Annotated in this window: 50 protein-coding genes and 1 tRNA gene; 29 read left to right on the forward strand and 22 right to left on the reverse strand. The window is 69.3% G+C overall.

The genetic code is table 11. From position 1 onward, the window contains the following. Nucleotides 1–695: sodium:solute symporter family transporter (locus ON39_RS25130; protein WP_444543775.1), on the reverse strand; the 695-nt coding region annotated here is incomplete at its 3' end. A gap of 148 nt (nt 696–843) precedes the next feature. Next, nucleotides 844–1,977 carry a galactokinase gene (galK, locus tag ON39_RS25135; RefSeq protein WP_083894685.1) on the reverse strand — a complete coding sequence of 378 codons (1,134 nt, stop codon included), beginning with the start codon at nt 1,975–1,977 and terminating at the stop codon, nt 844–846. Between the two features lie 493 nt (nt 1,978–2,470). Here galK and ON39_RS25140 point away from each other — a divergent pair, with 493 nt between their 5' ends. Further along, entirely contained in the window at nt 2,471–3,961 is a 1,491-nt protein-coding gene (locus tag ON39_RS25140) for a GGDEF domain-containing protein (RefSeq protein WP_085998258.1), read from the forward strand. Nucleotides 3,962–3,982: 21 nt separating this feature from the next. On the opposite strand, the gene ON39_RS25145 is transcribed toward ON39_RS25140, so the two are convergent. Together ON39_RS25145 and ON39_RS25150 are read right to left on the reverse strand one after the other, a co-directional pair. Beyond that, on the reverse strand, nt 3,983–4,753 hold the full coding sequence (locus tag ON39_RS25145; RefSeq protein ID WP_040738066.1) for a DUF6319 family protein: 771 nt from the start codon (nt 4,751–4,753) through the stop codon (nt 3,983–3,985). Nucleotides 4,754–4,880: 127 nt separating this feature from the next. Continuing rightward, a complete protein-coding gene (locus ON39_RS25150; protein WP_040738067.1) occupies nt 4,881–5,534 on the reverse strand; it encodes a TetR/AcrR family transcriptional regulator in 654 nt (217 codons plus the stop codon). A gap of 236 nt (nt 5,535–5,770) precedes the next feature. On the opposite strand from ON39_RS25150, the gene ON39_RS25155 reads away from it, so the two are divergent. The 5 genes from ON39_RS25155 to ON39_RS25175 all read left to right on the forward strand — a co-directional run bounded on the left by ON39_RS25155 (nt 5,771) and on the right by ON39_RS25175 (nt 11,958). Then, nucleotides 5,771–7,138 carry a flavin-containing monooxygenase gene (locus ON39_RS25155; protein ID WP_040738068.1) on the forward strand — a complete coding sequence of 456 codons (1,368 nt, stop codon included), beginning with the start codon at nt 5,771–5,773 and terminating at the stop codon, nt 7,136–7,138. 5 nt (nt 7,139–7,143) lie between these two features. After that, on the forward strand, nt 7,144–8,295 hold the full coding sequence (locus ON39_RS25160) for an EstA family serine hydrolase (protein ID WP_040738069.1): 1,152 nt from the start codon (nt 7,144–7,146) through the stop codon (nt 8,293–8,295). Further along, on the forward strand, nt 8,295–9,335 hold the full coding sequence (locus ON39_RS25165; RefSeq protein WP_040738070.1) for an NAD(P)-dependent alcohol dehydrogenase: 1,041 nt from the start codon (nt 8,295–8,297) through the stop codon (nt 9,333–9,335). Before ON39_RS25160 ends, ON39_RS25165 begins: the two co-directional genes overlap by 1 nt. Nucleotides 9,336–9,352: 17 nt before the next feature. Next, nucleotides 9,353–11,002, forward strand: a complete 1,650-nt coding sequence (gene casG, locus ON39_RS25170; protein ID WP_040738071.1) for a steroid-24-oyl-CoA synthetase — start codon at nt 9,353–9,355, stop codon at nt 11,000–11,002. 62 nt (nt 11,003–11,064) lie between these two features. Further along, nucleotides 11,065–11,958, forward strand: a complete 894-nt coding sequence (locus ON39_RS25175; RefSeq protein WP_083894676.1) for an alpha/beta fold hydrolase — start codon at nt 11,065–11,067, stop codon at nt 11,956–11,958. 62 nt (nt 11,959–12,020) lie between these two features. Here the strand turns inward: ON39_RS25175 and ON39_RS25180 are convergent, their stop codons facing one another. Then, nucleotides 12,021–12,305: a hypothetical protein gene (locus ON39_RS25180; protein WP_040738072.1), complete on the reverse strand. Its 285-nt coding sequence runs from the start codon at nt 12,303–12,305 to the stop codon at nt 12,021–12,023. A 213-nt stretch (nt 12,306–12,518) separates the two neighbouring features. Here ON39_RS25180 and ON39_RS25185 point away from each other — a divergent pair, with 213 nt between their 5' ends. Further along, complete coding sequence (locus tag ON39_RS25185) at nt 12,519–13,550, forward strand: DoxX family protein (RefSeq protein ID WP_040738073.1); 1,032 nt, start codon at nt 12,519–12,521, stop codon at nt 13,548–13,550. A gap of 53 nt (nt 13,551–13,603) precedes the next feature. Here the strand turns inward: ON39_RS25185 and ON39_RS25190 are convergent, their stop codons facing one another. Then, on the reverse strand, nt 13,604–14,035 hold the full coding sequence (locus ON39_RS25190) for an STAS domain-containing protein (protein WP_083894677.1): 432 nt from the start codon (nt 14,033–14,035) through the stop codon (nt 13,604–13,606). 288 nt (nt 14,036–14,323) lie between these two features. Between ON39_RS25190 and ON39_RS25195 the strand changes: the two genes are divergently transcribed. Genes ON39_RS25195 through ON39_RS25205 form a run of 3 tightly spaced genes read left to right on the forward strand, consistent with a single transcriptional unit; the run spans nt 14,324 to nt 17,192 of the window. After that, on the forward strand, nt 14,324–15,364 hold the full coding sequence (locus ON39_RS25195) for an ABC transporter substrate-binding protein (RefSeq protein WP_040738074.1): 1,041 nt from the start codon (nt 14,324–14,326) through the stop codon (nt 15,362–15,364). Next, a complete protein-coding gene (locus ON39_RS25200; RefSeq protein ID WP_083894678.1) occupies nt 15,361–16,407 on the forward strand; it encodes a FecCD family ABC transporter permease in 1,047 nt (348 codons plus the stop codon). The genes ON39_RS25195 and ON39_RS25200 overlap by 4 nt, the downstream gene beginning before the upstream one ends. Further along, entirely contained in the window at nt 16,407–17,192 is a 786-nt protein-coding gene (locus ON39_RS25205; protein ID WP_040738075.1) for an ABC transporter ATP-binding protein, read from the forward strand. The genes ON39_RS25200 and ON39_RS25205 overlap by 1 nt, the downstream gene beginning before the upstream one ends. Before the next feature lie 2 nt (nt 17,193–17,194). On the opposite strand, the gene sigC is transcribed toward ON39_RS25205, so the two are convergent. Next, on the reverse strand, nt 17,195–17,761 hold the full coding sequence (gene sigC / locus ON39_RS25210; protein WP_040738076.1) for an RNA polymerase sigma factor SigC: 567 nt from the start codon (nt 17,759–17,761) through the stop codon (nt 17,195–17,197). Nucleotides 17,762–17,885: 124 nt separating this feature from the next. Between sigC and ON39_RS25215 the strand changes: the two genes are divergently transcribed. Both ON39_RS25215 and ON39_RS25220 read left to right on the forward strand, forming a co-directional pair. Continuing rightward, nucleotides 17,886–18,635 carry a zf-HC2 domain-containing protein gene (locus tag ON39_RS25215; protein ID WP_051187032.1) on the forward strand — a complete coding sequence of 250 codons (750 nt, stop codon included), beginning with the start codon at nt 17,886–17,888 and terminating at the stop codon, nt 18,633–18,635. Nucleotides 18,636–18,648: 13 nt separating this feature from the next. After that, complete coding sequence (locus tag ON39_RS25220) at nt 18,649–20,910, forward strand: heavy metal translocating P-type ATPase (protein WP_040738077.1); 2,262 nt, start codon at nt 18,649–18,651, stop codon at nt 20,908–20,910. A gap of 4 nt (nt 20,911–20,914) precedes the next feature. On the opposite strand, the gene ON39_RS25225 is transcribed toward ON39_RS25220, so the two are convergent. Then, entirely contained in the window at nt 20,915–22,891 is a 1,977-nt protein-coding gene (locus ON39_RS25225; RefSeq protein ID WP_246002795.1) for a cytochrome c oxidase assembly protein, read from the reverse strand. Nucleotides 22,892–23,167: 276 nt separating this feature from the next. Here ON39_RS25225 and ON39_RS25230 point away from each other — a divergent pair, with 276 nt between their 5' ends. The 3 genes from ON39_RS25230 to ON39_RS25240 all read left to right on the forward strand — a co-directional run bounded on the left by ON39_RS25230 (nt 23,168) and on the right by ON39_RS25240 (nt 26,286). Then, the gene (locus ON39_RS25230; protein WP_146251049.1) at nt 23,168–23,401 is read left to right on the forward strand and encodes a hypothetical protein; all 234 of its coding nucleotides are present in this window, start codon (nt 23,168–23,170) and stop codon (nt 23,399–23,401) included. Between the two features lie 446 nt (nt 23,402–23,847). Then, entirely contained in the window at nt 23,848–25,578 is a 1,731-nt protein-coding gene (ctaD, locus tag ON39_RS25235; RefSeq protein ID WP_246002825.1) for an aa3-type cytochrome oxidase subunit I, read from the forward strand. Between the two features lie 60 nt (nt 25,579–25,638). After that, nucleotides 25,639–26,286 carry a class I SAM-dependent methyltransferase gene (locus tag ON39_RS25240; protein WP_040738112.1) on the forward strand — a complete coding sequence of 216 codons (648 nt, stop codon included), beginning with the start codon at nt 25,639–25,641 and terminating at the stop codon, nt 26,284–26,286. Between the two features lie 3 nt (nt 26,287–26,289). Here the strand turns inward: ON39_RS25240 and ON39_RS25245 are convergent, their stop codons facing one another. After that, nucleotides 26,290–26,835, reverse strand: coding sequence for a PadR family transcriptional regulator (locus ON39_RS25245; RefSeq protein WP_040738079.1), 546 nt, complete (start codon nt 26,833–26,835; stop codon nt 26,290–26,292). Between the two features lie 46 nt (nt 26,836–26,881). Between ON39_RS25245 and ON39_RS25250 the strand changes: the two genes are divergently transcribed. Next, nucleotides 26,882–27,427: a peptide deformylase gene (locus ON39_RS25250; protein ID WP_040738080.1), complete on the forward strand. Its 546-nt coding sequence runs from the start codon at nt 26,882–26,884 to the stop codon at nt 27,425–27,427. Nucleotides 27,428–27,840: 413 nt separating this feature from the next. After that, entirely contained in the window at nt 27,841–29,337 is a 1,497-nt protein-coding gene (locus ON39_RS25255; RefSeq protein WP_281278346.1) for a sensor histidine kinase, read from the forward strand. Nucleotides 29,338–29,369: 32 nt separating this feature from the next. On the opposite strand, the gene ON39_RS25260 is transcribed toward ON39_RS25255, so the two are convergent. The 3 genes from ON39_RS25260 to ON39_RS25270 all read right to left on the reverse strand — a co-directional run bounded on the left by ON39_RS25260 (nt 29,370) and on the right by ON39_RS25270 (nt 32,229). Beyond that, nucleotides 29,370–30,161, reverse strand: a complete 792-nt coding sequence (locus tag ON39_RS25260) for a PIG-L family deacetylase (protein WP_040738081.1) — start codon at nt 30,159–30,161, stop codon at nt 29,370–29,372. A 38-nt stretch (nt 30,162–30,199) separates the two neighbouring features. Then, nucleotides 30,200–31,525, reverse strand: coding sequence for a cryptochrome/photolyase family protein (locus ON39_RS25265; protein WP_040738082.1), 1,326 nt, complete (start codon nt 31,523–31,525; stop codon nt 30,200–30,202). Between the two features lie 170 nt (nt 31,526–31,695). After that, nucleotides 31,696–32,229, reverse strand: a complete 534-nt coding sequence (locus ON39_RS25270; protein ID WP_083894687.1) for a lipocalin family protein — start codon at nt 32,227–32,229, stop codon at nt 31,696–31,698. A gap of 212 nt (nt 32,230–32,441) precedes the next feature. Between ON39_RS25270 and ON39_RS25275 the strand changes: the two genes are divergently transcribed. Further along, the gene (locus ON39_RS25275; RefSeq protein WP_040738083.1) at nt 32,442–33,287 is read left to right on the forward strand and encodes a MerR family transcriptional regulator; all 846 of its coding nucleotides are present in this window, start codon (nt 32,442–32,444) and stop codon (nt 33,285–33,287) included. A 400-nt stretch (nt 33,288–33,687) separates the two neighbouring features. Here ON39_RS25275 and ON39_RS48995 read toward each other — a convergent pair whose 3' ends face one another. Beyond that, the gene (locus tag ON39_RS48995; RefSeq protein WP_146251048.1) at nt 33,688–33,891 is read right to left on the reverse strand and encodes a hypothetical protein; all 204 of its coding nucleotides are present in this window, start codon (nt 33,889–33,891) and stop codon (nt 33,688–33,690) included. Nucleotides 33,892–33,944: 53 nt separating this feature from the next. Here ON39_RS48995 and ON39_RS51695 point away from each other — a divergent pair, with 53 nt between their 5' ends. Both ON39_RS51695 and ON39_RS25290 read left to right on the forward strand, forming a co-directional pair. After that, on the forward strand, nt 33,945–36,359 hold the full coding sequence (locus tag ON39_RS51695) for a response regulator (RefSeq protein ID WP_211336280.1): 2,415 nt from the start codon (nt 33,945–33,947) through the stop codon (nt 36,357–36,359). Nucleotides 36,360–36,643: 284 nt separating this feature from the next. Next, on the forward strand, nt 36,644–37,006 hold the full coding sequence (locus ON39_RS25290) for a GAF domain-containing protein (protein WP_051187042.1): 363 nt from the start codon (nt 36,644–36,646) through the stop codon (nt 37,004–37,006). 128 nt (nt 37,007–37,134) lie between these two features. On the opposite strand, the gene ON39_RS25295 is transcribed toward ON39_RS25290, so the two are convergent. Continuing rightward, the gene (locus ON39_RS25295) at nt 37,135–38,484 is read right to left on the reverse strand and encodes a TIGR01777 family oxidoreductase (protein ID WP_040738084.1); all 1,350 of its coding nucleotides are present in this window, start codon (nt 38,482–38,484) and stop codon (nt 37,135–37,137) included. Nucleotides 38,485–38,614: 130 nt separating this feature from the next. Between ON39_RS25295 and ON39_RS25300 the strand changes: the two genes are divergently transcribed. Next, nucleotides 38,615–39,418, forward strand: a complete 804-nt coding sequence (locus tag ON39_RS25300; RefSeq protein WP_040738085.1) for a nuclear transport factor 2 family protein — start codon at nt 38,615–38,617, stop codon at nt 39,416–39,418. On the opposite strand, the gene ON39_RS25305 is transcribed toward ON39_RS25300, so the two are convergent. Further along, entirely contained in the window at nt 39,408–40,304 is an 897-nt protein-coding gene (locus ON39_RS25305; RefSeq protein WP_040738117.1) for a sterol desaturase family protein, read from the reverse strand. The genes ON39_RS25300 and ON39_RS25305 overlap by 11 nt on opposite strands. Before the next feature lie 264 nt (nt 40,305–40,568). Between ON39_RS25305 and ON39_RS25310 the strand changes: the two genes are divergently transcribed. Genes ON39_RS25310 through ON39_RS49000 form a run of 3 tightly spaced genes read left to right on the forward strand, consistent with a single transcriptional unit; the run spans nt 40,569 to nt 43,368 of the window. Beyond that, complete coding sequence (locus ON39_RS25310; protein WP_246002794.1) at nt 40,569–41,738, forward strand: sensor histidine kinase; 1,170 nt, start codon at nt 40,569–40,571, stop codon at nt 41,736–41,738. Next, nucleotides 41,735–42,466 (forward strand): response regulator, encoded by a 732-nt coding sequence (locus ON39_RS25315; RefSeq protein WP_083894683.1) that lies wholly within the window; start codon nt 41,735–41,737, stop codon nt 42,464–42,466. Before ON39_RS25310 ends, ON39_RS25315 begins: the two co-directional genes overlap by 4 nt. A gap of 59 nt (nt 42,467–42,525) precedes the next feature. Then, a complete protein-coding gene (locus ON39_RS49000; protein WP_157195513.1) occupies nt 42,526–43,368 on the forward strand; it encodes a hypothetical protein in 843 nt (280 codons plus the stop codon). Here the strand turns inward: ON39_RS49000 and ON39_RS25325 are convergent. Then, a complete protein-coding gene (locus ON39_RS25325) occupies nt 43,343–44,149 on the reverse strand; it encodes a VOC family protein (protein ID WP_040738120.1) in 807 nt (268 codons plus the stop codon). The two genes, ON39_RS49000 and ON39_RS25325, sit on opposite strands and share 26 nt — an antisense overlap. A 205-nt stretch (nt 44,150–44,354) precedes the next feature. Between ON39_RS25325 and ON39_RS25330 the strand changes: the two genes are divergently transcribed. Beyond that, nucleotides 44,355–45,617: an MFS transporter gene (locus ON39_RS25330; RefSeq protein ID WP_040738087.1), complete on the forward strand. Its 1,263-nt coding sequence runs from the start codon at nt 44,355–44,357 to the stop codon at nt 45,615–45,617. On the opposite strand, the gene ON39_RS25335 is transcribed toward ON39_RS25330, so the two are convergent. Further along, on the reverse strand, nt 45,618–46,244 hold the full coding sequence (locus ON39_RS25335; protein ID WP_040738088.1) for an NAD(P)-dependent oxidoreductase: 627 nt from the start codon (nt 46,242–46,244) through the stop codon (nt 45,618–45,620). It abuts the gene before it with no gap. Nucleotides 46,245–46,358: 114 nt separating this feature from the next. On the opposite strand from ON39_RS25335, the gene ON39_RS25340 reads away from it, so the two are divergent. After that, on the forward strand, nt 46,359–47,033 hold the full coding sequence (locus tag ON39_RS25340; protein ID WP_040738089.1) for a TetR/AcrR family transcriptional regulator: 675 nt from the start codon (nt 46,359–46,361) through the stop codon (nt 47,031–47,033). Here the strand turns inward: ON39_RS25340 and ON39_RS25345 are convergent. Continuing rightward, nucleotides 47,020–47,709 carry a chymotrypsin family serine protease gene (locus ON39_RS25345; protein WP_040738090.1) on the reverse strand — a complete coding sequence of 230 codons (690 nt, stop codon included), beginning with the start codon at nt 47,707–47,709 and terminating at the stop codon, nt 47,020–47,022. The genes ON39_RS25340 and ON39_RS25345 overlap by 14 nt on opposite strands. Nucleotides 47,710–47,881: 172 nt before the next feature. Here ON39_RS25345 and ON39_RS25350 point away from each other — a divergent pair, with 172 nt between their 5' ends. Further along, complete coding sequence (locus ON39_RS25350; RefSeq protein ID WP_040738092.1) at nt 47,882–48,328, forward strand: GNAT family N-acetyltransferase; 447 nt, start codon at nt 47,882–47,884, stop codon at nt 48,326–48,328. A gap of 97 nt (nt 48,329–48,425) precedes the next feature. Here the strand turns inward: ON39_RS25350 and ON39_RS25355 are convergent, their stop codons facing one another. Both ON39_RS25355 and ON39_RS25360 read right to left on the reverse strand, forming a co-directional pair. Then, a complete protein-coding gene (locus tag ON39_RS25355; RefSeq protein WP_146251047.1) occupies nt 48,426–50,438 on the reverse strand; it encodes a hypothetical protein in 2,013 nt (670 codons plus the stop codon). Nucleotides 50,439–50,461: 23 nt separating this feature from the next. Then, entirely contained in the window at nt 50,462–51,334 is an 873-nt protein-coding gene (locus ON39_RS25360) for a 5'-methylthioadenosine/S-adenosylhomocysteine nucleosidase family protein (protein ID WP_040738095.1), read from the reverse strand. 120 nt (nt 51,335–51,454) lie between these two features. On the opposite strand from ON39_RS25360, the gene ON39_RS25365 reads away from it, so the two are divergent. Further along, entirely contained in the window at nt 51,455–52,222 is a 768-nt protein-coding gene (locus tag ON39_RS25365; protein ID WP_051187044.1) for an NUDIX hydrolase, read from the forward strand. An 878-nt stretch (nt 52,223–53,100) separates the two neighbouring features. On the opposite strand, the gene ON39_RS25370 is transcribed toward ON39_RS25365, so the two are convergent. Further along, nucleotides 53,101–53,174 (reverse strand) — tRNA-Met (locus tag ON39_RS25370). 577 nt (nt 53,175–53,751) lie between these two features. Between ON39_RS25370 and ON39_RS25375 the strand changes: the two genes are divergently transcribed. Further along, nucleotides 53,752–54,303, forward strand: a complete 552-nt coding sequence (locus ON39_RS25375; protein WP_040738096.1) for a transglycosylase family protein — start codon at nt 53,752–53,754, stop codon at nt 54,301–54,303. Nucleotides 54,304–54,507: 204 nt separating this feature from the next. Here ON39_RS25375 and ON39_RS25380 read toward each other — a convergent pair whose 3' ends face one another. Then, nucleotides 54,508–57,510, reverse strand: coding sequence for a UPF0182 family protein (locus ON39_RS25380; protein ID WP_040738124.1), 3,003 nt, complete (start codon nt 57,508–57,510; stop codon nt 54,508–54,510). Between the last annotated feature and the right edge of the window lie 161 nt (nt 57,511–57,671).

Below are 57,671 nucleotides of genomic sequence, written 5' to 3' on the forward strand. Positions count from 1 at the left end.
TTGTCCCGCAACCCATCCCAGCCGCCCACCTTGTGCAGGCCCACCAGGGTGAGCGGCAGCAGCGCCGCGACGATGACGAAGAACTGGAGCACCTCGTTGTAGATCGCGGCCGACAGCCCGCCGAGGGTGATGTAGGAGAGCACGATCACCGCGGCGATGATCACCGACAGCCACAGCGGCCAGCCGAGCAGCACGTTCAGGATGGTGCCGAGCAGATACAGGTTGACGCCGGCGATCAGCACCTGCGCGATGGCGAAGCTGAGCGCGTTCACCAGGTGCGCGCCGGTGCCGAAGCGCCTGCGCATGAACTCCGGCACGCTGCGCACCTTGGAGCCGTAGTAGAACGGCATCATCACCACGCCGAGGAACAGCATGGCCGGGACCGCGCCGATCCAGAAGTAATGGAAGGTCGGGAAGCCGAATTGGGCGCCGTTGGCCGACATGCCCATGATCTCGACGGCGCCGAGGTTCGCGGAGATGAACGCCAGGCCGGTCACCCAGGCGGGCAGCGAGCGCCCGGACAGGAAGAAGTCGATGCTCGAGGACACGCGCTGCCTGGCCAGCAGGCCGATGCCGAGCACGAACACGAAATAGAGTGCGACCAGGGCGAAGTCGACCGGGGCCGCGTCGAGTCGCAGCGTCGAGGAGGCGTCTAGGTAGACCGCGGCCGACGACCGCGGTTCCGCGGCGAGCAGCGCGGACGTCAGAACAGGTGAATCGGCAAGCGGCACAGCGTCCCTCCTGGCGGTGAAACCGGGCGTCGAACGAGACCCTTCGTGGTTACTCTGCGTGATTGTGCCTCACCCGCGGGCCACAATCGCGCACAAAGAGCTGGACGGTCGCTCAGCCGGCCCGGTGGGCGCCGGGCGCCGGGCCGACGACGAAGGTGCGCGGCTCGGCAAAGTCGCGGGCCGCAAAGTGTTTTCGGACGGCGGCCACCACGGCGTCGGTGTCGGCGCGGTCGACGAGCGCGAGGGCGCTGCCCCCGAATCCCCCGCCGACCATCCGCGCGCCGTGCGCCCCCGCGGCGAGGGCGGCGTCGACGGCGGCGTCGAGCGCGGGCGTGGACACCTCGAAGTCGTCGCGCAGCGAGACGTGGCCCTCGGTGAGGATCGACCCGATCGCGCGCGGATCCGCGCCGGTCCGCAATTTTTCGGCTACTCGCAGCACCCTGGCGTTCTCGGTCACCACGTGCCGCGCCCGGCGGCGCAGCACCTCGTCGCCGATTCGGTCCAGTGCGGCCACCGAGTCGACGTCGCGCAGCGCGGGCACGCCGAGTTCGGCGGCGGCAGCCTCACATTGGGCGCGGCGCTCGGCGTAGCCGCCGTCGACGTGCTCGTGCGGCTGGCCGGTGTCGATCACCAACAGCTCCAGGTCGAATCGCGCCAGATCGAACGGAATCTGTTCGTGCGCAACGGCATTCGCGTCCGTGTCAACGTGCTGCGCGGCGAAGCGCCGCACGTCGAGGAACAGCGCGTGGCCCGCCGTGCACAGGATCGAGGCCGACTGGTCCAGCAAACCGGTCGGCGCGCCGACGTAGTCGTTCTCCGCGGCGCGGGCGAGGTCGATCAGCTCGCGGTCGCCGACGGTGGGCGCGAACAGATCTCGCAGCGCGATCGCCACCGCGCAGGACAGCGCCGCCGAGGACGAGAGCCCCGCGCCGATCGGCACCGCGCCGTCGAGCGCCAGCTCGACCCCGCCGATCGGGTGGCCGCGCCGCACGAACTCGGCGACCACCCCTAGCGGATACCGCGACCACCCCGGCACCCCGTCGCGGGCCGCGGCCAGCTCGGCGATCTCGACCAGAACCGTCTCGTCCGGCCGCTGCCGGGAGACCACCCGCACCTTCGCGTCGGTGCGCACGCGCGCCGCGCACTCGACTACCAGCGGCAATGCGATGGGTAGCACGAAACCGTCGTTGTAGTCGGTGTGCTCGCCGATGATATTGACCCGGCCGGGCGCAACCCATGTCCGCACGTGCCCTCCCTCGTCTGTCGTGTCCACGGCCCTGCCACACGTTACGAGACACGCCGTCCGAACACCGCTTTCGGCGGTCGAAGGCGCGCGTTTCGCCCGGCTCGGCCCACCGCGAAACCACCCCGGTGGGCACCCCTATTTATTGCGTCGGATTCCCTCCGGTTGCGCCAAGTACGCGACATGAGCGGGCTTTTCATGCCATGATCGAATCAGTTGTCCAGGTTCTCGTTGCCGACCGCGCTGCGCTCGGTTGGGACATTTACTCGTACAACAACACTCGGTTCTTGTTCGCCGAGAGCATTGCGCATGGTGCTCACGAAACGGGCGAACGACGAGGTCGTGGTGGAGGACGAACACATCTGCTACGCGGCTTGGTTCACAGGGATGTAGCGACCAAGGGGGGCTGATGACAGTCAGCGAAGACCGGCCTGCGGCACCGCCGTTCCGGTTCCGAACATGGTGGTACGTACTGCTTCCGGGGGGAAGCGCGGCCATGATCGCGGTACACGTGACGGCGAATTCACCGCTGTTGTCGCTGTGCACGATGGGCGCCGTCCTCGCGGGCGCGCTCGCGATGATCGGCTTCGGGCTGCGGACATACCGGCCGACGCGCCCGCTGCCCTGGTATCTGCTGTCCGCCTCGGCGGTGTTCTCCGCGGCCGGCGCCGCGCTGCGCGACACCTCCGACCACGCCCTGCACCCGATAGACGACGTGTGCACGCTGCTCGCCTATCTGGCGGTGGGCCTCGCGGCGCTCATCTGGCTGCGCCCGCGTCAGGTCCGGTCGAACTACGACCTGCTGCTCGACTCCGCCCTGATCGGGCTCGGCGCGCTGCTGGCCTCCTGGACGTTTCTGATCTCGCCGATCCTGCACCTGCACGGCTCCACCGCGAACACGGCGGTGGCGGCCGTCTACCCGGTGCTCGACGCGTTGCTGCTGACGCTGGTCGCGCACTCGGTCGCCACGTCGAGCCGCTCGGAGTCCTCGCTGCGGCTGCTGCACGTCGGGCTGATCACGGTGCTGCTCGGCGACCTCGGACACAGCCTCGCCAAGGCGGGCACCCTGGCGATCGGGCGCGAGATGCTGATGGCGCCGCTGCTCGCGACGTACACGATCGTCGGCGTCGCGGCGCTGCACCCGACGATGACGGGGCTCGGCGCGCCGCGACGAATCCACCCGCACCACTCGCGCCAGCGCGCCAGCTTCATCGCGGTCGCGTTGATAGTGGCCTCGCTGGTGCCGGTGGTCGGCTCGTCGCTGGGCACGCTCGACCGGGTGGTGGTCTCGTCGTTGTTCGCGCTGCTGCTGATCGGGGTGCTCGTGCGCAGCGAGCGGGCCATCGTGCGCAGCTCACGCAGCGAGCGGCGGGCGCAGTACCAGGCCGACCACGACATGCTCACCGGGCTGCTGAATCGCTCGGCCCTGCTGCGCGCGGTGAACCTCAACAGCGAGCGCTGGGCCGAGCAGCCGCTGTGCCTGCTGTTCATCGACCTGGACGGCTTCAAGATGGTCAACGACAGCTACGGCCACGCGGTCGGCGACGAGCTCATCGCCAACGCCGCCTCCAGGATTCGGCGCGTGGTGCTGCGCGACGACATGGTCGCGCGCTACGGCGGCGACGAATTCGTGGTGCTCTCCCCGCTGGACCGGCAGGAGGCCGCGACGCTGGCCGAGCGCCTGCTCGGCGCCTTCGTCCGGCCGTTCGAGCTGAGCGCGGGCGAGATCCCGATCACCGCCAGCATCGGGATCGCCTGCGGCAGCCCGCGCAGCACCGAGTCGACCGTCTACGACCTCATCCGCGACGCGGACTCGGCCATGTACCACGCCAAGGAGTACGCGCTCGGCTACGCGTTCCACGACGACGCGCGGCACGCGCCGGACCCCGTGCGGTACCTGGCGAGCGACCCGGCGCGGCACAGCGCGAACGAGCCGGGGCGGCGGATCTGGCGCACCAGCCCCAGATCCACCAGCACCGCGGTCTGATCGACGGCGCGGCGGACGCGCCTAGTCGACCAGCTCGTCGAGCAGTCGCCGCGCCGCCTCGAGCTCGGCCTGCAGCTGCTGCACCTTGGCCTCCTGCGCCTCCCGCGCCGCCTCCAGGATGCCCGCCACCACCTCGGCCACCTCGGGATGCAGGATCTTGGCCGCCTGCGCCACCGCGGAGCTCGGCACGGCGAGCCCGCGCACGGCGCGCTTCTTGCCGCTGACCACGTCGACCGACCACTCGCCGTCGGCGGTTCCGGTCAGCGTGACGGTGACCTCGGGCGTCTTCGCCTTCGGCCGGGCGGGCGCCTTGGCCGCCTTGGCCGCGGTCGCGGGCTTGGCCGCGGGCTTGCTCGCGCCGCCGTCCTGCTCGTCCGAGTCCGGCGTGCTCGCAACGGGTTTCGGGACGACCGGCGGCGGCGTGGCGGAACTGGGGGTGCTCGGTGTCGCAGCGCTCGTCAAGGTCGACGGCTGGGTCACGGGTGTTTCCTTCCTGGTGGTCGACTTCGGCTGGGCAGTGGAAACGGTGGCCGCCCCTCGCGGCGGCTTGGTCAACGTCACTTCTGTCGGAGAAAAGGACAGTACATCCTTCGATCCGGTGGGCCGGACCTGCAGGAAGTCTCCGTCGGCCGGGTCGCCGAGGGAGATCACCTTTCCCGACCGGCCCTCCGGCACGCCCACCGCGGCGGCGGTGAACCACACCATGGGCGGGCGGCCGCCGGCGATGTCCGCGGCGATCCGCTGAATCTCGCTGTCCGACAATGGCTTGGGCTTGGTTTTAGGCGACGGCATGGTGACTCCGAGCGATATTCGTGGATGGCTGCGTGCACAGATGATGCCGCACCGCACCGACAGATTCGCAGGCCGCTACGAAATCGAGTCCCAGAACACGATTTCCGCGCGGCCAGCGAATATCGAGCTACGCCCGAGGATCGCCGTGGCGGCGGTCTCGCTCGCCCGGCGCCCGCAGGGCGGGGAACCAGATATCGGTGAGCACCTCGGCGGCCCGCTCGGCGGAGACGTGGATGGTGCCCTGGACCGCCCAGCGGGTGAAGAAGCGCTCGAGTTGGGCGACAAGCAGTTCCACCCGCAGCCGTGCCTCGTCGGCGCGCTCGGCGGGCCAGCGGGCGAGGTAGGAGGTCATCGCGTTGGGCAGGGCGTGGATGCCGGCGCGGGCGATATCCCGGAACTCCGGCTCGAGCGCGGTCGCCTCGTCCCAGGCGGGCAGCAGGTCACGGTACTCGTGGAACCACTCGATGGCCCGGGTCATCCACGCGACGAACTCGGCGCGAGAGCCGGTGTCCAGTACCCGGTCCAGGTCTTCGTAGAAATGCAGGGCGCTCGGCGCGGTGCTCTGCTCGGCGATGGCGCGCAGTATCTCGAGCTTGCTGGTGAAGTGCAGATAGAAGGTGGCGCGGCTGCAACCGACGGCGGCGGCGATGTCGTCGACCCGCACCGCCGCGTAGCCGCGGGTGCTGAACAGCTCCTTCGCGCCGGCCATCAACCGGGCCCTGGTCTGCTGCTTCTGCTCCTCCCGCAGGCTGGCGCCCGCCGGATTCGGGTTCGTACGCAACGGCTTCCTCGGGTCGGTCGAAAAGATCTGCTGACGTGCGAGTTTCGGTGAGCGAGTCTACCGGGGTCCGCGCCGTCGGCGCCTTCGTTAGACAATACGTTACTCACTAGACACGCTGTCTAGCGAGTGTTACCTTGTTGCCTACGTCACTCCGGAAGCCCAGCGCTACGGACGGTTTCGGCGCCGGGCGCGCCGCCGCGCGAGGTGACCGCCCGCCCAGCACGAGGACAAGTGAATTGACCCAACCCACTCTGCCGAGGGTCTGCATCATCGGCGCAGGCCCCTCCGGGATCACCACCGCGAAACGCATGCGGGACTTCGATATTCCGTTCGAGGTGTTCGAGGCCTCCGACGAGGTCGGCGGCAACTGGTACTTCAAGAATCCGAACGGAATGTCGGCGTGCTACCAGTCGCTGCACATCGATACCAGCAAGTTCCGGCTCGCGTTCGAGGATTATCCGGCGCCCGCGGACTGGCCGGATTTCCCGCACCATTCGCAGCTGTTCCAGTACTTCAAGGACTACGTCGACCATTTCGGGTTTCGCGACAGGATCCTTTTCGGCACGAAAGTGACCGCGGCCGAACGACAGTCCGACGGCCGCTGGCTCGTCACCGCGAGCGACGGACGCACCCGCGACTACGACGTATTGATCGTCTGCAACGGCCACCACTGGGATCCGCGCATTCCCGACTACCCCGGTGAATTCGACGGCGTGCTGATGCACAGCCACGCCTACAACGACCCGTTCGACCCGATCGACATGCGCGGCAAGAAGATCGTCGTCGTAGGCATGGGCAACTCGGGGCTGGATATCGCCTCGGAGTTGTCGCAGCGCTTCGTCGCGGAGAAGCTCACCGTCTCCGCCCGGCGCGGGGTCTGGGTGCTGCCGAAATACGTCAACGGCACGGTCGGCGACAAGCGGAGCGTGCCGTCGTGGATTCCGCGCAGGGTGAGTCTGAAACTCAAGCAGCGCTTCGTCCGGAAGTTCCGCGGCGACATGGAGTTCTACGGCCTGCCCAAGCCCGACCACCTGCCGTTCGAGGCGCACCCGTCGGCCAGCGAGGAGTTCCTGCACCGGGCGGGCTGCGGTGATATCGCGTTCAAGCCGGCCATCACGGCGCTGGAGGGGCCGCGCGTGCGCTTCGCCGACGGCAGCACCGAGGAGGTCGACGTGATCGTGTGTGCCACCGGCTACCGCATCAGCTTCCCGTTCTTCACCGACCCCGACCTGGCGCCCGACGAGCGCAATCGTTTCCCGCTGTTCCAGCAGATGATCAAGCCCGGCGTGGACAACCTGTTCTTCATGGGCCTCGCGCAGCCGCTGCCGACGCTGGTGAACTTCGCCGAGCAGCAGAGCAAGCTGGTCGCCGCCTACCTGACCGGACGATATCTGCCGCCGCCGCGAGCGGAGATGGAGCAGGCGATCCGCGCGGCGGAGCAGCGCCGGACCGGGCGCTACTACGACTCGCCTCGGCACACCATCCAGATCGAGTTCGAGCCGTACGTGCGCGACCTGACCAAGGAGATGGCGCGGGGGGCCAAGCGCGCCGCCGCGAACGGTCACGCCCTGCCGGTGCCGGCCCGGGCCTTGGAGAGCGCGTGACATCGATGACGACTTCGGGTTTCTGCGTCGACGAATTCGGCGGTGTCCGAACGGAATTGGCGAACCAGCTCGCCTCGGGCGAGGAGCTCGGCGCGGCCGTGTGCGTGACGGTCGACGGTGAGACGGTCGTCGATCTCTGGGGCGGCCACCGCGATCCCGAGCGGACCGTGCCGTGGACCGAGGACACCCTCGTCAATGTCTTCTCGATCAGCAAGACGATGACGGCGCTGTGCGCGCTGCTGCTTGTGGACCGCGGCGAGCTGGACGTGCGGCAGCGGGTCGCGCACTACTGGCCGGAGTTCGCGGCGAACGGCAAGGGCGACATAGAGATTCGCCACATTCTCGGGCACACCTCCGGAGTGTCCGGGTGGGAGCGGCCGATCGAGCTGGCCGATATCTACGACACGGAGGCGGCGAGCGCCCGCCTGGCGACCCAGTCGCCGTGGTGGACGCCGGGCACCGCGTCGGGCTACCACGCGCTGAACTACGGACACCTGGTGGGCGAGGTGATCCGCCGGATCACCGGCCGCGGCCTCGGGCAGTTCTTCGCCGAGGAACTCGCGGGCCCGCTGGATGCCGACTTCCACATCGGCACCGGGCCCGAGCACCACCACCGCATCGCGCCGCTGGTCCCGCCGCCGCGCCTGCATTTCGACATGGCCTCGCTGGACCAGACCAGCATTCTGGTCAAGACCCTCACCAGCCCGCTGCTCGATCTCCCCGAGGCCAACAGCGCCGCGTGGCGACGGGCCGAGATCGGCGCGGTGAACGGCCACGGCAATGCCCGATCGGTGGCGCGGATCCAGTCGCTGGTGTCCTGCGGCGGCGCGCTGGGCGGCCGAAGGTTGTTGTCGGAGAAGACGATCGACCTGATCTTCGAACAGCAGTCGGACGGGCCGGATCTGGCGCTGCTCGTGCCGCTGCGCTTCGGCCTCGGCTACGGACTCCCTCAGCCGCAGACCGCGCCGGCGGTTCCCGGCGGCCGGGTCTGCTGGTGGGCCGGGCTCGGCGGCGCCATCGTCGTCAACGACCTCGATCATCGAATCACCTTCGCCTACACCATGAACAAGATGGCGCCGGGACTCATCGGCTCGCCCCGCGCCGACGCCTACCTGCGCGCGGTCTACACCGCGGTCCGCGCCGGGGCCCGCGCGTGATGCGGGCATTGCAGCTCACCGAGCCGGGCGTGCTGGAGCTGCGCGAGGTGCCGATCCCCGCGATCGGGCCGGGCGAGCTGCTGCTGCGGGTCGGCGCGGCCGGGATCTGCCACTCCGACCTGCACGTGCTGCACATTCCGTTCCGCATGCGCGAGGACCCGCTGACGCTCGGGCACGAGATCGCGGGCACCGTCGAGGCGGTCGGCGCCGACGTTGTCGGCCGCACTGAGGGCGAACGCGGCCTCGTCTACCTGTGCTGGTCGTGCGGCGTGTGCCGGGAGTGCGTGCGCGGCAATGAGAATGTCTGCTCGGCCGCGGGCCGCACCGCCATGCCGCCGTGCCCGGGCTTGGGCCCCGACGGGGGCATGGCCGAGTACATCCGCGTGCCCGCAAGCTCTTTCGTACCCATCGGCGACCTCGACTTCACGCAGGCGGCGCCGCTGGCGGACGCGGCGCTGTCCAGCTATCACGCCATTCGCGGTGCGCGCGAACAGCTTCGGCCCGGCTCGGTCGCGGTGGTGATCGGCGTCGGCGGACTCGGGCACGTCGCGGTGCAGATTCTCGCCGCGACCACCGCGGCCCGGGTGATCGCCGTCGACCTCGGCGCGGACAAGCTCGCGCTGGCCGCCCGGTGCGGCGCGGACGAGGGGCTGATCATCGGCGCCGAGACCGCGCGAGAGATCCTGGACCGCACCGAGGGTCGCGGGGCCGACGCCGTCTTCGACTTCGTCGGCGTCGACCAGACCGCCACGCTGGCCGTGGAGTCGGTGGCGCCCAACGGCGCCTACCGGATGATCGGCCTCGGCGGCGGTGCACCGGAGCTCACCGCGGCCCCGGCGGGCGGGCCGGGCTGGCCGTGGGGCGCCTCCGTGCGAAAGTCGTACGGTGGCACCAAATCCGACCTGATCGAGTCCGTCGCGCTGGCCCGGTCGGGCAAGCTCAGGGTCGAGGTCGAGCGCTATGACCTCGCGGCGGGCCGCGAGGCGCTCGACCGGCTGGAACGCGGCCTGGTCACCGGCCGTGCGGTATTGATTCCGTAGACGAGGAAGAGCGTTAGATGACAAAGCCTTTCGATCAGCAGGCGTTCGCCGCTGCGGCGGTGGCCCGGCTGACCGGCCCGGGTGGGCGCTTCGAGATGGTGGTCGAGGACGTGCTCGGCGCGCCGGTGCCGGTGCTGCGGCACCGGGGCAGATCGCTCGGCGACGTACTGGCCGCGTCGGCCGACTGGGGCGCGCGCGACTACCTCGTCACCGAGGACCGCCGGATGTCGTTCGCCGAGCACGCCGCGGCGGCCGGCGCGCTCGCCGCGGCCCTGCGGGACCGCTACGGCGTCGAAAAGGGCGACCGGGTGGGCATTCTGGCCGCGAACACGCCGGAGTGGGTGCTGGCGTTCTGGGCGGCCCAGAGCCTCGGCGCGATCGCGGTGGGCTACAACGCGTGGTGGACGCCGAGGGAGATCGCCTACGGCGTCGGGCACACCGAGCCCACCGTGCTCGTCGTCGACGCGAAACGGGCGGCGCTCGCGGCGGAGCTCGACCTCCGCGTGCCCGTGCTCACCATGGAGCACGACCTGCCCGCGCTGATCGCCGAGTTCGGCGACGCCGCACCGCCGCGCACCGAGGTGGCCGAGGACGACCCGGCGGTCATCCTGTACACCAGCGGCACGAGCGGGCGCCCCAAAGGTGCGGTGCACTCGCAGCGAAACATGTTGGCGGTCATCGGCTATCACCAGTTCAACGACGCGCTGGCCGCCGAGTTCGCCGGCGCGAGCGAACCGCCCAGCGGCCGAAGGTTTCTGCTCACCTCCCCGCTGTTCCACATCGCCAGCCTGCACAATCTGGTGGTGCCACGCCTGGTCACCGGCGACACCGCGGTGCTGTACCAAGGCGCGTTCGACGCGGACCGGGTGCTGCGGCTGATCGAGCGCGAACGCGTCACCAACTGGGGCGCCATGCCGACGATGGCCACCCGGCTGCTCGAGCAAGACCTGTCCCGGTACGACCTGTCCTCGCTCGCCTCGTTCTCGCTCAACTCGGCGCCGTCCTCGGCAGCGCTGCAACAGCAACTGCGCGAACAGCTTCCGGTGGCCAAGACCGCGCTGGTGACCAGCTACGGACTCACCGAGTGCAGCACCGCGGCCACCCTGGCGAGTCCCGCGGAGCTCGCGGCGTTCCCGGATACGGTGGGGCGCCCCGTCATCGGGGCCGCGGTGCAGGTTCGCGACGGGGACGGCAACCCGGTTCCGGACGGCACCGAGGGCGAGATTTGTGTACGCAGTTCGTATGTGATGCTCGGGTACTGGAACGACCCGGCGGCCACCTCGGCCGCGATCACCGAGGACCGCTGGCTGCGCACCGGCGATATCGGCGTCATGACCGAGGGCAGGCTCCGATTGTCCGGTCGGCGTTCGGATCTCATCCTGCGCGGCGGCGAGAACGTCTACCCCACCGAGATCGAGCAGTGCCTGGAGGAGCATCCCGGGGTCCGCGAATGCGCCGTGATCGGCGTGCCGGACGCCGACCTCGGGCAGCAGGTCGCCGCCCTCGTCGTGGTCGAGAACGACTCGGCGACAACCGAAGCGGAGCTGCGGGCCTTTGCCGCGGAGCGCATCGCCTACTACAAGGTGCCCGCCCGGTGGCGCCTCACCACCGCCGCGCTGCCGCGCAACGCGACCGGCAAGGTCGTGCGCGCCGGTCTCGAGGTGTAAGGCGGCCGGCCTCGCGTTCGCCCGCGTCAGCGACGACGGCACCGTAAAATTGCCGTGACCGGGTGACACGTTCACCCGCCCGCTCGCAGGGAGTCGACGTGGACATTTTCGAGCATCGCGGCCGGGCCGTGGCCTTCGACCAGGTCGGTAGCGGCCCGCCCGTGGTGTTCCTGCACAACGCGGGCACCCAGCGCCGCATCTGGGACGACCAGGTGGCGGCGCTGGCGCGCGAGCACCGGGTATACGCCCTCGACCTGCCCGGTTACGGCGAGTCCGAGCAGCCCGCGGACGGCTACCGCCTCGCCGACTACGTGGCCATGCTCGACGCCTTCCTCGACGCGCACCGCCTCACCGAGGTGGTGCTGGTCGGCAACTGCCTCGGCAGCGCCACCTCGCTGAGCTACGCGATCGGCCGTCCGGACCGGGTGCGGGCGCTGGTGCTGATCAACCCGCTCACCTGGGACACCGTCAGCTCCGGGCAGTCCGCCGCCCTGGCCTGGGCCGATGCCCGGCTGCCGCTGGGCCCGCTGGCCCGCAGGCTCGCGCTGCCCGGCCGCGCCGTGTCGTTGATCGTCGCCAACCAGCTCGGCGCGCGGGGCAGGCGCGACCGGTTACAGCACTCCCCCCGCCTGCGCGCGCACTGGTCCGATCGGGGCCGTCTGCTCGCGCTGCACGGCCTGGTCCAGGACTTTCCCGCCTACGCGGCCCTCGATCGGTTCGACCCGCCCGCCGGCTTCCCGCCGATCTGCACGATCTGGGGCAGGCAGAACCGCGTTCTCTCGGCCCGCGCGGGCGCCCGCCTCAGCCGTCGGCTCCGGGCGCATACGGCGGTGGAGCTGCCCGACTGCGGCCACCTGCCGATGGTGGAGGACCCGGAGCGGGTCACCTCCGTCATTACCGACTTCTTGGCGGAGGCCGGGCTGGCGAGGATTCGCAAGGCTGTCGGCGGGCCGTAGGCCGTGTGTCGAAGTCCTGCCCGATGCATCCCGGACGCGACTTGGGGCAGAGGCGAACGCGCTTACAGCGGTGCCGCCGTGGGGTAGAGCGCGGTGAAGCTGTCCGACCGCACACCGCAACCGGCGCACTCGAATTCGACGCCGAGGGTGAGCAGCCAGTGCATCCGCGTGTGACACGTATCGCACATGAAGTCGACGCCGTCGGGGTGGCAGCAGGCCCGCTTGCGGATGAACCATGCCGCGCGATGTCGGCAGGGGACGGTATCGAAACGAAGGGTGCAGCCGGGGGCGGTCGGTAGCGAGGCGACGATGCCCTCGAAAGTCGTTGGGGCCGTTGCGGAGTTCATCGGCGATACCTTCTGGCGAGTCTCAGCGGGCGAGGCTGGGTGGATTCCCTCGATCCACACCATGCTGATCGTTCGCTCATTATTTGCCGTTACGCGGGGACGCGGCGGTGTAGATTCGACGCTCGATACGCCCGTTACTCCCCGCCCACCGGGTTTGATGCGACACCTTCCGGGAACCCGGTCGAATAGAGCCGTCGAGGAAAGGGATCCGTCATGTTGTTACGCCGACTTGCCCGCCCGCTTTTGGCCACTGTCTTCGTCGTGGAGGGTGTCGATACGTTGCGGCACCCGGAATCACGCGTGAAGGCGGCGACCGAGCTGGTGCAGCGAGGCCAGCGTCAGCTTCCCGAGGAGTACGCCGCCAAGTTGCCGAGCGATCCGGGAACCGTGGTGCGGATCAATGCGGGCGCTCAGGTAGCTGGCGGTGTGCTGCTGGCCCTGGGCAAGGCGCCGCGCCTGGCCGCGCTGGTGCTGGCCGCGACCGTCGTCCCGGCCACGGTCACCGAGCAGGACTTCTGGAACGAGGCCGACCCGGCGCAGAAGGCGACCAAGCGCAAGGCGTTCCTCAAGGACCTCGGGCTGCTCGGCGGTCTGATGATCGCCTCCGCCGACACCGAGGGCAAGCCCTCGCTGGGCTGGCGCGGCAAGCGGGCCGCCCGCGACGCCGCCGCGACTGTGACCGCCGCACTGCCGTTCACCGGATCGTCGGACAGCGCGACCGGTGATGTGCTGAAGCGTCGCGCCCACGAAGTCGCCTCCGCCGCAGGCAGTTTGGGCAGCGTCGCGGCCGCCAAGGGTTCGGAGCTGGCCGAGACCGTCCAGCAGCACGGACCCGAATGGGCCGCCGCCGCAAAGGAACACACCGCCCCGCTGGCCGAGACGGCCAAGGAGCGCGGCGCGGAGCTGGCCGAGATCGCCAAGCACCGCGGCGCCGAGTTCGCCGAGCTCGCCAAGGAGCGCGGACCGAAGTGGGTCGAGTTCGCGCGGGAGCGCGGCGCCGAACTGGCGGAGCTCGCCAGGGAGCGCGGCGCGGAGCTGGCCGACGTCGCCAAGCACCGCGGCGCCGAATGGGCCGAGCTCGCCAAGGAGCGCGGGGCCGAGTTCGCCGAGGTGGCCAAGGAGCGCAGCGCCGAACTGGCCGACACCGCCCGCGACCGCGGGCCGGAGCTCGCCGATACGGCCCGCAAGCGCGGCGGCCGATTCGCCGACAGCGCCCGGCACCGGGTCGAGAAGAAGTTGCGCTGATCCCAAAGCGCTGGGCCGTGTTTCGAAGTTCCATCCGGACTTCGAAGCACGGCCTAAGCCGTCTCTTCGTATCCGACAGCGCGGTCGGACAGCGCGGCGTCCAGCGTCCGTACCCTGCGGAAGCTGGGCGCCAAACCGGTCACCTCGAGGGCGCGCACGACACAGCGCGCCTCGGCGACCAATATCATTCTGCGCCTTGTTTTTTCGGCCTGCGCCTGGGCGTCGACCAGCACCCGTAACCCGACGGCGGCCAGGAAGGTGACCGGCGACAGATCGAGCACCACCATGGTGGGGCCCGCGCCGAACACGCGGCAGAGTTGAGCACGGAAACACGGCGCGGTGTACAGGTCGATGTCGCCCGACACCAGCATCACCGTGGTGTTGCGTCGCGGGAAGCACATCGAAAAACGAAGAAGGTCAGTGACTTCCAGTACCGGCCGGTCCGGCGGTGGAGCAGTGAACCGGTCGTCGTCATTGCGGGACATGTGCCGACTCCTCGGCCTGCCGCCACCCGGGGCAGACCTGTCTTCCAAGTGAAGCACGGCGAGTCAGGTCTGTACAGCGAAGCTCCGGCCGCACTTTCGCATCGAAAACGCGTCGATCCTCGCTCTAGCACGCCCTTTTCGAGTGTCGACCAGCTCACACGCACGCCCGCGACGAGCCGGGAACTACCGGGCGTAGTGGACCGACTAAGTGGTCATGCAGCGAACAGTCATGCGGAACCCGAGCGCCATCGACCGCCCGGTCGTGGCACAACGATCGACGAGGTACCCATGCTGAGGCAACATGCGCTGCTGCCGGCGCTGGCGGCGGCCACCCTCGCCGTCACCGGCTGCACCACCTCGGTGACCGACGCGACGGACAACCGGCCCTCGTCGGCGACCGAGGGTGTCGTCGAATACCCGGTGTCCCTGGAGAATTGCGGCAAGACCTACACCTACACCGAAGCACCGAGGCGGGTCGTCGTGATGAACGGCGGCTCCGTCGGCGAGGTGACCTCGCTCCTCGCGCTCGGCGTCGCCGACCGCGTGGTGGCCAACGCCCAGTCCTACGGCGCCTCCGACGTGCCGGGCCGGGCCGCCGCCATCGACGCGCTGCCCACCGGCGGGTTCACCAAGAACGACCTCCAGGACATCCCGCGTGAGGCGATGCTGAACCAGCGCCCCGACCTGGTGATCTCCACCGGTGGCGGCGGTTTCGCCGCCGATCTGGGCTTCGCGACCCGCGCGGACCTCGCCGCCGCGGGCGCCAATACCTATGTGCCCCGGACGAACTGCGGCGCGACCACCACCCTCACCGGGACGCCGACGATCGAGGACAGCTACGCGATGCTGCGCGATTTCGGCACCATCTTCGACGTCCGCGGCCGGGCCGACCGTCTCATCGCCGACTCACGACGCGCCGTCGCGGAGACGGCGGCGCGCGTGGCCGGGCAGCCGAAGAAGAACGTGCTGCTCGCCTTCGCCGGAATGGGGGCAGGCGACTTCTCCGCCATCGCGGCGGACGGCGTCTGGAACGACGTCATGGACAAGGCAGGCGCGGTGAACCCCTTCCGCCGCGGCGACGGCGCCATGTTCGCCTCGATCGACAAGGAGCAACTGGCGGCGACGCCGATCGACGGGCTAGTCGTGGTCAACCATCGCACCGCCGACATCGACACGGTCGCCCAGCGCATGCTCGCGCAGTTCCCGCAGTGGCCCGCGACGAAGACGAATAGTTATGCGGTGCTGTCGGACTCGGTCTACTTCGGCCCGAGCAACGATATCGGGGTGCGGCGCATCGCGAGCCTGGTGCACCCGGAGCTGTTCCGTTGAGCCGCACCGCAACCCGCGCGCCGCTGGCCGCGACGCCGCTGCCGATCGCGCTCGCCGCGGCGGCCGCGGTGCTGCTCGCCGTCGTGCTGCTCTCGGTCGCGGCGGGCTCGGTCACCGTGTCCGCGGCCGACACCGGACGGGTGGTCCTGGCCCATTTGTCCGGCAAGACACCGGATGTCGGCTTCACCGTCGACCAGATCGTCTGGCACTACCGGCTGCCGCGGGTGATCCTGGCGGCGCTGTGCGGCTGCGGTCTCGCGGTGGCCGGGGTGATTCTGCAAGCGCTGGTGAACAATCCGCTGGCCGACCCGTATGTGCTCGGGTTGTCCTCCGGCGCCTCGCTCGGCGCGGTGACCGTGGTCGTCACGGCGGGCGGCGTGCTCGGCGGCGTCGGGGTGAGCGCTGCGGCGTTCTGCGGGGCGATCGCGACCATCGCGGTGGTGTTCCTGCTCGGTCAGCAGCGCGGCACCCTGGTGCCGACCCGCCTGGTGCTCGCGGGCGTCGCCGTGGGCTATCTGCTGCTCGCCGCCACGAACTACCTGCAGCTGCGCGCCACGCCGAATGAGCTACGCGCCGTGCTGTTCTGGACGATGGGCAGTGTGGCGGGGGCGAGCTGGGGGCGGCTCGGCGCCGTCACCGTGGTCGTGCTGGTGACCGTCGCCGTCGCGCTCGCGTTCGGTCGCCGGCTCAATGTGCTCGGCACCGGCGACGAGCAGGCCACCGCGCTCGGCGTCGACGTGCGCGCGCTGCGCATCATCCTGCTGGTACTGGCCTCGCTGCTGACCGGGGTGCTGATCGCGGTCGCGGGCGGAATCGGCTTCGTGGGCTTGATGATTCCGCATGTGGTGCGGCTCGCCTTCGGCATGGACCATCGCCGGGTGCTGCCGCTGACCGCGCTCATCGGCGCCGCGTATCTCGTTGTGGTCGACCTGCTTTCGCGCACCCTCGACGCGCCGAACGAGTTGCCGCTCGGCATCTTCACGGCCGCGTTCGGCGCGCCGTTCTTCCTGTGGCTGCTGCGCCGCAACGGAGGTCTCACCTGATGTCCTCGGCCGAATTGTCCGTCGCCGGAGTGAGTGTCGCGTTCGGCGAGGCCACCGTGCTGGACCGGGTGACGCTGCACGCGCCGCCGGGCACGGTGGTCGGCGTCGTCGGCCCCAACGGCAGCGGCAAGACCACCCTGCTGCGCACCATCTATCGGTCGCTGGCGCCCGCCACCGGCATCGTCACGATCGACGGCGCCGACATCGCCGGGATGTCGATCCGCGCCGCCGCCCGCACCACGGCCGCCGTGCTCCAAAACGGTTCCGGCTCGGCCGAACTCACGGTTGCCGAGGTGGTCGCGCTCGGCCGCAATCCCCATCACGGCCTGTTCAGCCGGGACACCCCGGCCGACCACGAGGCCGTCGGCGAAGCGCTGGCGCGCACCGGCAGCACCGCCTACGCCGACCGCACCGTCGGCTCGCTGTCCGGCGGGGAACGCCAGCGCGTGCTGCTCGCCAGGGCGCTGGCGCAGCGGCCACGCCTGCTGGTGCTCGACGAACTGACCAATCACCTCGACGTCCGCGCCCGCTTCGAGCTGCTCGAACTGGTCCGCTCGACCGGCATCACCACCCTCGCGGTGCTGCACGAACTCGACCTCGCCGTGCGCTGCTGCGACCGGCTGGTCGTGCTCGATCACGGCTGTGTCGTCGCGGCGGGCGCGGTGCTCGACGTGATGACGCCCGAGTTGCTCAGTGAGGTGTTCGGCGTGCACGCCACCGCGACCCGGCACGACGACGGGGTGATTCGATTGCATTACGCCGCAAACCCTTTGGCGGGGCGATGACCTCAGCCGTGCGCGGTGCGCCGACCGCCGAACCGGGTCGCGGCGACCAGATCCTCGCGCGCCCGCGCCACCCTGGAGCGCACCGTGCCCACCGGGCATCCGCACACCGCCGCTGCCTCGGCGTAGGACAGGCCGAGCACCTGGGTGAGCACCAGCGCCTCGCGTCGCTCCGGCGCGAGATCGTCGAGCAGCAGGTTGAGCTCGACGATCTCGGTGTGCCCCTCGTGCCGCGGCGCCTGCCGGTCGGCCGCCGCGACCCAGTCGACGCCGTGCGCGATCTTCGGCCTGGCCACGGCCGTGCGCACCTGATCGACCACGACCCGGCGCGCGATGGACAACAGCCAGGTGCGCGCGCTGGCGCGGCCCTCGAAGCGTTTGATGCTGCCGAGCGCCCGCAGGTAGGTCTCCTGGGTCAGGTCGTCGGCCCGGCCGACCTCGGTGAGGTGGGCGAGCAGTCGCCACACGTCCTTCTGGGTGGCGCGGATGAAGCTCTCCAGCGCCCGCCGGTCGCCGCGCGCCGCCGCCAAGGCCAGGCGGGTCGTCTCGTCATCCTCGGCGGGCGTCGGCATGGTGTCGACAATAACCGGCCCGTACGCGGGGGCTCGACGGGCCCGGCGGCCGTATTCGGCGGCAGCGCACCGGTTTCGGTGAGCGCCGCCACCATCGACGGCCGCGGGGAACTTCGATGTCCGGATGGACGACAATCTGGGCGTGAAGTGCGAAGTGTGCCGGACGGCGCTGTCGGCCCGGATCGACGGCGAACGCGAGACCGCTCCCGCCGCCCGGGTGGACGAGCACCTGGAGCAGTGCGCCGACTGCTGCTCCTGGTACGTCGCCGCGGTGGAGACCTCGAAGCGGTTGCGCGGCGCCTCGTCGTACGCGCCGGACCTGACCGACGCGATCTTCGCCGCCGCCGACCTGGATCGGCCGCGGCCGACACCGCTGACCAGGCTGCGCGCCGCGCGGACCACGGTGATCCGGGTGCTGCTCGGCCTGATCGGAATCCTCCAGTGCGCCTTGGCCATAGCTCAGTTGGCCGGGCTCGACTTCGGCATGAGCCACCACCACGGTGCGGAGATGACCCGGCATCTGCTCAACGAGAGCACCGCGTGGAGCCTGGCGATCGGCGTCGGATTCGTCTATTGCGCGCTGCGGCCGCACGCCGCCGCCGGTGTGCTGCCGGTGCTCGGCGTGCTGGTGGCCGCGTTGAGCGCGTTCGTCGTCGCCGACCTCTACTCCGGCGTGGTGCCGGTCTCCCGCGTGCTCTCGCACGGCGTGCTGGTGGTCGCCCTGGTCCTGGTGGCTGTCGTGCACCGGACCCGCCGCCCGCGGACCTCGCCGCCGACCAGCGACCGCGTCCCGGCCGATCTGGTGCTGCCGCCGGGCGCCCGGCTCGGCAGGCGCACCGGGCACCTGCGCTCTACCCAAGATCCCGCCGCGTGATGAACGGACCGTCATGACCCTCGAGCTCGACCCGATCACTCGCACCGCGCCGAACCGCATCTCCCTCGCCGTCACCGGCATGAGCTGCGCCGCGTGCTCCACCCGGGTGGAACGCAAGCTCAACACGATCGACGGCGTCACCGCGTCGGTGAACTACGCCACCGGCATCGCGACCATCGACGCGGTCGGCGACGTCAGCGCCGAGCGGCTGTGCGACACGGTCATAGCCACCGGTTTCGGCGCGTCGCCGATCACCGACCACGTCGAGGCGATCGACTCCGCGCCCGAGGACGCCGCCGTCAGCGACCTGCTGCGCAGGCTGGTCGTCGCGCTCATCGCGTTCTTCCCGCTGGCCGATCTCTCGGTCATGTTCGCCACCATCCCCGCCACCCGCTTCCCCGGCTGGCAACTGATCCTCACCGTGCTCGCGCTGCCCGTCGTGGTCTGGTCGGCCGCGCCGTTCCACCGCAAGGCCTTCGCCAACGCCAAGGCGGGCGCGGCGAGCATGGACACGCTGGTCTCGGTCGGCGTGATCACCGCGACGCTGTGGTCGCTGGACACGATGTTCCTGCACCCCAACCGATCCGGGCCCGCGCCCGACGGGGTATGGGCGGCGATCTGGGCCGGCGACGCGATCTACCTCGAGGTGGCCGCGGGCGTCACCTCGTTCGTGTTGGCGGGCCGGTACTTCGAGGCGAAGGCCAAGCGGTCGGCGGGCAGCGCGCTGCGGGCGCTCGCCGCGCTGGGCGCCCGCGAGGTGACCGTGCTGACCCGCGAGGACCGCGAAATACGGGTTCCCATCGGCGAACTCGTGGAGGGTCAGCGTTTCGTGGTGCGCCCCGGCGAGACCATCGCCGCCGACGGCCTTGTGGTGTCCGGAGAGTCGAGTGTGGACGCCGGCGCGATGACCGGCGAGTCCGTCCCCGTCGACGTGTCGACCGGCATGGCGGTGATCGGCGGCACCACCGCGCTCACCGGGCGGCTCATCGTGGAGGCCGCGGCGGTGGGGGCGGATACCAAGCTGTCCGGGATGATTCGGCTGGTCGAGCAGGCCCAGACCGGCAAGGCGCGCATGCAGCGCGTCGCGGATCGGGTGTCGGCGGTGTTCGTTCCGTTCGTATTCCTCGTGACCGCACTGACATTCGTGATCTGGTTGATCACCGGCGCGGGAGCGGACACGGCGGCGGCGGCCGCGCTGGCGGTGCTGGTGGTGGCGTGCCCGTGCGCGCTCGGCCTCGCCATCCCCACCGCGCTCATGGTGGCGTCGGGGCGCGGGGCGCAGCTCGGCATCTTCATCAAGGGGCACCAGGCGTTGGAGGCCACGCGGGACGTGGACACCGTGGTGCTGGACAAGACCGGCACCGTCACCAACGGGGCGATGAGCGTGGTCGCGGTGGTCGAGCACGGGCCGTTCACCGTCGGGGAGGTGCTGCGCCTGGCGGGTGCGGTGGAGGCCGCGTCGGAGCACGCGGTGGCCGAGGCGATCACCGGGCACGCGCGCGAGCAGCACGCGGATCTGCCCGCGGTCGAATCCTTCGCAGCCCTACCGGGATTGGGCGCTCGCGGGGTGGTGGACGGCCGACGGGTGCTGATCGGCCGGTCCCGGCTCTTCGACGATCAAGGCCTCGATGTCCCGCCGGAGCTGAATCGCGCTGTGCGGCAGCAGGAACGCGCCGGACGCACCGCCGTGCTCGTCGCCGTCGACGGCGAGGCGGTGGCCGTGATCGCGGTGGCCGACACCGTCAAGGCGACGGCGGCCGCGGCCATCGCCCGGCTGCACCGGCTTGGGCTGCGGGTGATGATGTTCACCGGCGACAACGCCTACGCGGCCCAGTCGGTGGCCGACGAGATCGGCATCGATGAGGTCGTCGCCGAACTGCTTCCGGAGGGCAAGGTCGAGCTGATCGCCCGCATGCAGGAGCAGGGCCACCGCGTCGTGATGGTCGGCGACGGCATCAACGACGGCGCCGCGCTGGCCACCGCCGACCTCGGCATGGCCATCGGCGCGGGCACCGATGTCGCGATCGCGGCCGCCGACGTGATCCTGGTGCGCGAGGATCTCGGCGCGGTCGCCGACGCCATCGAGCTCGCGCACGCCACGCTGCGCACCATCAAGGGAAACCTGGTGTGGGCGTTCGGCTACAACGTGATCGCCATCCCGGTGGCCGCGCTCGGCTTCCTGAACCCGCTCATCGCCGGCGCGGCCATGGCGTTCTCGTCGTTCTTCGTCGTCTCGAACAGCCTGCGGCTGCGGCGAGTTCGCTTCGGCCGCTGAAGTTTCAGCGTCGTGACCGGGCCAACTGCTCGAGCATGGCGTTGTAGGCGACGAGATCAGAGTCGCCGTACTCCTCGTCCTTGCGGTCGATGCGCACGGCGGTGCGCCGGTCCTGCGCCACCCACTGGGTGAGCAGCGCGCCGACCACGAGCAGGATCGGGATCTCGCCGGAGACCCAGGCGATTCCGCCGCCGACGCGTTGATCGGCGAGCAGGTCGATGCGCCACGGCAGCTGCAGGTTGGTGTAGAAGCGCGAGCCGATCACGGAGTTCATCGACATCACCGCGACGCCGAAGAAGGCGTGAAAAGGCATGACCGCGAACAACATCCCCAGCCTGCCGAGGTGGGGCAGCCTGCGCGGGCCGGGATCGATGCCGATGATGCCCCAGTAGTACAGGTAGCCCACGATCAGGAAATGCACGTTCATCAGCACGTGCCCCCAGTGATAGCGGATCAGGCTTTCGAACAGCGGCGTGAAATACAGCCCGTAGAGCGAGATCACGAAGAGCGTGAGCGCCGTCGCGGGGTGCGCCAGCACGGCGGTGGGGCGCGAATGCAACACGGAGAGAACCCATTCGCGCACCCCTGGCACCTGCCCGCGCTCGGCGGGCGCGACCGCGCGCAGCAGCAGGGTCACCGGCGCGCCGAGCACGAGCAGCACCGGCACGAACATGTTCAACGCCATGTGCGTGAGCATGTGCATGCTGAACATCGCCGAGCCGTAGGCGCCGACGCCGGACGAGGTGGCGATCAGCAGCGCGACGCAGCCGCCGACCCACGACGCGGCGCGCCACGGCGACCACGCGTCCCCGCGCCGCCGCAGCCGCAGCACGCCCAGCGCGTACAGCACGATCGCGGCCAGCGCGGCGGTGCCGAGCACAATGTCGAAGCGCCACAGCGTCATCAACCGCAGCGGGTTCGGGCGGTCGAGCAGATCGAATCCGAGGAAGACCTCCTGCGCGGTGAACGACCGGTCGGCGAAGGCCGGGGCGGGCCGCACCGCCATGGCCACCGTCGCACCCAGAGCTACCGCGGAAAGCGCTGCGCCACAGGTGAACAAGAGCGCCGTCCGTGGACCGCGGCGTCGCATCGTCAGCGCCACACCGCCGCCGAGAACGACCACCACCAGCGCCAGCAGTCCGTACCCGGTGGTGAGCACGTCGGTCCATGGCAACAGGATCAGCCAGAGCACGAGCCCGCTCGCGGCGGCCGCGGCCAGGCACAGCAGGGCGATCGTCGCGCCGCGGCGATCCGCGGTGTGCGCGTGGGAACCGTTGCGGCGCAGCTGGTCCGCGACGCACCACAGCAGTCCGGGCAGCACCGAGACCGCGAGCTGGAAGACGATCATCGCGCCGGTGCCGTAGTCGTGATTCGGCCCCTCCCCCGCGTTCCCGACCAGCGCGGGCGGCAGCACGGCGACGGCCGCAACCACCGCGAGCACGGCTGTTCCGTTCCAGGACAACACCGTTCGAGCGCCCAGGGTCACCACGCCGGCCAGCACGGCGACCACGATCCACGCCTTGGGCTTCTCGCTCGCATCGATCAGCGCCCCGAGCGCCCCGATCCGGAAGAGGCCCGAGACCGTCAGCCCACCGATGTTCGCCGCGGTCACCGGGATCAGGGCCAGCGCCGACAGCAGCCACACCACACCGGCTCGCTCGGCGAGCCGCAGGCCGGAGTATCCGTCGACGTCGAGGCGCCCGCGGGCGGTGACAGCGGTGCAGCACACCGCGTAGACCAGCGCGCCGAGCGCGGTCGCGCCGGCCAGCGCGGCGACGACGCGCAGCAGCACGTAGCCGAGCACGTCCGCGAGGCCCGGATACGCGGTACCGGCGGCGCGGTAGGGCGCGTCGCCCGCCTCGACCACCGAGCCGATGACCAGAGCGAGCAGCACGACGACCGCGATGGGCGGGACGAGGTGGATCGTCGAGCGTTTCCCCTGCACGTTGCCGTCCACCATCCTCCAGACGAATGTTCGCACCTGAGCCAGGTCTCGTTGAGCGGTCGGCTACCGCGGCGGGAAAGTTCCGGCGGCGTGCGGACTGCGATCCAGTTCACAGCCGAGGCGCGCCGACCGTGGCGGAGGGCGCGATGTGTGATCGCCGTTCGGGTTCCGTAATGTCCTGAACCGAGCGCGAAACGTTCCGGGTCGGCGCAGCGACGAAGTGGGTGCGGTGTGCGTCGCGGCATCAGGCAGACCCGTGCACATCGCGCAGGCGCGCGGCCCAGCGCGCCCACAATGGTCCAAGGGGGCCAGATGACCGATTGTGAGTACCTCGCCGTGGATCTCGACCAGCTCGTCCGACCGTTCGACAGCACCTCGACCGACTACGACGCCGTCGTGGCGCGATCGATCGACAGCCCGCGCCTACGCAGGCTCCTGTACACCGCGGTCGGCCTCTCGCACGACTCCATCGACCTGCTGTCCACCATGAGCGAGCGGCTGCGCGCGGTCGAGGGCATGCCCCTGCGCGACCCCCTCGACGACTGAGCGCACTTTCCCGGTGATTTCCCTTGGTACGCCGAGGGTTTCGCGAATGATCGCCACCGGCAGGTGATCTCGGTCAAGCCGGCTTGCCCGCGCAGCACCGGCTCGGGCAGGTTCTGCCCACCCGATCTCAGCACTCCGAGTAGGACGGTGCGACCACGAGGCGGAGGGCACTTCGGCCGACGACCAGACCGACACTGATACGCGGCACATATCAATTCGACCTTGCCAGAACGCCGGAAAAACCGCCTTTGACGACGCATTTTCCGGCCGATAGGGCAAACCTTCGGCAAAGTCGATCAAGGGGTGGCGTGAGACTGCGGTCACATGGTTTGGTTGAGAGAGGCCGGTCGTGCCGGCCCTCGAGGTGGACGGTTCGGAAGGTGGCGGCGGCCGTGAGTGTGACGCAGACCGAACGACTTCAGGCGGTTCGACCGTACCCGCGGCGGATGGGCCCGAAGGGCTCCTACATCTGGAAGATGATCACGACCACCGATCCCAAGGTGCTCGGAGTCATGTACCTCGTCACGGCGATGTCGTACTTCTTCATCGGCGGGCTGATGGCGCTGCTGATGCGCGGGGAACTGGCCAGGCCCGGTATGCAGTTCCTGTCGACGGAACAGTACAATCAGCTGTTCACCATGCACGGCACGCTGATGCTGCTCTTCTACGCGACGCCGATCGTGTTCGGTTTCGCGAACGCGGTGCTGCCCTTGCAGATCGGGGCCCCGGACGTCGCGTTCCCACGCCTCAACGCGTTCAGCTACTGGCTGTACCTGTTCGGCGCCACCATCGCGACCGCGGGCTTCATCACCCCCGGCGGCGCCGCCGACTTCGGCTGGACCGGCTACACGCCGCTGAGCACCTTCGAGCACTCCCCCGGCGCGGGCGCGGACCTGTGGATCATGGGGCTCATCCTGTCCGGCCTCGGCACCATCCTCGGCGGCGTCAACATGATCACCACGATCATCTGCCTGCGCGCCCCCGGCATGATCATGTTCCGGATGCCCATCTTCACCTGGAACATCCTGATCACCAGCATCCTTGTCCTGCTTGCCTTTCCGATCCTGACGGCGGCGCTGTTCGCGTTGGCGATCGACCGGCACCTCGGCGCGCACATCTACGACACGGCCAACGGCGGAGTGTTGCTCTGGCAGCACCTGTTCTGGTTCTTCGGACATCCCGAGGTGTACATCGTCGCGCTGCCGTTCTTCGGCATCGTCACCGAGATCTTCCCGGTGTTCAGCCGCAAGCCGCTGTTCGGCTACAGCGCGCTGGTGTACGCGACGATCTCCATCGGCGCGCTGTCGGTGGCGGTGTGGGCGCACCACATGTACGCGACGGGAGCCGTTCTGCTGCCGTTCTTCTCGCTGATGACGTTCCTGATCGCGGTGCCGACCGGGGTGAAGTTCTTCAACTGGATCTTCACGATGTGGCGGGGGCAGTTGACCTTCGAGACGCCGATGCTGTGGTCGCTCGGGTTCCTGACGACCTTCCTGTTCGGCGGCCTGTCCGGCGTCATCCTCGCGAGCCCGCCGCTGGACTTCCACGTCACGGACTCGTATTTCGTTGTGGCGCACTTCCATTACGTACTGTTCGGCACCATCGTGTTCGCGACGTTCGCGGGCATCTACTTCTGGTTCCCGAAGATGACCGGGCGAATGATGGACGAGCGGCTCGGTAAATGGCACTTCTGGACGACGTTCATCGGATTCCACACGACGTTCCTGGTCCAGCACTGGGTCGGCGCCGAGGGGATGCCGCGTCGCTACGCCGACTACCTGCCCATCGACGGATTCACCACGCTGAACACGATTTCCACGATCGGGGCGTTCATTCTCGGCGGCTCGATGCTGCCCTTCATCTGGAACGTCTTCAAGAGCTACCGCTACGGCGAGGTTGTCACGGTGGACGATCCGTGGGGCTACGGCAATTCCCTGGAGTGGGCCACGACCTGCCCGCCGCCGCGGCACAACTTCTACGAGCTGCCGCGCATCCGCTCCGAGCGGCCGGCCTTCGAGCTGCATTACCCGCACATGGTCGAGCGGATGCGGACCGAGGCGCACGCCGGCTGGGGCGCCGACCATCGGGCGACCATGCTCATCGAGGATCGCGCGGTCGCCCACGAGGGCCGGCCGACCCTGGAGAAACGCGCCGACGCCGAGCCCACCGACGAGTAGTTGTTGCCGAACCGGCAAAGAAGTTTGCCGCCACAGCCGCAGGTGTGGATCGTGGTGTCCATGAGCGAGACACACAACCACGGCGGCACGGGCACCACGGTGGAGTTCTGGGAGAACTTCTATCAGGAGCGGGAACAGGTCTGGTCCGGCTCGCCGAACTTCCTGCTGGTCCGCGAGGTGGAGTCCGCGCCCGCGGGCACCGCGCTGGATCTGGGCTGCGCCGAGGGCGCCGACGCCATCTGGCTCGCCGAACGCGGCTGGCGGGTCACCGCGGTGGACGTCTCCGAGACCGCGCTCGGGCGCGCCAAGGCCCGCGCCGCCGAGCTGGGAATCACCGGCATCGAGTGGCAGCGCCACGACCTGGCCGACTCCTTCCCCGCCGGCCGATTCGATCTGGTGACCGCCCAGTACCTGCACTCACCCGTCGCCCAGGCCGACGAACGCGAGAAGATCCTGCGCCGCGCGGCCGAGGCGGTGGCCCCCGGCGGTCAGCTGCTCATCGTCGGCCACGCCGAGTGGCCGAGCTGGGTCGAGACGCCGCCCCACGACGTCCACTTCCCCAGCACCGCCGAGGTGCGCGCGGGTCTGGACCTCGACCCCGCCGAGTGGACGGTCGAGGCCGAGGGCCTCGCCGAGCGCGAACACGCCGGCCCGGAAGGACAACCCGGCACCCGCAAGGACAACGTGCTGCGCCTGCGCCGCCGCTGACCGTCAGCGGGGCGCGTCCAGTTTGTCGATGTCGGCGAGAACCTTTTCGTGCCAGTCGATCTCGGACTGGATGCGCATTCTGGCGTGGTCCACGATCAGGTCGTCCACGTGGCTCTGGTCGGGCCAGCGGCGATCCAGTTGGTGTTCGATGCGGGAGGCGCGGGCCCGCAGGGCGGCGATGCGATCGTCGAGGTAGCCGCGCAGCAGCTCACGGTCGAGGTCCGCGCTGACCGCCAGGGCGAGATCGACCACGTCCGGGCGGATCTCGACATCGGCGAAGGCCTCCTCCCGCAGCGCCCGCAGCTCGCGCAGGCCCTCGTCGGTGATCTCGTAGACGGTGCGGGCGGGCAGTCCGCCCTGCTGCTCGGTGCGCAGCGGGCGGATCAGGTTCTCGTCCTCCATGCGGTGCAGGGCGCCGTACAGCGAGCCGGGTTTCACCCGCGACCACAGTTCGGCGCGGTCCAGCCGCGCGTCGCGGCGCAGCTGATGGCCGTGCATCGGCCCCCTCTTGGCCAGCGCGGCCAGTACGAACAACCGAGTCTCGTTCACCCGCCTAGTCTGCCACGACTACTCGTATTTGAGTACTCTGCTGGGCATGGCTGTTCGACCAATCCTGATCGCGGGCGATCCGCGCCTGTCCACCCCGGCCACGCCGGTCACCACCTTCGACGACGAACTCGCGGCGTTCGTCGAGGATCTCTTCGAGACCAATACCGCCGCCAACGGCGCGGGCCTGGCCGCGAACCAGGTCGGCGACGCCAGGGCGGTGTTCGTCTACGACCTGGTGGACGACTCCGTGCGCCACCGCGGCTGCGTCGTCAACCCGGTCCTCGAGACCTCCGCGCTTCCCGAGACCATGCCCGACCCCGACGACGACCTCGAGGGCTGTCTGTCGGTGCCCGGCGAGTGGTTCCCGACCGGCCGCGCGCACTGGTCCCGCGTCACCGGCGTGGACGTGACGGGCCGGCCGGTCACGGTCGAGGCCACCGGCTACCTGGCGCGCTGCCTCCAGCACGAGACCGACCACCTCGCGGGACGCCTCTACCTGGAGCGGCTGATCGGGCGCAACCAGCGGGCCGCCCGCCGAATGATCAAGGACCACCAGTGGACTCGCCCCGGCCGATCCTGGCTGCCGGAGTAAGCCGACCGCCGATCAGCCCTCGCCGAACCTGAAGACGCGGTGGGCGTTGCCATCGACGTTCTCCCCCGGCATCTGATCGACCAACGCCGCCAACGGTATCCAAGCTCCCGAGCGCATCCGGGGGGTCGAGCCCGCGACTCGCCTCGGCCGAGAATCGCGAAAATTCGTGGGGTGATGGGCCTATCGAATGGGTACTTGGTGTTTACGCCGCATCGTCGGCGATCGGCACGAGCCAACCGACCCGGGTGTCCGCAGCGCAACGGCGCGGTGCGGGCACCCCCGTCGGCCACTCACAGCGGATCCCCAGCTCACTCGCAGCTCAGGCAGCGGTAGCGGCTTGACCATGGGGTCATGATCGGCGTACATCTCGCGGGAATGTGGATCGGAGTCGGGCAGCCGCGATCGAGCCGCGCGTGAACACGCGGGCGAAACTGGCGCGGCGGGTGGCCTCGGTTCCGCTGCGCATCGGGCTGGTGATCGCGTTGCTGCTGCTCACGGCCTCGGCGCTGCTCGCGTCCGGGGTCGCGGTGACCTCGGCGCTGAGTCAGTCGTTGACTCAACGGACCGACGAGCAGCTCTACGACGCCTCGCGCGGCTGGGCCCAGCCGCGACAGATGAAAGAGGTGCGCACGGACGACGGTGCGGTGCAGTGGGTTCCGGCCGACGCACCCGTCCCGATACCGCAGCCTCGCTCACCGGGCGACCAGCCGCGGCGATTCTTCGAACTGCACCGGAACGCGGGCGGACAGGTGTTCTTCGAGGCGCCCGGCGGCGGAAACGCCTCGGGCATACCGGATCTGAGCGGACAGACCGGCGCCGCCCCGACGACGGTCGGCTCCGCCGACGACTCGCCGGTGCACTGGCGGGTGCTGACCACCTCGAACCAGTTCGGCTCGACCACCATCGGACTGCCGCTGACCGACAATCAGGAGACGGTCTCGCGCCTGATCTTCTTCGAGATCGCCACGGGCGCTATCACTTTGGTTGCCCTAGGCGTGGTCGGCTACCTCGTGATCCAGCGCAGCCTGCGGCCGCTGCGCGAGGTGGAGGACACCGCGGCGGCCATCGCGGGCGGCGACCTGCACCGGCGGGTGCCGGTGCGCGGGGTGGACACCGAGGTCGACCGCCTGGCCAGGTCGTTGAACGAGATGCTCGCCCGCATCCAGTACGGCGTCGCGGCGACCGAGGCCTCCGAGGAGGCGGCCCGCCGCTCCGAGGCCACCATGCGCCGGTTCGTCGCCGACGCCAGCCACGAACTGCGCACCCCGCTGACCACCATTCGCGGCTTCGCCGAGCTGTATCGGCAGGGCGCGAGCACCGACGCCACCATGGTGGTCGGCCGCATCGAGTCCGAGGCCGAGCGCATGGGCCTACTCGTCGAGGACTTGCTGCTGCTCGCGCGACTCGACGAGAAGCGGCCGCTGGCGCGCGAACCCGTGGACCTGCTGGCACTGGCGGGCGACGCCGTGCACAACGCGCAGGCCGTGGCCGCCCGGCAGCGGCCCGCGGCCGAACGGCGCATCGGCGTGGTGGTGGAGCCTGGCGAGGGCACGCTGGACGTGATCGGCGACGAGCCGCGGCTGCGCCAGGTGCTCGCCAACCTGCTGGGCAACGCGCTCGCGCACACCCCGCCCGAGGCGGCGGTCGTGGTGCGGCTCACGCCTTTTCGCGAGGATGTCCGCGTCGATGTGATCGACTCCGGGCCGGGACTGTCGCCCGAGGCCGCCGCGCGCGTGTTCGAGCGCTTCTATCGCACGGACGGCTCCCGGACCCGGGCGAGCGGCGGCAGCGGGTTAGGCCTGTCTATCGTGCACGCGCTGGTGGCGGCGCATGGCGGGCGCGTCACAGTACACAGCGAGCCGGGCGAGGGAGCCGTATTCCGGGTCGTATTGCCGCGCGGGCAAGCCTGAGTGATTTACGTTGTGTGCCAGTTATTCTCGGGTCAGTCACGGGCGGACCGGAAGAGGTCGTCGAGCGGTCGGGCCACCGGCCCGGCCCCTTCTTCGACATACCATTCCCAGCGCATGAGCCGGCCGAGGATCGGTGCGGGCAGCCGCAGAATGACTTTCGCGATCGCGGCGTAACTGCCCGCCTGCTCGATCGTCGAACGGTGCGCCGCGACAGCGGCTTTGCGCTGGGCCGCGAAGGCGCGGACGTCGATGCGGTGGGTGATCTCGGCGTCCGCGCTGTACAGCGATCGGAGGTCGACGTCGTCGCGGCGGAAACCCATGCGCGCGAGTAGGCGCATGATCCGAGCGGCCCTGTCGCGCGGCATCGTCGCGTCGAGCACCCTGGGCACGCCGGCCAATTCCGCTGCGCGCGTGCCGACCTCGTGCACCCGCACGTGGTCGCGGTGCCCGTAGCCGCCGTTGCGGTCGTAGCTCAGCAGAACGTCGGCGCGCTCCTCGCGCAGGATCGCGGCGAGCCGCTCGGCGGCCTCGGCCACCTCGGCCCGCAGGAAACGGACGCGGTCCGGCGGATCCGCGTACAGCACGGCGCCGTGACCGCTGTCCGCGTACCCGAGATGCGCCACCCGGTCTACGCCGAGTGCGGCCGCGCTCGCCGCCAACTCGGTGAGCCGCACGGCTTTTCGGCCGTCGAGTGCGGCCATGTGCCCGTCGGTGGCCACCACGAGCACCGTCCGGTGCCCGGCCGCGGCCACGGCGGCCAATGTTCCGCCGGTCAGCAGGGTTTCATCATCCGGGTGCGCGTGAAAAGCCACGACGGTCGCCATCGGACCAGTCTGGCACGCGACTAGCCGACGGCCACGCGCTACATTCCGACGCACTCGATGATCGGCGCGGGATACTCGGCGGCATCGAGGGTTTCGCGCCATGGCGTGTGCACGGCGGCGCCGGGGAGATGAGCCAGCTCGGGCAGCCAGCGGCGCACGTACTCGCCGTCCGGGTCGTAACGCTTGGCCTGGCGCAGCGGGTTCAGCACGCGATTCGGCCTGGTGTCGGTGCCCGTGCCCGCCACCCACTGCCAGTTGAGCTGGTTGTTGGCCAGATCCGCGTCGACCAGCCAGCGCAGGAAGTGTTCGGCGCCGATCCGCCAGTCCACGCGCAGCGATTTGGTCAGGAAGCTGGCGGTAATAAGCCGGGCTCGGCCCGGCATCCAGCCCTCGGCGCGCAGTTGCCGCATGGCCGCGTCGACGACCGGGTATCCGGTGCGACCGTCCTGCCAGGCCGCGACGGCCTGGGGATCGTCGCGCCAGGCGATCGACCTCGGACGATAGTCCGACCACGCGGCCGAGGGCCGGGCGGCGAGCAGTTGGTGATGGAAGTCGCGCCACGCCAGCTGCCTGGCGAAGGCGTGGCCGCCGGGCGTGGACATGTCGACCCGGTGCACGACCTCCACCGGCGACACGCAGCCGAAGTGCAGATAGGGCGACAGTCGGGAGGTGGCATCGGCGGCGAGGTTGTCGTTGTCGTCTTCATAGCCGACGATCGGACCGGACAGCCAGTCCCGCAACAACTTTCGCCCGGTCGTCTCACCGCCGACGGCGAGCTGCGGCGAGGTCGGACCCGCGCAGATGTCCTCGGCCTCGGGCAGCGGATCGCTGGCCACCGGCGGCACGGTGAGCTCGCGCGGCTTGCCGAACGGCTTGCGCTGATGCGCCTCCGCCCACCGCCGGAAATACGGGGTGAACACGGCGAAGTGGTCGCGGCCGGTGGACGGGACCAGCACCTCGGGATCGGCGGCGGTGATCGAGGCGGCATGGGTGTGTAGCAGGCAGTCGCGCCGGGCCAGCCGCTCGCGCAGCGCCCGCTCGCGCCCGCGGCTGTACCCGCTCACGTCGGCGGCGATGTGCACGCTGCCGGCGTGCACCTCCGCCGCCACCCGGTCCACCTCCGCGACCACATTTCCGCGTCGCACGATCAGCTTGCCGCCCATCGCCCGCAACTCACCGTCGAGTTCGGCGAGCGCGGCGGCGAGGAAGCGCGCGCGATTCGGCGCGGCGAACCGACCGGCCGCGATGGCCTCGTCGACGACGAAAAGCGGTACCACCGCCGTCCCTTCGCGATGGGCCGCGGTGAGCACCGGGTTGTCGTGCACCCGCAGATCACGGGTGAACAGGGCGATGGTGACGGTCATCTACTCCCCTTCGCGGTGTGCGGTGACAACTCTCGGGATCTGCGGCGGCCGTGAGGGTGGCGCCACGGTGACATGGGCGGCTCAACGCTGGACACCGTCGACGCGACCCTCGCGGGCGCCGCAGAACTGGGGTCGAACGTGCGTACTCGGGTCAGAGCGTGCGAATTCGGTCAGAGCGTGCAGAGCGGGACGATGCCGTCCATCCCGCCGGTGACGGGCGAGGTCAGGTACAGGCACGGATCCTGGCCTGCCGCAACGATTCCCGCGCGCACCCGCGACCACGCGGCCTCGTCGAGCCGCGGCGCGCGGGACAGCACGAAGCCGGAGGTTCGCCCGGGGTCGGTGACGACCGCCCACGAGTAGTCCGGGTCGAGCGCCGTCACGATGTAGTTGGTCGGCCCGTCGATCCGGTCCTGGGTGGGCACGCCTGGAAAGCTGACGTGCAGTTGCGCGCCCGTCATCCGGTCGTTGACCGTCGCGGTGCCGTTGATCTCGTTGTGCGCGTTCGTCCAGGTGGTGCAGGTGTTGCGCACCGAGACGTTGCCCTGTGCGTCGAGCGCGTACTCCGCCTTGGTGTCGCGAGCGCAGACGAGATTGAAGTACTGCGGCACGGCGGCGAGCTGATTCCAGGTCCCGAGGTACCGGTTCAGATCGAGCGACGGGACCGGCGCCGGGGTCGCGTGTGCTCCGCCCAGCGCCACCATCGGAAGAACCGAGCCGGCCACCGCGGCCAGGAGACGAATCGGATACCGCTGTCTTCGTGATGTCACGCGAACTCCTTCGGAATCGACGACATCGGCCATGGTAGCCCATAACGATGCACAAGTGATGCAACGGCCGCATTTCGCCGCCCTGGTCGACGCCCGGCGGCCCGGGTGCGGCGAATCGGGCGCGGCGGAACGGGCACAATAGGGCGATGTCCGCCGGTTCCGCTCCCGCTTCCGACGCGGCCGGCTACACGGTCCGCGCGGTCGCCGAGCGCCTCGGCATCCCGACTGCGACGCTGCGCAGCTGGAATCGCCGCTACAACATCGGCCCGCCGCAGCATCGACCCGGCAAGCACCGGCTCTACACCGAGGCCGACATCGCGCTGCTCGGCCGGATGCTCACGCTCATCCAGGACGGCGCGAGCCCGGCCGGCGCGGCGGCCGCGGTGCGCGGACCCGCGCCCCGGCTCGGCGATCACTTCCCGCTGCTCGCCGCGGCGTTCACGCTCGAGACCCGCGCGGTGTCGGACTACCTCGAGGCGCACTTCCGCGCCTACGGCGTGGTGGACACGTGGGATCGCCTGTGCCGCCCCGCCTTCGCCGACATCGTCGCACGCCAGGACGCGGGCGAGGGCTGCATCGACGTGGAGCACCTGCTGTCCTGGTGCATCACCTCGGTGCTGCACCGCACCGATCCCCCGCCCGACGCGTCCACCGCGCGGCCGGTCGTGCTGGCCTGCACCAGCGGCGAAACGCACGCCCTCCCGCTCGAGGTGCTGCGCGCGGCGCTGGCCGAGCGCGGCGTCGACGCGCACATGCTCGGCCCGGACGTCCCGACCAGCGCACTGACCGACAGCCTCGCGCGGCACGATCAGCCGCCCGCGGTGGTGCTGTGGTCGCAGCAGGAATCGACCGCACTGAGCTCGGCGGTGCGCGCCTGTCTCGACGCGGGGGCGCGGGTGTTCGTCGGCGGGCCGGGCTGGGACTCGGTGATCCTGCCGGAGGCGACGGCACGCGTGGTGAGTCTGGTGGATGCCGTCGACCGCCTGAGTTGACCGGACGACACGAGCCAGAATCCACGATTCGACGTGTGCGAGCGATACGCGAAGGATGTTCGACCTCGGGCGACCACGTAACGATGCAAAATCGAGTCAACTAGGTTCAGGCATCCTGCTTGGCACAGGCTTCGCCCCACCACGCGAGCCGGCACGTCGATGGCACGATCGAGCGTGTCGGGAGGCGTGCTGTCGACTCGGGCGAGCCGCCGAGAACCGCAGCCGTCAACTCAACGCTTTTTCTACCCGGCGACGCAACCCTGTGCAGGCCACTGCGGTCGTCGATGTACACGCCCACGACGGCAACGGATCTGATCGAAATCGGTGTCGTCGTCGTTCACACCGGCCCGTGGGCGGTGCGGTGAGGTCGGCACGTGCCGTCGTCGGGCGCGTGCCGTCCTCATATCGGTGGTGTGTTGTCCTCGCTCGGTAGCAGCCGGGCTGTTGTCTGCTCGATGCGTTGTGCTGATTGGTCGATCAGCTGGTCGGAGCGTCCGATGAGCTCGCCGGAGACGTCGCATCGCCAACGGACCCGATCGACGGCGTCGACGCCGTGCCGCGCACTGGTGGGCAAGGTGCTGTCGCCATAGCGTGGGCTGACCAAGACGGCTCCTCTGCTGGCCCTAAGTATTACCTGCTCAGTGGTACTATCTGCGGATGGACGCGGCACCGCCGCCACATGGCCAGCCGATCGACGAAGTTCAGCCTTACGAGCCACTCAACACCGACCTCACGAGGCCGGTGATCGTGTTCGTCGAAGATGAGGCGGACCTCGTGACAATGGCCACTACCTACCTTCGCAGAGACGGTTTCCAGGTCGTGCCGGCTATGGACGCGCGGACGGCCGTCGCGACGCTGCGCGAGCACCCCGCCGACCTGATGGTCCTCGATCTCGGGTTGCCCGACGGCAACGGGCTGAACCTGCTGCGGGAGGTTCGCGCAGGCCGGCACCTGCCGGTGATCATCCTGACCGGGTGGAGCAGCGAGCGGGACCGGGTCGTCGGTCTGGAGCTGGGGGCCGACGACTACGTGGTCAAACCGTTCTCCCTACCGGAGTTGGCGGCGCGGATCAGGGCGGTGCTGCGCCGCAGCCGGGCGCCGAAGGCCGACGCGGTGATCCGGCACGGCGCCCTGGCGGTCGACACCGACTCGCACGAGGTCACCGCCAACGGCCAGCTGATCGAGCTCCCCCCCGCTGGAGTACAGGCTGCTGGTCCACCTCGCCACCGCGCCACGCCGGGTGTTCACCCCCGCCCAACTCCTGGGCGCGGCGTGGGGTTGGGGGAGCGAGCGCCAGGACCCGTCGGCGGTCGTCGAACACATCTACCGGCTGCGCCGCAAGCTCACCGGTGCCGGGGTGGACCGGCCGCGCATCGTCACCGTGCGCGGCGCCGGCTACCGGCTGGACCCATGACCGGCGTGTACGCGGGACTCGACTACCGCCGCCTGTTTCAGCACCTGCCGTCCCCGTACCTGCTGATGACAGCGGACTTCACGATCGTCACCGTCAACAATGCCTACGCGCGGGCCACGATGATCGACCCGGACGCCGTCGCTGGCCGACCGATGTTCGAGGTGTTCCCGGACAACCCCGACGACCCGAACGCCGACGGCGTCGGCAACCTGCGGCGGTCGCTGCAGACCGTGGTGGACACCGGCCGGCCGGACACGATGGCCCTGCAACGCTACGACATCCGCGCACCCGACGGCGGGTTCGTCGTGCGGTACTGGAGTCCTGTCAACAGCCCGATCCTCGACGACGCCGGACGAGTGATGCTCATCGTGCACCGGGTGCAGGACGTGACCGAGCTGATCAACCTGCGTGAGCAGGACCGGGAACGCACGGCGGCGCAGCTGCAGCAGATGGAGGCGGACCTCTACACCCGCGCCCGCGAGGTGCAGGAGGCCAACCAGCAGCTGCGCGAGGCCAACGCCGCGCTCGCGGCCGCCACCGAGGAACTGCGTGCCCAGCAGCGAGCCAAGGACCATTTCATCGCCACGTTGTCCCACGAACTGCGCAACCCGCTCGCGTCCGCGAGCGCCGCACTGGACGTGCTCGGCCTGGACATCGCCGGCCACCAGGCCCACCAGGTGCTGCAACGCCAGCTCACCGCGCTCAGCCGCCTCACCGACGACCTGCTCGACGCCGCCCGCGTCACCACCGGCAACCTCCACGCCACCCGCTATCCACTGGACCTGCGCGCGCTCGTGCACGCGGCCATGGACGACCTGCCAACACACCTCGCCCGGCCTGCGGTCACGCTCCCCGACGAGCCGGTGATGATCGACGGCGATCCCGTCCGCCTCGGACAGATGCTCACCAACTTGCTCGACAACGCGCGCAAGCACAGCGAGGACAACGCCGTGGTCACCGTGGAACTCGCCGTGCACAACGGCCGGGCCGTATTGCGGGTCCGCGACACGGGCCCCGGGTTCGACCCGGTGCTGGCCGACACCCTGTTCGACCCGTTCACGCGCGTCGACACCGGCACCCGCACGCCGAGCGGGCTCGGCCTCGGCCTCGCGATCGTCCGAGGCATCGTGGAGCTCCACCAGGGCGAGGTCCGCGCGCACAGCGCTGGACCGGGCACGGGGGCCACTTTCACCGTCCGCATCCCGCTGACCACCAAGGCCGTCCCGCCCACCGCGGACCGCCCGGTGCACCAGGCGCTACGGATGCTGCTCGTGGATGACAACACCGACTTGGCCGAGATGTACGCGATCATGCTGCGACGCCGGGGCGACACCGTCACCGTGGCCACCACCGCACACGACGCGCTCGCCATCGCCGAATCCACCCCGTTCGACGTCATCCTGTGCGACCTCGCGCTCGGCGAGGACATCGATGGTTACGAGATCGCCAGACGGCTGCGCCAGGACACACTGCACCGGCACACCCTGCTGGTGGCGGTCTCCGGCTTCAACCAGGACACCGACCTGCGACGCAGCCACGCCGCCGGGTTCGACGCCCATTTCGCCAAACCGCTCGATCTCGCCGACTTCGACGCCCTGCTGGCCCGGGATGGCGGCGGTACACGAGCCCTGCCGACAGAACCTCAGCCAAGGCGGTGACCCCATGACGAACCACGCCGCGGCAGGGCCGAGGGCCCTCGAGGTACAGGACGCCGTCCGCCGGGCTCACCAGCGCGTCATCGACGCGGAGACACGAGCCAGCCGCGCGGCGATCATCGACGCCTTCCGCCAGCGGCTGTGCACCGATCCCCGGCGCTCTGACCGACAGGGACTTCCTGGCACTCGCCGACCGCACCGTTCTGCACCGAGCCATCGTCCTGGCCACCTGCCGGCAGGCGAGGGCGGACGCGTGCGATCTCCAGGTCCACGATCCCAGGACCGGGGTGCTGCACTTGGCCCGGCACCTCGGCTTCACACCGGCCTTCCTCGACTACTTCGCGGCCGTCGACGCCGACGTGCCATCCGCGTGCGCCCTGGCACTCACCACCGGCCGCCAGGTCTTGGTGGACGAGGTCGCGTCCAGCCCTGTCTTCGACGGCCAGACCCGCGCGGTCATGCTCGCGTCCGGCTCCCGGGCGGTACAGACCTACCCGCTGTTCGACGACCACGGCGGCCTCCTCGGCATGCTGTCGATGCACTACCACCGTCCCGGCCTACGCGAGGACCACGAACCGCTGGCCAAAGCTGCCGCTACAGCCCTGGCCAGCCTCGACACGGTGGTCAAGCACGCTTCGCCGATTCCGTAGGCGAATCGTTCCAGTACCTACTCGCAACCGGTCGGCAGCGAGCCCCGCGACGCGGCTGTTGAACGCCGCCGACGGTGGGCATGCCGAGGTCGGTCTGGCGGGTGATCCGAGTGAGTCGCAGCGCCGAGTCAGCTCTGCGCACGACCGAGCAGATGGCGCAGCGCCGAGGCGAGATCCGTTGTGCGGAAACGATGTCCGGCCCGGTCCAGCGCGGCGGGCACGACACGCTGACTGGCGGCGGCGAGTTCGCGGGCGCCCTGCTCGCCGAGCAGCAGCGCCGGGCCGAACTCGGGCACCGGGAGCAGCGCGGGCCTGCGCAGCACGCCCGCCAGGATATTGGTGTATTCGATATTGCGAACCGGTTGCGGCGCAACGGCGTTCACCGGTCCGGTCAGGCCGGTGTCCCAGAGCGCGCGATAGTAGACGTCCACCAGATCGTCGATCCCGATCCAGGACAGCCACTGCTCCCCGTCTCCGATGCGGCCGCCGAGCCCGGTCGCGAACAGCGGGCGCAGCAGACGAAGGGTGCCGCCGCGTGGTGACTGCACGATGCCGGTGCGCACCTTGACGACCCGGACACCGCCCTCGGCCGCCGCATCGGCGGCTCCTTCCCACGCGTCCACCACGTCTGCCAGGAAACCTCCACCGCGCGAGGCGGTTTCGGGTAGTCGCTCGTCGCCGCGGTCGTAGCCGTAGTAGCCGATGGCGGACGCGCTGACGAAGGCAGGCACGCCCGCGCGGGCGGCCAGCGCGGCGAGGCGCTCGGTCGGCTCGATCCGGCTGTCGAGGACGGCCTGCTTGTGCTCGTCGGTGAAGCGTCCGGCGATCGAGGCGCCCGCCAGGTGCACCACCGCGTCCACGCCGTCGAACAGATCGGGTGCCGGGTCGTCCGGGTTCCATTGGCGCTCACCGGCTTTCGCGGCGTGCCGGACCAGGCGGAGAACGGTGTGGCCACCGGTCGTCAGGAACGCGGTGAGCGCGGAGCCGACCAGCCCGGACGCGCCGGTCACCGCGATCGTCTTGCCCGTGAAGCCCGCCTTCGCGGCGTCGGCGTGCGCGGCCAGGTCGTCGGCCAGCTGTCGATAGCGGTAGTCGAACATCGGGCGGAGCGCGAACGCGGGCACCGGCGTGCGCACCCGATCGAGCACCCTGGTGTGCGCCTCGTCGACGACCTCGAAGTCGTGCGTGTGCCGCCAGCGCAGCAGCAGTCCGGTGGGCAGCGAGGCGAGCCCGTCGACGCCGATCCGGTCGGCGAAGCGGCGCGGCGGGTCGTAGTGGGCCGGCTCGTGCCTGGCGACCCAGCGCAAGCCGCCGGGCAGCGCGAGCACCGCGGTGCCCTCGGCCAGCGAATCGGCCTCGGCCAGCACCGATGCGGGTTGCCACGGCGGCGCCAGCCGCGCGAAGGCGCCCGGCCGGGCATACCAGTCGAAGACCTCGGACCGTGGTGCCGCGACGACGCTCGAACACTCGATGCCCATGCGACGACTCTAACCAGACACGGCCTTATTGCAACGTTCATGCATCGTTGTTGCGGGAATCGTCGAGATCGGCCCAACTGGAACTTGTTCTACCATGGGAGCAGTCATCGTCGACATCGGAGGATCTGTCATGCCGCTGGAACCCTCGGCCGCCGAGCTGTTGACGGCCGTCCAGGCGTCACCCCGCGCGGTCGCCGTGCACGACAAATCCGCGTGGGTCGACCTGTTCGCCGCCGGCGCCGAGGTGAACGACCCGGTCGGCGCGCGTCCGCACATCGGCCGGGCCGCCATCGAGCGCTTCTACGACACCTTCATCGGTCCGAACGACATCGCCTTCCGGATCGAGCGCGACATCGTGGCGCCGCCGACGGTGGTGCGCGACCTGACCATCGAGACGACCATGTCGACCGGGGCCAGGGTCTCGGTCCCCATGCACCTGCGCTACCGGCTGGTCGAGGAGGACGGCGGCTGGAAGATCGCGCACCTCGCCGCGCACTGGGAACTCGCCCCGATGATCGTGCAACTCCTGCGCACCGGACCGAGCGGGTTCGGCGCCGCGCTGCGGCTCGGCCCGCAGTTGATCAGCAATCAGGGTGTGGACGGCGCGCTCGGCATGCTGCGTGCGCTGGGCGGGATCGGACGGACGGGCAAGCGCGTCGCGTCGCGGCTGTTCGCCGCGGCGGGCAGCACCGACCTGGTTCGCGTGCGCGGGCTGCTCGGCCACTACGCCGTCGTCGAATTCCCTGCGGGCACACCGGTTTCGGTGGAGGAGTTCACCAACCGGGCGCGAAACATGCGGTGGGGCAAACTGATCGCGGCCGGACGCACCGTGTCGGCGACGGTGCGTTTCGGCGACACCCGCGGGGTGGCGTTCGTCGAGTTCGCCGCCGGCGCGCCGAGCATCAGCAGCGTTCGGTTCTTTCTCACGGAGTGAGTTGAACAGGCTTGGCCGCCAACGGTTCCGGCGCGACCGGCCGCTGCTCGGTCCAGCCGGGCGGGCCGAAGACGTAGCCGAGGCGGCCGCGCCAGGTGGCCGCGCCGCGCACGTCGCGGACGAGTCCGGCCAGCTCGTGGTAGTTGACCTTCAGCGGGTTGTCGGTGCCGACGTTCTTGGTGAGTCCGTAGTGGATGGGCTCGGACTCGGCGGCGAAGCTGCCGAACATGCGGTCCCAGACGATGAATATGCCGCCGTAGTTCTTGTCGAGGTAAGGCTGATTGGAGCCGTGGTGGACGCGGTGGTGGGCCGGGGTGTTGAACAGGAACTCGATCGGGCGAGCCAGTGTGGTGACCCGCTGGGTGTGGATCGGGAACTGGTAGAGCAGGCCGATGCTCTGCAGCAGGAAGATCATCCATACCGGGAATCCGAGCAAAGCCGCTGGCACCCAAGCCATTCCGCGCAGCACATTGGCGACGGGATGCACCCACGGCAGGCGAATCGCGGTCGACAGGTTGAAGTACTCGCTGGAGTGATGGACGCTGTGCGCCGTCCACAGCAGGCGAACCCGGTGGTCGGCGCGGTGCGCCCAGTAGTAGCAGAAATCGGTGACCACCAGCCCGAGCACCCACACCCACCACGACCTCGCGGACAGGTGCAGCGGGGTGATCGCCGCCGCGGCCACCACCGCGGAGAACGGAATCAGGTACTGCGTCAGCGGTTTGGCGAGACGGCCGAGGGTGAAGGTCGCGATGTTCGACATGGTGTCGCGTCCCGACCCGCCGTTGGCCGGGCGGTCCGGGTCGCGCCGGTAGGCGATCCACTCCACGAGCATGAAGAACGCGAAGGCCGGGAGGGCATAGGTCAACAACTCCAGTCGGTTCACGAGAACTCGTCCGTCGTCGAGCACGACGCTACGGGCGCTGGCCTGCGCGAACATCGCGCCGCCGGGGGATTCGGCGTCCCCCGCGCGGGGGACGCGATCGGGGCCTCCGGCGGGCAGAGTCGACCGCGACGGCCGGGATCAGCGCGCGGCGGCCGGAGCGCCGATCTCGCCAGACCTGTGCCGAAGTCCGGCCGGATGGGACTCGACACAGGGCCTAGGATCGCCCGCGAGGGGCTCGCACGACCGGAAGGCGGTGGCGCACTGTTGGATCTGAGCAGGTCGCTGGCCCGCCAGTCGCTGGTGGTCGCGGTGGTCGCGGCGCTGATCGACGGCGTGCTGCTCGCGCTGTGCGGCGTGTTCGCCTTCGCGCCGTGGCATACCGTCGCGGTGCTGACCGGCATCGTCCTCAGCGACCTCGCCTTGGCCGCGCCGCCGCGCACCGCAGCCGTCGTCGCGGCGAGCCAGGTGGCGATTCGACTGGTCGCGGCCGTGCTGCTGCACCGGCACGGTTTCGAGGGGCAGTTCGCGGGCGTCGGCCTGTTGGTCGCCGGGTACCGCGCCGGCGCGTGGCTCACCGGCGCGAGGTCGGTGCTGACCATGCTCCTGCTGTGCGGCGGCGTCGCGTGCGCGAACGTGCTGGCCTACCACCGCGGCGGGCACGACTGGCGGCTGCTCGTCGCCTCGATGGCGGCCGCGGGCTGCGTGCCGTGGCTGGTCGGCCGGTACACCGCCGCGCGCGGCGCCTACATCGCCGACCTCGAGCAGCGGGAGCGGCAGCGCCGCCAGGAGCATCAGGTGGCGCTCGAACGCGCGGTGACCGAGGAGCGCGCGGCCATCGCGCGCGACCTCCACGACGTGATCTCCCATCATGTCAGCGCCATCGGCATCCACGCGGGCGCCGCCCGAATGGCCTTGGCGGGCAACGGGAACGGCGCGGCGACCCGGTCGCTGGCGGCGGTGGAGTCGAGCAGCAGGGCCGCGATGGTGGATCTGCGGCGCCAACTCGACCTGCTGCACGGCCGCGACGACGCGGGGCAGCGCCAGCCCGGCCTCGTCGACATCGACGGCCTGATCGAGCATGTGCGGGCCGCCGGGTTGACCGTCGAGGTCGCCGTGCGCGGCACGGTGGTCGAGTTGCCGGAGTCGTTGGACGTCACGGTGTATCGGATCGTGCAGGAGATGCTGACCAACGCGCTGCGCCACGGCGATGGAGACCACGCGCGGCTGGAGGTGGTGTACGAACCGGATCGGGTACTGATCCGGGCGACCAATCCCATTCCGCGGGCGCCCACGGCCGCCGAAACCGCCGTGCCGCGCGGGCTCGGCGGAATCCGCCGTCGCACCGAGCTTTTCGACGGCGAGCTCGACTACGGGCCCGACGCGGCCGGAACCTCTTGGCACACCGCGGTTTCCGTCCCGATCGGAGGAGCATGAACCGGCCGATCCGGGTGCTCGTCGCCGACGACCACAGCATGTTCCGCTCCGGCCTGCGCGCGGTCCTCGACAGCCAGGCCGACCTCGACTGCGTCGCCGAGGTCAGCGACGGCCGCGCGGCCATCGCCGAGACCGCCCGGCTGCGCCCGGATGTCGCGATCCTCGACGTGCGCATGCCCAAACTGAACGGGCTCGCCGCGACCGAGGCCATCGTCGCGGCGGGCGGCACCTACGTCCTGGTGCTCACCACCTACGACAGCGACGCCAACCTCTATCGCGCGCTGCACGCGGGGGCGAGCGGGTTCCTACTGAAGAGCCTGCCGCCGGAGGAACTCGTCGCCGCCGTCCGGATCGCGTTCCGCGGCGACGCGCTGATCGATCCGTCGATGACCCGCCGGCTGGCCGCCCGCTTCGCCACCACCCTCGCCCCGCCGCACACTCCGCCGGAGCTCGAGCACCTCACGGCCCGCGAGCTCGAAGTGCTGCTGCTGCTCGCCGACGCCCGCAGCAACGCCGAGATCGCCACGCTGCTCGGCGTCGGCGAGGAGACGGTGAAGACTCACGTCTCCCGCGTGCTGGCCAAACTCGGGGTGCGTGACCGCATCCACGCGGTGGTCTACGCCAATCAGCACGGGCTCGTCCCCCGCACACCGCCCGGAAACCGCCCGTCGACCAGGGCGTCTCGGCCGACACGACGAACCGACCGGGGTATGTCCGATTCCGGCTGAGTGGACGTACGGTCGACCAGACTGACTGGTCTACTTCGGTGGAACGGAGTGATATGCGGATGGATCGTCATAGAGTCGCTGCCACGGTCGTCGCCTGTTCTGTGCTGCTGTTTCCGGTGGCGGGCGTCGCAAGCGCGCAAGAACCCGCGGGCCAGGCACCCGGTGATCGTTCGGTCGAGCAGACCACGCAGCAGGCCCTGATGCGGCAGGCAAGGCTGCGGGCGGCGAGTGCGCGTGATCGCGCCGAGGCCGCGCTTCGCATGACGGCTCCGATGCCGCAGACCGGGCTCGCGACGCCGAAGGGCGAACTTGCGACACCGAGGCGCGAACTCCCAACGCCGAGGCGCGAACTCGCGACGCCGAAGGCCGAGTCCGCGTCGCCGAAGATCGAGCCCGCGTCGCCGAAGGGCGAGTTCGTGTGGCCGAAGACTGAACTCACGTCCCCGACCCCGGAACTCACGTCGCCGAACACCGAGGGAACGTCGCCGAATACCGAGGCCGCGCCGAAGTGCGGCGTCGGCACGCACGACACCCTGCACACCGGAATCGACAGCGCGATCAAGGCCGCCGAGGCCGCCTCATCCGTCGCGGGCTCCGCCCAGGCCGCCGCCGACGCCGCCCGCGGGGCCCTCGCCGCGGTCCTCGCCACCGAGGCCGCCACCAACGGCTTCCTCGACACCTTCGAGGCCGAACGCGCCGCCCGCGCGGCGGAGAAGGCCGCCGCCGCCCCCGACGACGTCGAACTGGCCGATGCCGCCGCGGCGGCGGAGAACCGCGCGATGCGGGCCACCATCCGACGAGCAGGCAAGGCCGTCCCGCTCATCGGCAAGACGAGGCGGGCCGGCGCCGAAACACCAACCCGCCCTTCACCTTCGGCTAGGAGCCAGCGCCCGGTTCGCTGACCGTCGTCGCCGGATCGATCACCCCGAACGCCTCGCCCTGCGGGCCCTGCAGCACGCCCATCCGGCCGAACGCGCTGTCGTGCACGCCCATCAGGACCGTCGCGCCCAGCTCGGTGGCCTTGGCGACGGCCGCGTCGGTGTTGTCGACCTGGAACCAGGTGAGCCAGAACGACGGGGCGTCGCCGGGCGTCTTGCTCGCGTCGTTGACGCCGCCGACCGGATCACCGTCCTGCGCGAGGCCGAAGGTGGAGTAGACGAAGTTCTGGCCATCGCCGATTTCGGTGTAGTGCCAACCGAATACGGCCGCGTAGAACTCCTGTGCCTGCTTGTACCGATCGGTGTGCAGCTCGTTCCAGCAGTACGCGCCGTCCTCGTTGTAGACACCGGCTCCTTTGTGCGCCTTGGCTTCCCATACGCCGAAGATCGCGCCGACCGGGTCCGCGGCGACGAACATGCGCCCGACGTCGAGCACGTCGAACGGCGGCATCATCACCGAACCGCCTGCTGCGGTGACCTTTTCGGCGATGTCGTCGGCACTGTCGGCGGCGAAGTAGGTGGTCCACACCGACGGCATGGCCGCGCCGCCCGGCTTGGGCCCGATTCCCGCGGCGGGCCTGCCGTGGCGTAGCGCCATCAGATAGCCGCCCGCGTCCGGCGGGCTATCCATGATCTCCCAGCCGAACAGCTCGGCATAGAACGCGCGAGCCCGCGCGGTGTCGTCGACCTGACTGTCGACCCAGCACGGTGTTCCCTGCGGCCAGCTTCCGTCGTGAGTGGGCATATCCGTGGCCTCCTTGACCTCGGTGCGCTGAAGTGCGGCCGGACGCGGCCGGCACCCGGCCCAGTCAACCACCGCGCCACCTCGGGAAACAGCGAAATCGCGGTACCCGTCGGGCTACAGTCCGGCAACAACGGACAAGCCTCACCAACCGGACACTCCCGGCGCATCTGTTGCCGGAGCATGCCGCGATCAGCAGGATGGCGGGATGATCACAACATCCGACGTCGGCCGCGACGGCCTTCGTCTGGACGAACTTCCGGTTCGCCCCATTCATCGCAAGCTGGTCGCGCTCGTCGGTGCGGGGCTGTTCTTCGATCTGTACGAGCTGTTCCTCGCCGGGACCATCACCGGGGTGCTGAAGCAACAGATGCACCTGTCCACGTTCCAGCTCAGCGGCATCCTGGCGTCGGCGTTCGCCGGGCAGTTCCTCGGCGCACTGGTGATCGGCAGGCTGTCGGACGTGTTCGGCAGGCGGCGCATGTTCATGGTCAATATCGCGCTGTACTCGGGTTTCACGCTGCTGGGCGCGTTCAGCCCGAATATCGCCTTTCTGATGGCGACGCGGTTCCTGGCCGGTCTGGGGATCGGCGCCGAGATGACCGTGTCCGACACCTATCTGTCGGAAGTCGTTCCGCCGCAGGTGCGCGGGCGGATGATCGCCATCGCGTACACGATCGGGTTCTGCGCGGTGCCGACCGTCGGGTTCCTCGCCAAATGGCTGGTTCCCTTGCGGCCCTTGGGTTTCGAGGGCTGGCGCTGGCTGTTCGTGATCGGCGGGCTCGGCGCGGCCGTGGTGGTGTTCGCGCGGCGGGGCATGCCGGAGTCGCCGCATTGGCTGGCCCGGCAGCGGGGCAAGGCCGAGGGCCTGCCGTTCAGCGCGATCGTCCGGCGGCCGTATCGGGGTCGGACTTCGCTGTTCTCGGCGGTGATGATTCTTCAGGTGTTCGGCTACTACGGTTTCGGCACGTTGGCCGTACTCGTGTTGGACCGCAAGGGATTCGAGGTCGTCACCTCGCTGAGCTACCTGGCCGTCACCTATCTCGGCTATCCGCTGGGGTCGCTGCTGGCGATCCCGGTGATGGAACGGTTCGAGCGCAAATATCTGGTCATGGCGACCGCGACGTTGATGGCGGTGTTCGGCCTGACGTTCGGCTTCGCCACCAGCGTGCCGCTGATTCTGTTGTCGGGCGGGCTGTTCACGCTGGCCAGCAATGTCTTCTCCGACGCGATACACGCCTACCTGCCCGAGTCGTTCCCGACCGCCGTGCGCGGCACCGCGTCCGGCGCGACCTACTCGCTGTCCAAGGTCAGCACCGCGCTCCTGCCGTTCCTGCTGCTTCCGCTGCTCGATCGGCCGAACGGGCCGGGGCTGGTGTTCTCGGTGATCACCGTCGCGCTGCTCACCATGGTCACGCTCGTCGCGATCTGGGGACCGATCACCGGCAGGCGGGCCTTGGCAGAGGTGTGACTACAGCGCGAGGGTGGGCGCGGCGTGTGACCAGCGGTGGTCGTCGAGTTCGGCGACGATGAAGCGGGCCAGGTCGATCGTCGGGACTTTCCAACCGCCACTGGGATTTTCGCCGTCCTGGACTCGGCAGTTCCCCGTCGGCGGATCGTCGGTCAGGCGGGCGGGGCGAACGAAGGTCCAATCCGTAACGGACTCGCGCACAAGGGATTCCATCAATCGCATGTCGCCGTAGAGCTCGTTCATCAGGGTCCGGGCGACCATGCGGTACCACAGCGGGTGATTGGGGTCGTCGCGGCGCACACCGCTGGAGGTGATGGCGATCAGGCGGTGCACGCCGGTGGCGCGCATGGCCGAGACCATGGCGCGCGCGGCGTCGGAGTACAGGCCCTCCGCGTGCCGGCCCGCCGGGCCGATCGCGCTCACCACCACGTCGTGACCGGCGATGGCGGCGCGCACGCTGTCGGGATCGCGCACGTCGGCGCGGACCACCGTCAGTCGCGGGTCGTGCGGTGCGAGTTTCGCCGGAGTGCGCACCGCGGCGGTGACGTCGTGGCCGGCGTTCATGGCCTCCGTGACGATGACGCGGCCCGCGCGGCCCGCCGCTCCGAAGGCGATCACCTTGGTCATGGTCGACCACCCTTCCGATCGTTCGCTTCTCTTGGCGATCACCGATCGGGACGATCACTGATCGTTACGAACGATGCTCGCTGCGAGCGGTGTTTGTCAAGCTAGAATTCGCGCATGCCTCGCCCCAACCCCCGCACCAGCCCGGCCAAAGCTCCGCTGAGCCTCGACGCGATCGTGGCCGCGGCGCTCGACCTGGTGGACGAATCGGGCTGTGCGGCGGTCAGCATGCGCCGGGTCGCGCAGGCCCTCGATACGGGCTCGGCGTCGCTCTACGTCTACGTGCACGACCGCCGCGAACTGATGCTGCTGACCCACGACCTCGCCGTCGCCGCCGTCGAGTTGCCGACCGAGACGGACGGCGACTGGCGCGCCCGCCTCGAGCTACTCGCCGAACGGGTCGTCGCCGCCCTGGCCGCCCACCGTGACCTCGCCTCCATCGGGTTCACCGAGGCTCCCACGGGCCCTAACATCCTGCGGCTCATCGAGGAGATGCTGCGCCTGCTCCGCCTCGGCGGAATCCCCGACGACGCCTGCGCCTGGGCCGTCGACCTCCTCGGCCAATACATCGCCTCCGCCGCCTTGGAGTCCGCGGCACGAGCCGACAGCGCCGGCGAGACCGTGGACGACACCGCTTCTCGGCTCGACGCCGTCTACCGCGCGCTGCCCGCCGAGGACTACCCCACAATTCGGGAGCTCGCCCCCCTGCTCACCGGCGGCGGCGAGGCACGGGCGGCGTGGAAGCTGCGCGTCATCATCGACGGCCTGCTTGCGGGCGCTACACGGGGGTGAACCCCGCGCCGACACCGCCGCCCGCGTCGATCGCGCGCAGAATGTCGGTGATCTGGTGGTTGTAAGCGGGCGAGTGGATGGGATTGGCCGCCGTCGTGCACTCGATGTTCATGTCGATCCCACCGAAGCCGACGACGCGGCCGTTGTTCATGCCCACCAGCCGGTCGCCCTCGGTCACGGGGCCGCCCGAGTCGCCCGGCCGCGAACAGGTCTGGTTCAGGACGCGGTCGCCGAGGCTTCCCCACACGACGCCGCAGTCGAATCCGGTGGAGCGTCCGTTCTCGCACACCACCCCGCCGGGGCCGGGATAGGCGCCGAGCCCGGCGATCGTGGTGTCGCCGACCTGACGCACCGCCGCCACCTTCGCCGGGTCGAACTCGATCACCGCGTAGTCCAGGTCTTTGTTCACCGCCGCCACCCGGCCGAGCACACCCGCGCCCCGATCCCGTTCCGCCGCAACCGATTCGCCGGGCCCGGCGCAATGCCCCGCGGTCAGGCCGACCAGGCGCCCCGCCTCGTCATGTCCGATCGTGGTCAGCGTGCACACGTCGTGGTCGTTGAGCACGATCCCCGATCCCCCGCCCAGCACCACCCCCGAGTCCGCGTGCGCGGGGCCGGCGAATACGGACACCGCGACTGCCGCGGCGGTCAACACGGTCATCGGAATCGCGATCATCAAGTCTCCTCGGTGGGGTGAAGAACCTGGGGAACACCTGCGGCGAGCATCGACAGCAAATCCAGAGTGAACGTACTACCAAGATCATCTTCCCGCCGGGAGAATCGGGATATGGCCAGTCGGTGCCGAGTGGCTCTCGGCTGAACCCCGCACCGCCACTAACGTCGCCTCCGTGACCGAAATTCGCGAAATAGGCGCGGACCAAACCAAATTGGCGGCGGCGACCCTGCTGGAGCTGCGCCCCCGCTGGGGCACGTCCGACGCCCTCACACATTTCGTCGATACCGAGCTACGCCCGCGCGGTTACCGGCTGGCTGGCGTATTCCTGCCCGACGACGACTCGGCCGTCTCGGTGCTCGGATTCCGCGAGGCCTGGCACACCGCCTGGGGCCACCACCTGTACGTGGACGACCTCATCACCGCCGCCACCGCCCGCGGCCACGGCCACGCCGACCTCCTCATGTCCTGGGCCAAACAGGAGGCCCGCCGCCTGAACTGCGAAGCAATCCACCTCGACTCCGGAGTAGGCCCCGACCGCGCCCCCGCCCACCGCCTCTACATGCGCAACCACCTATCCATCACCGCCCACCACTTCACAGTGCAAGCGGACAGCTACTGACCCGCCCGTTTGTGGCGAGGCTCTTGTAGCCCAGTGCACCTGGAGCACACGGCGGAGAGGGATCAGATCAGGCAGCAGGTGAGCCATCACCCTGCGTTCAACGGTTTACCCGACCGGTGTTCCAAGCGAAACCGGTCTCGTCGCCTGACCGCGGTCTGGTACACCAGTTTCGCGCCCACCGCTGTCGACGTTCCCGGTCACGAGAGATCCAGTCCCGGCCCTCGGTAGCCACGGCTTCCAACACGAGCAGGGCACTGTCGAATCCTCCGGACGGCATGAAAGGCACGTCCTCCTCCAGATCGCCGACGTCGCCGGGCTGTTCATCGCCTATCGCTCGGCCGTTCTCGCGGACTTCGGCGATACATACACCGTTGAGCAGGACCAGCCGAAAGACCCGGCCGGCGCGGTAGCCCACCGATACGCTGCCGTCGGTTCGGAACGTGCGGACACCTTTCTCCATGACCGAGGCCGATGCCACGGCGTCGTAGGTGCACATCTGATGTTGCTGATTGCGCACATCGCCTGTGGTGAGATCCAAATGGGTTCGTGTGGTACGCATTCCGAACTTTGTCAGCAGGAAGATGTAGACGACATACGCCGCGTATCGCGGCGGCCCGCCGGTGATCCTGCTCCTCCGGGCGAAGGGGGCCCGTTCGGTCAGCACCACGTAGGTCACCAAGTCACGCTCACGCAGATTCGCGCGTCGGAGCGCGTCGTTCTTGAGATGGGCTTTATCAAAAGCCAACCATCGCTCCATCTCCACATCGCTGGGCCGGTCGGCGAGTTCCCCGCACCATCGGTGATGCTCGGCGCACTCGTCACCGAACACCACCTCGGCATCCTGAGCGAGCAGGCGCCGCACCCGAGACACCGAGACGAGCCGGGCGATGCCGCTGATACCCCACCAGCCGACGACAGCGAGCACGAACGCGCCGTACTCGCCGACCAGCAGCAGCGCGCTAACCACGGCCACCCACACCAGCACGCCGACGGCCCGCAGATTCGTCGCCCGCTGCGCTTCGTCCGACCGCACCGCCGGGTAGCCGATTCCTTGGCCGACACGAAAAACATGCCACCGGATCAGCCATTGCAGCTCGAAAGGGTGGCAGTCGTAATCACCGTACTGCTCTTGCAGCCTGCGCTTGAGTCGTGCGCGATAGCCTTCGGTGTTCTCCCACAGGCCACCGGGATCCCCCTCCCGGAAACACTGGTCGACAAGTCTGTCGAATCGTCCTTCCTGCTGGTATGGCTGCGGCTGGAGATGCGCCCACACGCTGTGCGCATGCCTTGTGTGGGTCCGCCAGACCGTCGTGCAACACACCGCCGCGTAGCCGCCGACCACGATGAGTGCCGCGCCGACCACGCCGCCAACTGTGATCTCGCCGGTCAACATGATCAGGACCGCCGAAACGATTGCTGCCGAACCGAATACGGCATCGCGCCAGTCGGCGGCGGTGGCCGGAGCCGGAGCAGTCACCCATCTGCCAGGCGGGCGAGGGTCGGCTTCGAAGAACTTCCACGCCCGTCCGATGCGGTCACCGCTCATTCGTTGCGTGGCGACCTGGTGTTTGCGCTCGGCGGTGAGCCATTCCTGCTCCGCGCCGCTGACGATCCGGCTCAGGTGTGTGGCGATCTCGTCCTGTCGATCCACGCTCAGCTCGCCGTACATCTTCAGCGCGTTCGCGAGTTCGTTGTCGACGGTGCCCTCGTTGGACTCCACGTAGGCGTAACGCAGCAGCTCGTTGACGACGTCGAGGGAGTCCACCCACTCGTCCCTGGGCTCCGCCGCGACCGCGCTCGTGGCGTGATGGATCTCGTCCGTCAGCTCACCGGTGATTTCGGTGAACGAACGGTCGCTGAGCATCGAAAGCACGTAGAAGTAGGCACGTTCGGTGGTGATGTGGCCGTTGTGGCGCAGGGTGCGCAGGATTGCCTCGGCCTGCCGGGGATTGCCGCCGTCTAGGTGGGCTCTGGCCACCGCATGCATACGATCCGGCGAGTCGTCGGGCGAAGAGTGGTAGATGGTCTCGTTGTGCTCGATGAACTGAGCACCGATCTGCTGACCCACATTCGCGTAGCCGCTCGCGTCGAGATGGTTGTGAATCGGCATGCCGGCCATTGCCGAGTCTGGAATCATTTTCTGCCCCCGTTGATTTGCACACCGATCTGCTTGTCGACCGTGGCATGGTCACGGGCGGTGATCGTGTTGTAAATCGGTGGCAGGGAAGACGTCGGCCAAGGACTCTGCGCTGTTGAGTCGGGTTGCGGTTCGAGAGAGACCGCCAGCGCCACCGCGAACGCGGCCGCGTTGCGCGCGGCCATGAGCTGGCTACCGGCCCGGTCCCTACTCGCCTTTGCGCCGTCGGCATGGTCGCTGATGCCACGAACGACCACGGCAGGAACTTGATCGGCGAGCGCCGCCGCATGTGCAAATCCCGAACCCTCCATCTCCGCGGCGACCGCGTCGTTGAACGACATACGGATTCGGCGCGCTAGCTCCGAAGTGGTGGAGTCGAGCACGACGTCGCCCACAGCGATCGGCGCGAAAGCCACCTTCGGTTCGGCCGCGCGCGCGTGCTTCGATAGCCAGTCGTACCAGCCATCTTTTCGGCATAGCCGCCGGGCCCGCTGGTCGAGCCGGTGGGACAGCTCCCAAGACCGCGGCCGCACCAGAAACTCGTCGCCTTCACTGCGCCCACCCTGATAGGAATGGACCTTGGTCGCCACGACCACATCACCGATTCCCAGCTCACTTCGCAGACCACCGGCGACGCCGACGAACATCATGACCGAAGGTGAGAATTCAGCCCTGGCACGTTCGGTCAGCGCCGCCGCAGTGGTAGTGCCCGCCCCCGTGACCCCCACCGCGACCCGGTGCCCCGGGTGCCCCACGACCGCGCCGACATCGAACAACGTGCCCTTCGCGTGCTCGTGCACGGTGGTGTCGACCAGATGCTCGAGCACGGCATCCTGCTCGACGTTCAGGGCGGTCAGAATCACGATCATTACTTCTCCCCAACGCGATCGGAATGGAGCGTCACCCGCGACCTCCACTGACCGACGCTATCCGCCGAAACCCTTTTACGTCAATAGGACGTAAACTTGAGGACGGAGAGGAGATACGTTGTGATCGAACGCAACTGGCGAGCTACCGAAGTCGCCGTCGCAGTAGACCTTGCAGTACTGACCGTGCGGGATGACAGCTTGCAGATCCTGATGGTGGAACGGGGTACCGACCCGTGGCGAGGGGCGGCGGCCTTGCCCGGCGGGTTCCTCGACGACAACCGAGAAGATCTGGACGCAGCAGCCGAACGTGAGCTAGCCGAGGAGACCGGCCTGGAACTCGACCGCGCCCACCTCGAACAGCTCCGCACCTACGGCGCACCGAACCGAGACCCGCGGAGGCGCGTCGTGACGGTCTGCTACCTCGCCTTCATCCCCGACCTTCCTCCTCCGGTCGCAGGCGGTGACGCGCGAGCGGCCGCGTGGACGCCGGTCGCCTCACTCCTGAGCCCCGACACCGAGCTGGCGTTTGACCACAAACGAATCGTTGCCGACGCCGTCGAGCGCACCCGAAGCAAACTCGAATACACCACCCTCGCCACCCGCTTCTGCCCCCCTGAGTTCACCATCACAGAGCTACGCAGGGTGTACGAGATCGTCTGGGGCCAAACTCTCGACCAACGAAACTTCCACCGCAAGATCACCGCCGCCAAGGGCGCACTCATCCCCACCGGCCAACAAACCACCCGCAACGGAGGCCGCCCCGCCACCCTTTACCGGCCTGGCCCCGAATCCGTTCTGCACCCAGCGATCCCGCGCAAGGGCAACCCATCCAGTGGAAACGGAGGCAATCCGAGATCTAGATCTGCCGTGCCTTCTGTCGAGAAGTAGCCCATCCTCGGTCGTCGCGGTCGCGCTGGGCGCATCCCCGCGCATGTGAGGCAGACGCTCGCGGAGACAACACCAAAGTCTCTAGGCAAGGGCGCATCCCCGCGCACGCGGGGGCGGACGTCGAGCAAATCGACTCACGTACAACTATGCCGGGTGCATCCCCGCGCGCGGGGCGGACCGACGCCGCACGCCGAGCCCTGCAATCGGGATTGGGCGCATCCCCGCGCGCGCGGGGCGGACACCGTCCCGGAGCCGATGGCGGTGTAGGTGCCGGGAGCATCCCCGCGCGCGGGGCGGACATGGTCACAATGGTTTTCGTCGTCGCCGAGATGGGCGCATCCCCGCGCGCGGGGCGGACTGGGACTTGCTGGGGTCCGGCACCCCGGAAGAGGGCGCATCCCCGCGCGTGCGGGGATGCGCCCTCCACGAACCCGACCACGTCGTCGGATTCGTCGTCCGGCCCGCGCGTGCGGGAATGCGCCCCGGCAAGCGTGAAGAAGGACGGCCCGTCTCGGGTCGGCCCCGCGCGTGCGGGGATGCGCCCTTCAACCCCCCGGTGAAGCGATGCCAGCCTCCGTCCGCCCCGCGCGTGCGGGGATGCGCCCCCGTCCACATCAGCCCTGCCCACGCTGTCACGTCCGCCCTGCGCGTGCAGGGATACGTTTGGCAGCGGCGTCGGCACGGCGCGGACCTTCAGTCCGCCGCACGTGCCGGGCATGCACTAGCAGGGTCCGATGCCTTCGAATATCGGAGTCCGCCCGTGCGTGGGCGTGTCGGTTCGTCGTGTCGATTTTCCGTGCGCACGGCCATACCCGGGCGTTCAGCGCAGTGACATAGAAAACCGGCCCGGAACTGTGGGTTCCGGGCCGGTTTCGTTGTAGCGGGGACAGGATTTGAACCTGCGACCTCTGGGTTATGAGCCCAGCGAGCTACCGAGCTGCTCCACCCCGCGTCGGTGAATACAACATTACACACGGGTTAGCTTTCTCGCCAAATCGCCTGGTGAGGAGGGTTTTGCGTGCTTGGCGCGCCGGGTTTGCGGTCGGCTTCCGGCCTGCGAATCGTAGGGCGGGCAGTGGGCGACAGCGTTCAACCGGTAGATGACGTTCGTTCCGTCCGCCGGAGCCAGCGAGTCTGGAGTTCGGAGTGGCCGATGAGCGGGCAAATCAGGCAAACGCGACCCTGAGCAAGTGTTTAAACGTGATCTGGATCACTATATCGTAGTGATCTCGAGCACATAACGTTGCTATAACAGACCGTCCGGGACGCGTGTCGGCAGCATTTCCTACCTGCGAAAAGAGGCATATTCGGGTTATTCGCATCATGAAATGCGAGTGTTATCAAGACGTGATCTGCCGAGATTTCTTCGTTACCGTGCGTTTACGGCCCGGATCATCCGTGAAGGGCTCGAACTCGAACCGTTCGAATACCGGCGACCCTGCCCCGCGGTTCGAGGATCCCCGACGACCTGGGGGCAGGGACCGGCGGCGTCTCGCCGAGTTGGTAGGCGCAGGGAGGGAAATGCACTTATGACTGAGAACCGGAAGTTCAACGCTCGCGCCCTCGGCTTCGCGGCCGTCACCGGCGCACTTGTTGCCGTCCCGTTCGCATTCTCCACCGCGACCGCATCGGCCGCGCCGGCCCACGACTGGGACGGCGTCGCGCAGTGCGAGAGCGGCGGCAACTGGGGCATCGCCACCGGCAACGGCTACTACGGCGGCCTGCAGTTCTCGCAGAGCACCTGGGCCGCGAACGGTGGCCAGGGCTCCGCCAACAACGCAAGCAAGGAAGAGCAGATCCGCGTCGCGGAGAATGTGCTCGCCACCCAGGGCCAAGGCGCGTGGCCGGTCTGCGGCCAGTACCTGCGTCCGGGCACCTCCGAGCCGGAGCCCGAGCCCGTGCAGGAGCCGGAGCAGGCTCCCGAGGTCACCGCTCCCGCCCTCCCCGACAGCCCCAAGACTCTGGTCGAGCAGGCCAAGTCCGTCGGCGGCGACCTGGCCAAGCAGTACGGCCTGGAGACGCAGTTCCAGCAGATCCTGGAGCAGAACGGCTCGCTGCTCGAGGCGATCGCCGGCCACTGATCGACCTGCGATACCGAACGGCGCCGCTGTCCCCCACTGGATAGCGGCGCCGTTTCGTTCGCGCGCACATACCACTTCGGTGTCGGAACGGTTTTACCAACAATTGCCTGACACCTACGCCGGAGAATAGCGAATACCCTTCGCCGTAAAGAAATACGCCGCCATCCGAAGATGGCGGCGTATTCCGTTTGCTACCCGACGCTACTAACGCCCCGCGTCCTGATACGCCTTGACCGCCGCATCCAGCTCATCGAGCGCTCGACCGAAGTCCTGGAAGTTGCCCGTGCGCATGGCATTACGCACGGCGTCGATCTTCTTGTTCAGCTCCGCGGCCGCGGCGTCCTTGGCCGCGGACGAACCGGACGGCGGCGGGGTGCCGGTGTTCGGCGGCGGGGTGGTGCCTGCGTTCGGCGGCGGAGTGCCCTGATCGACGGGCGGGGGCACGCTGCCCGGACGCGGTCGCGTACCCGAGTCGCCACCGAAAGGCGTTGCCAGCGCGCCACTTCCGGGTAGCACCTGGTTCAGCGCCTCGGCCAGGGTGGAGGCGTAGCCGACCTTCACGCTGCCCGCGTCGTCCCGATAACTGACCAGCACGCGCAGTAGCTGCGGGAAGGTCGCGGTGTTGGCCCCGGTATTGCGTTCGTTGTAAAACGGCTCCACATAAAGGATCCCGCCGTCGGCGATGGGCAGCGTCAGCAGGTTGCCGTATTTGATCTTGTTAGAGTTGGACAGCAGGGTCTTCTCCCGGGAGACCTCGGGCGCCGTCGTCATCCGGTTCTGGGTCTGCTGCGGGCCCAGTGTCTGCGTGTCGGTCGGCAATCGCAGAATCGTGAATTTGCCGTAGTCCTCGGGGTCCGACCGCACCGAGATGTACGCCGAGAGGAACTGGCGGTTGTAGCCGACCATCGCGCTGGTCAGATTGAAGATCGGCTTCTTGCCGCCCTTCGGGTCACCGAGCAGCACGTAGTACGGCGGCTGGTTGGCGGGCGCTCCACCGTCGATGGTCGGGTCGGCCGCGACCGACCAGAAGGCGTTGTTGGTGAAGAACTCTCGCGGATCGTCGACGTGGTACTTGGTCAACATCTCGCGCTGCACCTTGAACAGGTCTTCCGGATAACGGAAGTGCGCCCGCAGCTCGGGGGTGATCTCGCTCTCCGGCTTCACCGCACCGGGGAACACGCCGCGCCAGGCCTTGAGCACCGGATCCTTGGAGTCCACCTCGTACAGCGTCACGGTGCCGTCGTAAGCGTCCACGGTGGCCTTCACCGAGTTGCGGATGTAGCTGACCTGCTTGCGCGGGAGCAGCCGGCCGGTCTTCTTGTCGATGCTGTCCTCGACGCCCTCGAGCGAGGTCTTCTGCGCGTACGGGTAGTTGTCGAGGGTGGTGTAGGCGTCGACGATCCACTGGATCCGGCCGTTGACGACCGCCGGGTAGGCGTTGCCGTCGGTGGTCAGCCAGGGGGCCACCTTCTGCACCCGCTCGCGCGGCGCGCGGTTGAAGATGATCTTCGAGTTGTCGCTGATGGCCGAGGAGAACAGGATGTTGCGCTCGGCGTACTTGGCGGCGAAGGCGAGCCGGTTGAACCAGTTGCCGATCGGCACGCCGCCCTTGCCGTTGTAGGTGAACTGCGCTGTGTCGGAGTCGTATTCGCGGGCGCGCTGGCCGTCCTTCGCGCCGACGATCGCGTAGTCCGGGCTGGCCTGCGAGATCACCTCGCCGAAGTAGATGCGCGGCTGGTCGACCTTGATCCGCTGCTTGTCCGGCGGCGTGAACAGGTCGCTGACCATGAAGATCGGGTAGCCGCTGTCGCTGCTGCCGCCGGTGGCGTTCGGGTCGTCGGACTGCGGCTTGTTGACGCGGTTGGCCGGCGCGGCGACGAAGCCGTTGCCGTGGGTGTAGACGGTGTGCTGGTTGATCCAGTCCTTCTGGTTACCGCTCAACGCGGCGGGCGAGAGTTCGCGCGCGGCGACGATGTAGTCCTGCACGTCGCCGTCGAGGTTGTACCGGTCGATGTCCAGCGACTCCGGGAACCCGTAGAAGTTCTTGAGCTGCCGCAGCTGAGTGAAGGTGGGCGAGAGGATATTCGGGTCGAGCAGGCGGGCATTGCCGATCGTCGCCGCGTCGACCGGGACCTCGAGCGGGCTCTTCTTGCTCTCGCCCTTGTAGTCCTGGTACGTGATCTTGTCGTCGGTGATGCCGAACGCCTGCCTGGTGGCGGCGATATTGCGCTGGATGTACTCGCTCTCCTTGTCCGCCGCGTTCGGGCGCACCGAGAACTGCTCGACGACCAGCGGCCACACCGCGCCGACCAGCACCGAGGACAGCACGAGCAGCGCAGCCGCCATGGCGGGCACCCGCAGATCGCGCAGCACGATGCCGGCGAAGAAGGCGAGCGCGCAGATCACCGCGATGGACAGCAGGATGAGCTTGGCGGGCAATACCGCGTTGATATCGGTGAAGGAGCCGCCGGTGAAGGTGGGCTCCTTACGGCTGCTCATCAACAGCTCGTAGCGATCGAACCAGTACGCGATCGCCTTGAGCAGCACGAAAAGCCCGGCGAGCACGGCCAATTGGATGCGCGCCGCGCGGGTGAGCGTGCCCTCCCGCCCGCTGAGCCGCAGGCCGCCGAAGACATAGTGGGTGACCAGGCTGGCGAAGAAGGCGATGACCACCGCGACGAACAGCCAGTTCAGGATCATCCGGTAGAACGGCAGCTCGAAGGCGTAGAAGCCGACGTCGAGATGGAACTGCGGGTCCTGCTCGCCGAACGGGCTGCTGTTCGCGAACAGCTGCACGGTGACCCAATTCGACTGTGCCACCAGGCCGGACAGCAGACCGAGCAGCACGGGGATGCCGACACCGAACAGCCGCAGCCTGCTCATCACCGTGGTGCGGTAGCGCGCGATCGGATCGTTGGGCCCGGCCACCGGCACGAACACCGGCCGCGATCGATAGGCGAGCAGCAACGCGAGCCAGACGACGACGCCGACGAAGAGCGCGACGACGGCGAACAGCAGGATCCGCGTCCACAGCACGGTGAGATACACCCTGCGGAAACCGACCTCGCCGAACCACAACCAGTTGGTATAGGTGTCGGTGAGTCGAGGACCGAGCAGCAGCAGCGCCGCGAGGGCGATGGCCGCCAGCAGCAGTACGCGGCTGCGTCGGGAAAGCGAAGGTAAGCCGGTGGGGGGCCGCATGCCCACGATGCCACTCTCCAAGGTCCGGCGGCCCTCGATCCGATACATCCGGGCGAGACGCCGCAGTCCGATGTTGCGGGTGGTCCTTTCGGACCCGTCGGCCCCACTCTACGGAATCGGACACCGATGACATGCTCAGCCTATTGTTCGACGCTCACAAACTTGTG

It is taken from the genome of Nocardia tenerifensis NBRC 101015, assembly GCF_000308715.1.
GTDB classification, from domain to species: domain Bacteria; phylum Actinomycetota; class Actinomycetes; order Mycobacteriales; family Mycobacteriaceae; genus Nocardia; species Nocardia tenerifensis.

Excerpts from the sequence above, each read along its gene's own strand:
- ON39_RS25165 (WP_040738070.1), top strand. The coding sequence starts at position 8,295 with ATGCGGGCATTGCAGCTCACCGAGCCGGGCGTGCTGGAGCTGCGCGAG.
- ON39_RS25190 (WP_083894677.1), bottom strand. The coding sequence starts at position 14,035 with ATGTCCCGCAATGACGACGACCGGTTCACTGCTCCACCGCCGGACCGG.
- ON39_RS25145 (WP_040738066.1), bottom strand. The coding sequence starts at position 4,753 with ATGCCGTCGCCTAAAACCAAGCCCAAGCCATTGTCGGACAGCGAGATT.
- ON39_RS25205 (WP_040738075.1), top strand. The coding sequence starts at position 16,407 with ATGTCCTCGGCCGAATTGTCCGTCGCCGGAGTGAGTGTCGCGTTCGGC.
- ON39_RS25140 (WP_085998258.1), top strand. The coding sequence starts at position 2,471 with ATGATCGCGGTACACGTGACGGCGAATTCACCGCTGTTGTCGCTGTGC.
- ON39_RS25250 (WP_040738080.1), top strand. The coding sequence starts at position 26,882 with ATGGCTGTTCGACCAATCCTGATCGCGGGCGATCCGCGCCTGTCCACC.
- ON39_RS51695 (WP_211336280.1), top strand. The coding sequence starts at position 33,945 with ATGGACGCGGCACCGCCGCCACATGGCCAGCCGATCGACGAAGTTCAG.
- ON39_RS25265 (WP_040738082.1), bottom strand. The coding sequence starts at position 31,525 with ATGACCGTCACCATCGCCCTGTTCACCCGTGATCTGCGGGTGCACGAC.
- ON39_RS25355 (WP_146251047.1), bottom strand. The coding sequence starts at position 50,438 with ATGCCGATTCACAACCATCTCGACGCGAGCGGCTACGCGAATGTGGGT.
- ON39_RS25160 (WP_040738069.1), top strand. The coding sequence starts at position 7,144 with ATGACGACTTCGGGTTTCTGCGTCGACGAATTCGGCGGTGTCCGAACG.
- ON39_RS25180 (WP_040738072.1), bottom strand. The coding sequence starts at position 12,305 with ATGAACTCCGCAACGGCCCCAACGACTTTCGAGGGCATCGTCGCCTCG.
- ON39_RS25295 (WP_040738084.1), bottom strand. The coding sequence starts at position 38,484 with ATGGGCATCGAGTGTTCGAGCGTCGTCGCGGCACCACGGTCCGAGGTC.
- ON39_RS25260 (WP_040738081.1), bottom strand. The coding sequence starts at position 30,161 with ATGGCGACCGTCGTGGCTTTTCACGCGCACCCGGATGATGAAACCCTG.
- ctaD (WP_246002825.1), top strand. The coding sequence starts at position 23,848 with ATGGGCCCGAAGGGCTCCTACATCTGGAAGATGATCACGACCACCGAT.
- casG (WP_040738071.1), top strand. The coding sequence starts at position 9,353 with ATGACAAAGCCTTTCGATCAGCAGGCGTTCGCCGCTGCGGCGGTGGCC.
- ON39_RS25360 (WP_040738095.1), bottom strand. The coding sequence starts at position 51,334 with ATGATCGTGATTCTGACCGCCCTGAACGTCGAGCAGGATGCCGTGCTC.
- ON39_RS25315 (WP_083894683.1), top strand. The coding sequence starts at position 41,735 with ATGAACCGGCCGATCCGGGTGCTCGTCGCCGACGACCACAGCATGTTC.
- ON39_RS25325 (WP_040738120.1), bottom strand. The coding sequence starts at position 44,149 with ATGCCCACTCACGACGGAAGCTGGCCGCAGGGAACACCGTGCTGGGTC.
- ON39_RS25195 (WP_040738074.1), top strand. The coding sequence starts at position 14,324 with ATGCTGAGGCAACATGCGCTGCTGCCGGCGCTGGCGGCGGCCACCCTC.
- ON39_RS49000 (WP_157195513.1), top strand. The coding sequence starts at position 42,526 with ATGGATCGTCATAGAGTCGCTGCCACGGTCGTCGCCTGTTCTGTGCTG.
- ON39_RS25300 (WP_040738085.1), top strand. The coding sequence starts at position 38,615 with ATGCCGCTGGAACCCTCGGCCGCCGAGCTGTTGACGGCCGTCCAGGCG.
- ON39_RS25330 (WP_040738087.1), top strand. The coding sequence starts at position 44,355 with ATGATCACAACATCCGACGTCGGCCGCGACGGCCTTCGTCTGGACGAA.
- ON39_RS25375 (WP_040738096.1), top strand. The coding sequence starts at position 53,752 with ATGACTGAGAACCGGAAGTTCAACGCTCGCGCCCTCGGCTTCGCGGCC.
- ON39_RS25335 (WP_040738088.1), bottom strand. The coding sequence starts at position 46,244 with ATGACCAAGGTGATCGCCTTCGGAGCGGCGGGCCGCGCGGGCCGCGTC.
- sigC (WP_040738076.1), bottom strand. The coding sequence starts at position 17,761 with ATGCCGACGCCCGCCGAGGATGACGAGACGACCCGCCTGGCCTTGGCG.
- ON39_RS25340 (WP_040738089.1), top strand. The coding sequence starts at position 46,359 with ATGCCTCGCCCCAACCCCCGCACCAGCCCGGCCAAAGCTCCGCTGAGC.
- ON39_RS25240 (WP_040738112.1), top strand. The coding sequence starts at position 25,639 with ATGAGCGAGACACACAACCACGGCGGCACGGGCACCACGGTGGAGTTC.
- ON39_RS25185 (WP_040738073.1), top strand. The coding sequence starts at position 12,519 with ATGTTGTTACGCCGACTTGCCCGCCCGCTTTTGGCCACTGTCTTCGTC.
- ON39_RS25220 (WP_040738077.1), top strand. The coding sequence starts at position 18,649 with ATGACCCTCGAGCTCGACCCGATCACTCGCACCGCGCCGAACCGCATC.
- ON39_RS25275 (WP_040738083.1), top strand. The coding sequence starts at position 32,442 with ATGTCCGCCGGTTCCGCTCCCGCTTCCGACGCGGCCGGCTACACGGTC.
- ON39_RS25215 (WP_051187032.1), top strand. The coding sequence starts at position 17,886 with ATGGACGACAATCTGGGCGTGAAGTGCGAAGTGTGCCGGACGGCGCTG.
- ON39_RS25345 (WP_040738090.1), bottom strand. The coding sequence starts at position 47,709 with ATGATCGCGATTCCGATGACCGTGTTGACCGCCGCGGCAGTCGCGGTG.
- ON39_RS25230 (WP_146251049.1), top strand. The coding sequence starts at position 23,168 with ATGACCGATTGTGAGTACCTCGCCGTGGATCTCGACCAGCTCGTCCGA.
- ON39_RS25270 (WP_083894687.1), bottom strand. The coding sequence starts at position 32,229 with ATGGTGGCGCTGGGCGGAGCACACGCGACCCCGGCGCCGGTCCCGTCG.